Raw genomic sequence first — 44,651 nt, forward strand, 5'->3', positions numbered from 1 at the left:
GCAGCCACCCAATTAGTGAGGGTCTGCGGAACCAGTCCGAGCTCTCGAGCGACGTCCGCGACGGATCGCGACCTATCAATCACCTCGCGCACTGCCTCCGCGCGGAACTCCGGAGAATACTTCCCACGGGAACTGGACATCCCGGGCCTTCCTTTCGGTCATCGCGGTAATCCTACCAATTCCGCGGTGGTCCAGAAAGAATGGGGCACCTCAGCAGGCTTGCAGCATCAACACCGGCAATGTCTACAAGCGTGCTTCAGGGGGAGAGTTCCCATACGGTGCCGTTGGTGGGCATCCTGCCACGCAGTGCACGGTGATCATGGCGCAGATCTCTCAGACCACTGATCTGTACAAGACGGTGTGGTGGGGGCTGCAAAAAGTGGCGGGCCCTTTCACCTCGGTGAATGTGGGCCAGGGGCGTCTCGAACAGACATCCCCGATTCGCAAGTGCGATGACCTTCGTCAGACGACTTTCCGGATGATCGTTAGGAGCACCGGCACGTTCCCTACGGGCACGACGGGGACTGCATCGGCGTACGAGGAAGCGAACCTCGCGTGCGGTACTCATTAGCACCCAAGCGGCGCGGGGCCGCTCCAGCCCCCGCGTCGCTCATTTTCCCGTGTCGTCGGGTCCGAATGTGACGTAACCAGGCCCACTGTCGTATCGGTATCCGAGCGTGAACTTCGCGTAGATGACCCCTTTAGGGAAGCGGTGCTGAACCTCCTCAGCAAAGGTGGCCGCTTCAGCTTCCGATGCGAAGACGCCAAGGATCGTGTTGTTCGGCGATTCATCGTGCTGCACGACCCAAACGTCCGGCGGGAGCACTGCGTGTGTCTCTTCGTGCTGACGTCGTTTCCACACCATCGGTGCCTCCTGATCCTTGAACAACCATCATGCTCGTACGGGCGACCTCGTCGAAGCGACGGTAGGCATCTTGGAAACCATTAGCTTTCTGAGACGGCCCGTCGAGAGCCGTTCCGAGGTTGGCCTCGGCCGGAACGGCGGAGATCCCACTGTCTCAACAACTTGTCTCGCGGTACTTCGTCTCAGGAGGGTGCTCGCAGGGACTTTCCGAGTCAGACTGGGCTCGTGAGACTTCTCGGATATACACGTGTGAGTACGTCGAGTCAGGACGCGCAGTTGCAGGTCGACGCGCTCATCGCGGCCGGCGTGCAGAAGCGCGACGTGTTCGCCGACGTGACGTCCGGCAGCAAGACCGCCATCGAGCGGCGCGGGATGACGAAGCTGCTCGAGTACGCCGAGGACGGGGACACCGTCGTCGTCTGGCGAGTGGACCGTCTCGGCAGGTCGCTGATCGATGTCCTCAACACGGTGAACCTGCTGCGTGAGCGGGGGGTGCAGGTCCGGTCGATCTCCGACGGCATCGACCCGTCGACGTCGACGGGCCGATTGATGCTGAACATGCTCGCCACGCTCGCGGAGTACGAGCGGGAACTCATCGTCGAACGCGTCAACGCCGGCATCGCCGCCGCTCGTGCGAGCGGAACCCGCTTCGGCCGGCCCCTGTCGGACCCGGTGGTCGTGGCGGACAAGCTCGCGATCGCCGCGGACGCGCGAGCGCGCGGCCGCACGGCGGAGGACGCGGCCCGTCTCGTCGGGTGGAGCCGTGCGAGCCTCTACCGTCACCAGCAGGCTCACGCGGCCCGCGAGAGCGCAGGGATGTAGCGAGACATCGACGGTTTCGAGCGGTGGCGGACGCATCACTGCGGCGCTCGTGACGTTCGTCAAGGCGCCCGCGCCGAGCAGCGATCGTTCACCGGTACACACACGCGAAGCGGGACGAGCCGCGAGTGTGGAGTTGCTCGCTTGATGGCGGCGTTCTCTGATCGCTCGATGGCGCCGTTCAGCTCCCGATGACGAGGACGCTGGCGGCGGCTTCGATGACGTCGTCGGTGATCGTCTCGAGTTCGTTGATCTTGAGCACGCGGCTGATCTGGGGGAAGAGTCGTTCGAGGAGGCGGAAGTTCCCGCGGGTGATGCGTTCGATGGCGGCGACTGCTTGAGCGTCGGTGAAGTCGTCGGGGTTGAGGGTGCGTCCGAGGCGTTTCCAGTGTCGGTCGAGGACGAAGAGGAGTTCGTCTCGGCCGAGGGCGCGGTAGCGGTGAGAGAAGCCGAGGCGGCTGTAGAGCTGGGGGTAGTGGCGGAAGCGCTGGTCGATGCCGGGCATGCCGATCAGGATTATCGCGAGGTGGGTGCGGTCGTGTTCGTCGCGGAGCAGCTCGAGCGCGGTGGGCGTGAGCCGCTCGGCTTCGTCGACGATGAGCATCTCGACCCACCGAGTGGTGTTGCCGTTGTGCATGCCGCTGACTTTCCCGATCGTGCGGAGGTGCTCGTCGATGCAGATGCCGAGGTGGGCCTGCCACTTGCCGATCTCCCGCATGAGGTCTTTGGGTCGCGGTAGCACCTCGGGTGTGTAGAAGACGGTGCGGGAGCGATGCGCGAGCGCGTTGTGTTTCGCGTCGTCCTCGCTCCGTGGGCCCCACGCGGTGATGTAGGGCTCGAGGGTGTCCCAATTGGCGTAGCGGCGGGCGGAGTTGGTCTTGCCGACTCCGGCGTCGCCGTGGCAGATGCCGATGGTGCGTTCCTTCTTCACCGCGTTCGCGAACTCGGTGAAGCGGCGGTGTTCCTTGGTGGCGATGAAGGTCTGGGTCATCACTCCTCCTCGTAGGTGCGGAGTCGTTTCTTGCGCGGGGTGGGGTCCGCGAGGTGGGGTTCTTCGCGGTGGGCGACGGTGGGGATGCGGTCGTTGATGGTGCGGCGGAGTTCGTGGCGGCGGGCGCGGCGGGCGGCTTCGATCTCGCGGAGGCTGAGGCGGATGTTGGGGTGGGCTTCGTCGACGGCGACGCAGATGAAGGTGTCGTGGTCGTAGACGCGGATCTCGGAGACGTCGCGGGGGTCGTAGCGGATGGTGACGGTGTGTCCGACGAACGGGGCGAGGGTGGGCGCGAGGTAGCGCTGACCCTGGAAGTGGATTCCGTCTCGTTGCACGGTCCGATGCGTGGGCACGGTGAGCAACAGGCCGTCGAGCTCGTCGAGGGTGTCGGGCATGCGGGGCATCCACCCGTCCGCGACCCACGCGTCGCGCGGGGAGATACCGAGCTCTTGGTGGGTGCGCTGGTTGTAGGTGGCGATGAAGGCGCCGATCGCCCGGTCCACGCCCGGGAGATCGAGCACGGGCTGCGGGCTGCGGTTCCCCGGGCCGAGGTGGCCGGGAAGAGTCGGGAGGACTTCGGTATTGATGGTGCCGAAAAAGCGCTCGATCTTGCCGCGCCCCTGGGGCCGACCGACGGTCGAGAAGATGAGCCGGAGGTGCAGCTCGACGGCGGTGCGTTCGAGGTGGTGGCTGGTGAAGTCGGAGCCATGGTCGACGTGCAGCACGTCGGGGATCCCGCACATCGCCCACGCGGTGTCGGTCTTCCGCCAGATCGCCTGCCGCAAGGCGAGAGCGGTGTTCAGCGACGAGGGTGCCCCGGTGAAGACCATGTAGCCGCAGATCGCGCGGGAGTGATCATCCATCACGGTCGTCAGCCAGGGGCGGTCGGGCTTGCCATTCGCGCCGACGATAAGGATGTCGAGTTCGGTGTGGTCGGCCTGCCATATCTGGTTAGGCCGTTCCGCGCGACGGCGGAACACCAGCTCGTGGCGGTCGCGATAGGAAGCAGGACCCTCCAGAGCGAGAGTGACGAGCGCGGGGTCGAGGGCCTGCACGATCTCGCGGACGGTCGCATAGCTCGGCGCCGGCCTGCCGTCGTGCAGGCACCCCTCGACGGTGAGGCGATGCAACGTCGCGATCGACGGACGAGGCCGAGTCAGGGCGAGCCCCTCGATGGCGGCGACGGTCGCCGGATCCGTGCGCCGACCGCCCTTGTCCGTCCCCGCAGCGTCATCGAGCCCGGCGAGCCCGTCCCTCTTATAATGCTGATGCCAGCGCTGCAGCGTCCGCGCGCCGATGCCGCTCTCGCGGGCGAGGGCCGCGAGAGAGACCTGATCTTCGACGTGAAGTCGAAGGATCCGCCACCGCTCGAGGCCGTCCATCAGTCGCTACATCGCTGCGCTCTCGCGGGCCGCGTGAGCCTGCTGGTGGCGATAGAGCGTCGCGCGACTCCACCCCACGAGACGAGCCGCGTCCTCCGCGGTGCGACCGCGCGCTCGCGCATCTGCGGCGATCGCGAGCTTGTCCGCGATCACGACCGGATCCGACAGAGGCCTACCGAACCGGGTGCCGTTCGCGCGGGCGGCCGCGATGCCAGCGTTGACCCGCTCCACGATGAGCTCGCGCTCGTACTCCGCGAGCGTGGCAAGCATGTTCAGCATCAGCCGGCCCGTCGACGTCGACGGATCGATGCCGTCCGAGATCGACCGGACCTGCACCCCGCGCTCGCGCAGCAGGTTCACCGTGTTCAGCACGTCGATCAGGGAGCGGCCGAGGCGGTCGACTCGCCAGACGACGACGGTGTCGCCATCCTCGGCGTGCTCGAGGAGCTTCTTCATCCCGGTCCGCTCGATCGCGGTCTTGCTCCCCGAGGTGACGTCCGCGAAGACGTCGCGCTTCTGCACCCCGGCGGCGACGAGCGCGTCGAGCTGCAGCTGCGCGTCCTGACTCGACGTACTCACACGCGTATAACCCAGAAGCCTCACGAGCCCATTCTGACTCGGAAACACCCTCTGCGACCCCTCCTGAGACGAAACACGGCAAGACGGCTTTCCGAGACAGACTCGCGCCCGAGATCCCGGCTCCAGCGGACCTCGAGTCGCATCTTGATCAGGTGTCTCGAAAAGCTACTGTTTTATGAGCGTCGATGGGGTGCCCCTCGTGCACTCCGAGCATCACTGCTTCCGCCGCATGTTTGTGTCTGCACGACGTTTGGATGGCTCGTGCGTGCTGTTCTGCCGCCGGTGGTGGCGGAGGTCGCTGACATGATGGCCGGGTGCTGATCGCGTACCTGGACGAGTCCTACACACAGGACTTCTACTTCATCGGCGCTGCCGTGACGACGCAGGAGAAGTGGGAGCAGCTCGAGCAGGGCTACGCCGCTCTCCGGGAGCAGATCGCCGCGGACCACGGGGTGCCATCCGACGTCGAGTTCCACGGGCACGAGTTGATGGGTGGCGCTGGCGAGTGGGCTCCTCTGCGCGGGAAGCATCGTGAGGCGGCCGGCATCTATGCGGCCGCGCTGCGCATCGCGCAGGAGGCTGAGGTCCGTTACCTGTTCCGAGGCGTGGACGTGAATCGGTTGAACGCCCGGTACCGGTACCCGGAGCAGCCGCACAAGGTTGTCTTGCAGCACCTACTCGAGCGGGTGAACGAGTACCGCCGCTACGTCTTCTCTTCCGACACGGAGGAGGTGATAGTCGTCGCTGACGAGATCGCGACGCAGGAAGAGCACCGGCGGCAGTTCGAGAGCTACCAGCTGTTGGGAACGCCGGGCTACCGGCCGAGCAAGCTCGACCTGATTTCCTCCCCGATCCAGTTCGCGTCCTCAAGGAACGCCGCCGGGTTACAGGCGGTGGACCTCGCGGTCTATCTGCATCGGCGCCGCCAGACGGTGACAGAGACGCACCCGAAGTCCGCGGCGACGATGGCCCGGTTGAGCGGACTGGTCGCCGCGTCGACGTCGCACGACTGGATCTGGACGCCTTAAAAACTAAGACCCCACCGAGGCGGGGTCTTAGGCTGGCAACGTTCCGGGAACCGGCCCGTTGTGACGATCACGATACACGCGGATCCTGGACGAGTCACGGCCTCACGGGCGCCGCCGCTCGATGAGGATCGTGTCGCGCCACCGACCGGCCTCCGGCCCATACGTCATCCGCGCGATGCGCTCCCGGATGCCCACGCGCCGGAATCCCGCGCGATCGTGGAGGGCGAGGCTAACGATGTTCTCGGGGAAGATGCTCGCCTGCATCATCCACAGGTCCGCGTCGTCTGCGGCGGTGATGAGCGCGGCGAGCAGCGTCGATCCGACGCCGCGGCCGCGTGCGGCGGCGGCGATGTAGACGGAGTGCTCGACCACGCCCCGGTAGACGGGGCGGGCCGAGACCTTCGACAACGCGGCCCAGCCGAGGATCTGTTCTCTGTCGACGGCGACCAGGCGCCCGACGTCGAGCTTCCCCGCATCGAACGCCTCCCACGTGGGCGGTTCGGCCTCGAAGGTGGCGTGCCCGGTCGCGATCCCGTCGCGGTAGATCGTCTCGACCGCCGCCCAGTCCTCGGGGGTCATCGGCCGGATCGCTGTCACGAGCAGCAGCTTCCTCCGGCGGATCCGATGTCGGTAGAGCAGACGCCGGTCTCGGGGAGCACGAGCTGCACGCGCCGGGCAGCGGCGTGATCGCCCGCGAGTTCGTCCGCGATCGAACGGACCTGCTCGTAACCGGTGACGAGCAGGAAGGTCGGCGCCCTGCCGTACGACTTCATCCCCGCGATGAAGAAGTTCGGCTCCGGGTGGGCGAGTTCCGCGACGCCGTGGGGGGCGACGGTGCCGCAGGAGTGCAGGTTCGGGTCGATGAGCGAGGCGAGTGCGCGGGGCGCTTCCACGATCTCGTCGAGGGAGACGCGGATCTCGCGCAGCATGTCGAGGTCGGGCCGGAACCCGGTGGCCTGAACCACGACATCGACTTCCACACTCTCGCGCTCCTTCCGCCGCCGCCCCATCACCGTGACACCGCCGGAGGGGGCCTTCTCGAGGCGGTCGATCTCGAAGCGGTCCAGGAGAGTGATCGCGCCGTCGCGGACGAGCTGGTGCACGGTGCCGCCGAGCTTGCCGCGCTCCTCGAGCTCATCGTCCCCAGAGCCGAAGACGCGCAGCGGGCTGGTGCCGCGAATCGCCCACGTGATCCTCGTATCCGCTTCCTCGCGGGCGAGACGGGCGAGCTTGATCAGCGTGTTCGCGGCGGAGTGGCCGGCGCCGACGACGAGGACGCTCTTCCCGGCGAACCGGGCGCGGTCGGCGCCGAGCACGTCCGGCAGGGCGTGACTGAGATGCTCCGCGACATCGAGGACACCGATTGGGTCCAACCCCGCGGAGGCGAGCGCGTTGGGCGTGGAGTAGGTGCCGGAGGTGTCGATAACCGCGCGGGCGGTGACGTCGACGGGGCCCTCCGTAGTGTCCAGGAGCAGCAGGAACGGGGTCGCGGCGCGGCCGGTGGAGCGGGTGCGGTCCATGCCCTCGCGGGTCACTGCGGTGACGCGGGAGCGGTACCGGATGAGGGGGGCGAGCTGCGGGGTCGCGGCGAGAGGTGTGAGGTAGTCGCGGACGAACTCGTGCCCGGTCGGCAGCTTCTTCGCCGCGGGCGCCTCCCACCCGGCGGCGTCGAGCAGGCGTCCGGCAGCGGCGTCGACCAGGTACTCCCACGGCGAGAACAGGCGAGTGTGACCCCACTGCTGCACTGCAGCGCCGGCACTCTCACCGGCCTCGTACACCACGACGTCGAGGCCGCGCTCGAGCAGCTGCGCGGCAGCGGCGAGACCGACAGGGCCGGCGCCGATGACGGCGACGGGGAGGCCGGTGAGGCGGCGCTCGTCGGGACGGGGCGGGACGGTCAGCAGCATGGTCATCAGGTGCACTCCTCAACATCGACGGTCATCGATGGACCGAGTCTGCCCCGGCATATCGATGACTGTCAATGTATGGCAGGGTGGAGGCATGGCGACGACCGAGCTCACTCTCACCGCGGCGGCGGCCGCGTGCTGCGCGCCGCTCGCGCGCGAGCCGCTGAGCGCGGAGGGCGCGGAGCTGCTGGCCCGGGCGTTGAAGGCGATAGCGGATCCGGCGAGACTCCGCCTGGTGTCGATCGTCGCGTCGAGCAGCTCGGGCGAGGTGTGCGTGTGCGACTTCACGGAGCCGGTCGGGCTGAGTCAGCCCACGGTGTCGCACCACTTGAAGATCCTTGTGGACGCCGGGATCCTGGCCCGCGAGAAGCGCGGCACGTGGGCGTACTTCTCCCTCGTTCCCGGCGCGCTCGACTCCCTGGCCGGGATGCTCACCCGCGTCTGATCAGGCGGCTGTGACCCTCGCGGCGAGAGCGTCGACGCGGGCGGCGAGCTCGTCGTAGGCGGCATCGAAGGCGGCGTCCGTGCCCGCGGGCACCGGGTCGGGGATCGACCAGTGCAGCGCCGCCGAGCCGAGCTCCTCGTGAGCGGCGTCGCAGACGGTGATCACGAGATCGGTGTCGGCGGCTACGTCCGCGAACTGCCGCGGGACACCTTCGGGCAGAGGGAGGCCGTGACGTTCGGCGGTCGCGATCGCCCCGGCGGCGACCGCAATGGCCGGGTGCGTGCCGGCGGAGGCGACGGGGATAAGGCTGCGTTGCGCCCAAAGCTGCGCGGCGAGCTGGGAGCGGGCGGAGTTCGCCGTGCACACGAACAGCACCCGCCGCGCGGCGGCGGTGGTCGAGGGCCCGAGCTGATCGAACGCGCCCGGGATCAGGTGGACGTAGCTGCGGCGCCGGTCCGCCTCCGAGCGGCGCCGGAGGATCATGCCTTCCCGCTCGAGGACGGCGAGGTGGTGCGCGACGAGGTTCGAGGGCATCCCGAGGCGGTCCTGCAACTCCCGCGGCGCCAGGTCCCCAAGGGTGAGCAGGTCCACGATCCGCAGGCGCGCGGGGTCGCTGAGGGCGGCGTGCCGGGCGGCTCGCGCTTCCAGTTCAGTTCGCTCGGTGTTCATTGACTCAATCTTGACTGAGTGATCACGAGCGGTCAAGATGGCCGACGACATGGACACCACCTCCCCTCCTCCGCTCGCTCGTCGGGCCGTGGCCGAGTTCCTCGGCACGGGCCTGCTCGTGGCGATCGTCGTCGGCTCCGGCATCGCCGCCCAGTCGCTCTCCCCGGACGACGTCGGGCTGCAACTGCTGGAGAACTCCCTCGCGACGGCGCTGGGGCTGGCGGTGCTGATCCTCGCTCTCGGTCCGGTGTCGGGGGCGCACTTCAACCCGCTCGTGTCCGCTGTCGACGCGCTCCTCGGTCGTCGCGACCGCACCGGCCTGTCCGGGCGTGAGCTGGCGGTGTTCGTCGGCGCTCAGCTGCTCGGCGGGATCGGCGGCGCGGTCCTCGCGAACGCGATGTTCGAGGTTCCGACCGCGATTGCGACGACCGAGCGGGTCACCGCCGGGCACCTGCTCGGGGAGGTCGTCGCCACCGCGGGCCTGGTCCTCGTGATCCTCTCCCTCGCCCGGACGAATCGCGGCCCGCTCGCGGCGGCCGCGGTCGGCGCGTACATCGGCGCGGCGTACTGGTTCACGTCCTCGACCTCGTTCGCGAACCCCGCCGTGACCCTCGGCCGCGTCTTCACCGACACCTTCGCCGGCATCGCCCCCACCTCCGTCCTGCCCTTCATCGCCGCGCAGCTCGTCGGCGCCGCGATCGGCGTCGGCATCGCCGTGTTCCTCTTCCCGGGCGCCGCCCGGGCCGCCGGGGACCTCGTGGTCCCTGCCACCACTTCGACCTCTTCGCACGTCTGATCCGGAAGGCCCATCTGATGCATCTCGTCGCCATCGGCGGCAGCGACGCGGGGATCTCCGCCGCGCTGCGCGCCCGCGAGCTCGACCCGTCCATCGACGTGACCGTCGTCGTCGCCGACTCGTACCCGAACTTCTCCATCTGCGGGATCCCGTACTACTTCTCTCGCGAGGTGCAGCCGTGGCAGTCGCTCGCGCACCGCACCCACGCCGACCTTGAAGCCACCGGCATGACCCTGCGCCTGGACACCTTCGCGACCGACATCGACGTCGCCGGACAGCAGCTCACCGTCCGCACCCCCGACGGCTCCCTCGACCGGATCGGGTACGACGAACTGATCGTCGGCACCGGCGCCCTCGCCTCCTCCGCCGGCATCGTCGGCGTGGACACGCTGGGGCCGGAGGACGGCGTGCACGTGCTGCACTCGATGGGCGACACCTTCGCGCTCGAGCGCTTCCTCGACAGCCGCGACCCGCAGACGGCGATCATCGTCGGCGCCGGCTACGTGGGCCTTGAGATGGCCGAAGCCCTCACCGTCCGCGGCCTCCAGGTCACTCAGCTCCAGCGCGGCCCGGAAGTGCTGTCCACCCTCGACCCCGAACTCGGCGCTCTCGTCCACACCGAACTCGACCAGCACGGCGTCGAAGTCCTCACCCGCACCACGGTCGCCTCGATCGAGAAGACCGCGACCGGCCTCGCCGTGCACGCCGACCACGACGGCACACCCCTCACCCGCACCGCCGACGTCGTCCTCCTCGTCGTCGGAGTGAAGCCGAACACGGACCTGCTCGCCCGCGCCGGGGCATCCCTCGGCGTCGGCCGCGCCGTCGTCGTGGACGAGGCCATGCGGACGGGCCTCCCGCACGTGTTCGCCGCGGGCGACGGAGTGACAACCCACCACCGCCTCCTCGGCACCACCTACCTGCCGCTCGGCACAACGGCGCACAAGCAGGGTCGGGTCGCGGGAGAGAACGCCCTCGGCGGCGATGCCCGGTTCGCCGGCTCCGTCGGCACGCAGGTCGTAAAGGTCTTCGACCTCGTCGCCTCCCGCACCGGCCTCCGCGAGCACGAGGCCCTCGCCGCCGGCTTCGCCCCGGCGACGACGACCGCGGTCGCGGACGACCACAAGCGCTACTACCCGGGCGCGCAGCCGATCACGATCCGCATCACCGGCGACACCCGCGACGGGCGCCTGCTCGGCGCTCAGCTCGTTGGCCGCCTCGGCACCGAGACGGCGAAGCGCGTCGACACCTACGCGACCGCCCTGTTCGCCGGGCTCACCGTCGAGCAAGTCTCCGACCTCGACCTCTCCTACACACCCCCGCTCGGCTCCCCGTGGGATGCCGTGCAGATCGCGACCCAGAGCTGGACCCGCACGACCACCGGAAGCAGCATCCCCGCATGATTCAGAAGCCCACCGTTCTCTTCCTTTGCCAGCACAACGCCGGCCGCTCCCAACTCGGCGCAGGCCTGCTCGAAGTCCTCGCCGGTGACCGCTACACCGCCACCTCCGCCGGGCTCTCGCCCGCCGACGCCGTGAATCCCGCGATCGCCACGACCGTCGCCGAGCTCGGCCTCGACGTCAGCGACCGCACCCCCCGCGCCGTCACGGTCGAGGACCTCGAGAACGCGGATATCGTCGTCGCGATGAAGCCCGGCCTCGCGCTCCCCGCGACGCCGACCGGCCGGTTCCTGGAATGGAAGTTCCCCGACCCGACAGACTGGAGCGCCGAGAACGTCCGCCCCCTCCGCGAGGCCGTCGCCGCTCGGATCCAGGCCGAACTCCTCGACTAGACGCGACACGGAGCGGCACCAGAACGCTGCCACAGAGCGCCGAGACCCACAGCTGATCGGATACGCGCGCGTCTCGACCGACAAGCAGGACGCACACGCGCAGCGTGACTCGCTGCTCGCTGCGGGGGTGCCGGCGGACCGGATCTATGTCGACGCCGGCCTCACCGGGTCGAACCGCGAGCGGCCCGCGCTGCGCGAGGCCCTGGCGGCGTGCGACACCGGCTCGACCCTGTTCGTGACGAAGCTTGACCGGCTTGCGCGCTCGATCACGGATGCGCGCGACATCGTGGACGAGCTGACGCGCAGGGGAGTGCGGTTGAACATCGGCGGGTCGCTGCACGACCCGACCGACCCGATGGGCCGGCTGCTGTTCAACGTGTTGGCGATGATCGCGGAGTTCGAGGGCGACCTCATTCGGGCGCGCACGAAGGAGGGGATGCGGGTCGCCAAGGCGAAGGGGCGCCTGCGCGGCCGGCAGCCGAAGCTCTCTCCGAAGATCGAGGCGCATCTGGTTGCGGAGTACCGGTCGGGCAACTACACCGTGGCGGAGCTGGCGGAGCAGTTCAGCGTGACCCGCTCGACGGTCTACCGGGCAGTTGAGCGCTCGAACATGACGGAGCTGCGCGCCGTCGACGTCACCCTCCCGCTCCCCGAGGGGGAGCGGTGAAGCCCGAGTGCCTAAATGGTCACTTGATGTGGCGTGTCGGATCGCGTTAATCACAGCCACAGCCCTACGTTAAACGCATGGCTTCGACGCGGCGTCCCCGAGGAACGATGGTGGATCCCACCAACGTCGCCTGGACCGTCGAGCGCCAGGCTCGTGACGATTTCAATGTCATGGCGCTGCGCGCGAACGTGTCGGCCGCGGTGTTCTTCGAGCGCCTGGTCGAGCACGTTCGGAGCGAGCTGACCGACGAGGGAATCCCTTCCTGGTGGCCTGCACAGCCGACTCTCCCCGACGAGGAGCTGCCCATCGACACCCGTTAACGCATTAGGCCCGCCGCTGTCGCGACGGGCCTAGAAGCCTTGGCTTCGCATCTCACTCAGTTTGGCGACTACCGAGATGTGAAGCAGTCCCACCCAAGAGCCGGTTACCAGCCGGGCCTTCGGTGTACCCCCCCGGAACGTACCCGGAAGGAATGTCCTTATCGTAACAGCGGAGCTCGTCTCCGTGCACGTCCGACCCACCCTTTTTTCAGGGGAGGAGTCTGCCGATCGTGCACCTGAGACGTCACAGGTGGCCGCGTCGTGGCCGAACAGTTCTCGAGCGGGCTCGTGGAGCCCCGCGCCGGCGCCGGGCGCATACGCGCCGCTGCCGTGCTGGACGTCGGGTGCCGCGTGGTTCGACGCGGTGATGGACGCTCTCGCGACGCCCGAGGGTGAGGCTGTGCGCGCGTCGGTCAAGGTCGCGCCGGACACGCTGCTGCGCGTGGCTCATGACGAGATGCGCTCGGCCGACGTCGGCACGGGACGCGGCGTGACGACGGCGCACCAGACGGTCGCTGACCGCCTGGGCATGTCCAAGAGGACGGTGCAGCGCGCGCGGGAGATCCTGCTGCTGCTGGGCTTCGCCGCGATCGTGATCAAGGGCCGCTACCTGTTCGGCGCTGAGCGGGTCGCAGCGCAGCTCGCACACGGTGGCCGCCAGTTGCGCATGGCCTCCACGAGGGCGCTCGTGATGCCCCGCGCGGCGCTCCCGAAGGCCCCGTGCGCGCCGCCGGCGCCGGCCTTTGCGCACACCGCGGACGCCGCGGAAATCACGAGGTCTGTGGAGAATGTCCACCTACCCCGTAGGCGCCCGCTTACATCTACAGCCCCAGTTAAAAGACACTCACCAACGCGCGGTGAACCGCGCTCGGGAGCCGCTTCGCGGCAGCCGAGACGACGGAGTGACGCGAAACGCAGCTTGACAGGTCGGCCGGCGGTTCCGAGGTCGATCGAGTTGCAGCGCTTCGCTGCTGCGCTGGCCCAGCGCATCCCGTGGCTTGCCCGTGGAGTGCACATCGGGCACGTCGTCGGGATGCTGGATCGCACCGGGATCGACGTCTCGGAGTGGAGCGTCGAGGGGCTGATGTTCGCCATGAACACCTGGCTGTCCCGCGATGGCCGCCAGGTCCCGGAGACGTTCACCAGTCGCAACGCGCTCGGGTTCTACGGGTGGGTCATCCGCCGCGTCATCACCGAGCACTCGCAGCTGGACACCGCGCGCCGGGTCGCTGCTACGCAGCGCGACGCCGACCGCGCTCGGGCCGCTGCTGAGCGCGCGGCCGAGGCCGCTCGCCTGGCGAGCATCGACAAGGACGAGGTGGACCGCATCATCGCTCAGATGAAGACCGATCAGCGCGAGTTCGAGCGTGCCGCTCGTGAGCGCGAGATGGCCCGTAAGTGCGCCGCCGCCGAGGCCCGCGAGGAGCTGGCCGCGCGCGCTGCGGAGTTGCGCTCTCAGGGCTGAGCACGCACCGAGGCTATCCATCCGATAAGCGGCGCGATGCCGGAGACGGGCGACCGTGTCGATGCAGGGGCTGACGGGGACGAATCGTGATCGGTCGGCGCTGCGCGAGGCGCTGGCGGCGTGCGACTTCGGCTCGACCCTGCTCGTCACGAAACTCGACCGGCTCGCGCGGTCGATCACGGATGCGAGAGACATCAGCGACAAGCTGACCCGGCGCGGGGTGAAGCTCAGCGTCGGGGGAGCGGTGCACGACCCGAAGGATCCCGTGGGTCGGCTCCTGTTCAACGTCCTCGCGATCGTCGACGAGTTCGAGGAAGACCTCATCCGCGCTCGCACGCGGGAAGGGATGAAGATCGCGAAGGCGAAGGGGAAGCTCCGCGGGCGCAAGCCCACGCTCTCACCGAAGATCGAGGCGCACCTGGTCGCCGAGCACCGCGCGGGCAACTACACGGTCGGTGAGCTAGCGGCCGAGTTCAACGTCGCCCGGTCGACCGTCTACCGAGCGGTCCAGCGGGCGGACGCGCGCGCCGCTGCGTCGGTCGACGTCGCTCTCGCGCTGCCGACCGAGGAGGCGCCGTGACTGACGCGACACGTGTGCTGATGGCTGATGAGCCCCTGTAGCGTCAGCCGGTCGTTGGGGGCTTCCCAGCGCCTCTATGCGTAAAGCGAGTGGGGAGTCGCTCTCGGCTACTGCCGCGCTGCGCGCCCCTTGCCATCGAGCAGTGTTCGAGCGTTCTCGACGGCAGGTGGTTGCAGGCGCGAGGCCACGCGAAATCCGCCACAGCGCCAGTTCGCCACAGACCGGTGTACCAAAACTCTGACCCGAAACCATTTCGTGCCGTAACTTCTTGCGTACCGTTTTCGGGATACTGTTGTCAGGGCGGAGGAGTCTGATGAACAGCATCGTTGGGTATGCGCGCGTTTCGCGGCGCGACCAGAATCTAGCGGCGCAGGAGGCTGACCTCCACGCTGCCGGGGCAGTGCGGGTCTTCGTCGACCAGGGAGAAGCGAGCCGGATGGCGGATCGACCGCAGTGGTTGGCCTGCCTGGACTTCCTCCGTGACGGCGACACGTTGCTCGTGAGCCGCCTCGACCGGCTGGGTGGGACGGAGCGGATCGTGATCGGGGCGATCAACGACCTCGAGCGCCGGGGAGTGAACATCAAGAGCCTCACGGAACCGATGATCGACACGACGTCCCCGATGGGGCGGTCGCTGTTCAGCATTGTCGCCGTGTTCGCGCAGCTGCGCGTGGATACCATCCGGGAGAACACCCGGCTCGGCCTGGATCAGGCTCGCGCCCAAGGCCGTGTCGGCGGCCGGCCCACGGTAATGACATCGGCACGTCTGCGCGAGGCGCGACGCATGCGCGACGCCGACCACAGCATCGCCCAGATCGCCGACGTCCTCGGAGTCGGTAAGTCCTCCGTGGCCCGCGCCCTCGCCAAGGTGCCGGCGGCACCGGCGGACACTGAACGACGCGTCTTCTACCGCGATGTGAAGCCGTACGACGCCCCCGGATCGTTGGATGACCTCGCAGGGCCGTCGACAGGGACCATCGAGCTCCCCCACCGTGTGTACTGGGGGCCGGAGCCCACCGTAGATCTCGGTTCCCCGAGCGGCGTCGTGAAGGCGTACCAGGCTGTTCTCAACGAAGGGAGCGCCATAGATCAGACAGCACTCCTGAACCGAGACCTCCTGCTCACGATCTGGTCGGAGCTGGCTCTCCCCGACCGGGTGCGCCTACTCTGGGAAGACCGCTTCCCGGAGCTTCTCGCCCACACAAGGCTGCCCGCTGCTGCCCTCACGGCGCCCGCATCAGAAGGGGTAGGTCGGTGATCGACGCGGCCGGCTTCTGTGGTTCAGGACACATCATCGAGATGAGCGCAAGCGGTCCGCTCTTCGCGGGCGCAACACTGCCTGCTAGGCGGCAGGCAGAGGAACGAGGCTGACATGGGCAGCCGGAACGAGGAACTGCAGCGAGAGATCACCCGTGTTGCGCTCGAAGCGCTCGAGGGCACCGGATTCGCTCTCGCCGGCTCCGGTGCGATCCGCGAGCACGGCGTCATTAACCGTCTGACGGAGGACGTCGACCTCTTCACCTCGAACACTGACGTCGCTAACTTCCGCCGCGCGGTCGACCAGGTGAGCGCGGGCCTCCGCGATCACGGCTACACGCTCGACGAGGACCGCTCCACCGAGCAGTTCGCGCGCCTCCACGTACGAACCGCGTCCGGTGAGCAGGTCGACGTCGATATGGGGATGGACTGGCGCGACACCGAACCGGTTCGCCTGCAGGTCGGACCTGTCCTCAGCCTCGACGACGCGATCGGGAACAAGGTCAGCGCCCTCTACAGCCGTGCCGAAGCACGCGACTTCCTCGATGTCGATTCGATCCGCTCCTCCGGTCACTTCACCGACCAGCAGCTCCTCACCGCCGCTCGCGAACGCGACCCCGGATTCGAGCCCACGATGTTCGCGCAGCAACTCGACCGCGCCGCCCGACTCACCTCCGACCGGGTCTCGGAGTACGGCATCAACGACACGCAACTCGAAGGCATCCAGCGCCGCTTCGAGAGCTGGGCGACGCAGATCCGACGTGACCTCCGTCTCGAGCAGATTGATCATCTCGGACACCAGCGCGGGCTCTCCTGCTGAGCGACTACGAGTGCGAAGCGAGAGAGCCGGCGAGCCTTCCGCTCACGCGGGATCCACATCGCCGGCCGGTCCCTGGCCAGAGCATGACCTCCGACCGATTCTGGTCCCGCGTCATCAAGGGCCCCGATCCCTCGGACTGCTGGATCTGGACCGGCGCTATCGGGGACGACGGCTACGGCCGCTTCTGGACACGCACCGTCGACGGCGGGCAGCAGGTCCTCCGGCCTCAGAGGTACGCGTTCGAGCAGATCACTGGCCGCGTCCTCGAGCGCTCAGTGATGGTGCTGCACTGGTGCGACGTGCCGCTGTGCGTCCACGCTGAGGTCGTCGAGGCGACGTCGCATCTGCGCGAGGGTGACGCTCGCGGAAACATGATCGACCGTTCCCAGCGCGGCCGCTACGCCGGCCCCACCACGGCCCTTGGCTCCGTCGGGGCCGCCCGGCGTGAGCGAGCAGCGCGATCGCGCGCCGTGCGCGCGCTCGTGCTCGAGCGCGGTTACGACGCAGCAGAAATACGAAAGGTCCTCGCCGGTACCGACGAGGACCTTCCCGCGCTCTTCTGAGCGACTTCTCCGAGGCTCAGCGATCCGCTGTGACGAGGTCGGCGTGGCGGACCCGATGGTCGTCGCGATCGGGATCGGTGAGCCAAGGCATGGTGAGCCAGGGTATGTCTCCGCGTACTGCGATCCAGTACCGGTCCGGGCGATCGATCTCGACCTTCGACGCATCCAAAGGCCACGACAGAGGTGTCTGCTGGCTGATCATGTGGCGTCTTCCTCACGCCACTCGTGCCCTGACATGTCGGGCTGCATTCCCGGTTCGGCCAGCTCGGGTGCGTCCGAGACGGTGTCGACGGTGTTGCCCGCCGCGCTTCGGAGTGCGGCGCGGACTGCGCTGGCGGGCAGGTCGAGGCGCTGGGCTATCTCGGCCGCTGACACGCTCAGCGAGGCCATGGCCCGCGATCGCAGCGTTCACCTCATCGCGCGCGGCTGTTGCGCGCTCCGCCGCCCGCTCGCGCAGCTGCGTGATCGCTTCTTCGAGGTCGGCGTCGATCGCGTCGATCTTGTCGGTGGCGGTGAAGTAGTCCACCGCGAAGCCCTCAAGCTTTTCCTCGCGTTCGCGGAACGCCGCGGCACGCTCTCGCGCCTTCTTTCGCGCGTCAATCTGGCCAGCAGTTTTCGTTCGTCGCTCAGCCATCAGGCCGGTCCTTCCCACACAACACCTAACGCCCACACCGAGACGTGCGCGCGGAAACCCTGACCTGCCCAGCACCGTAGCAGGCGGCCTCCAGCCGCAGCCGTACGGTGCACCACCGGGTGGTGCCGCGCGCTGCGCTCCCCTGCGACGTATCTGGCCGTCACGACGATGTGGGCGACGTCGATGATGCGCGCCTCACTCGCCCCCCGGCCTAACGCTCGCGCTTCCAACGGGCAGGCGGCTGGTGTCTCCGACGGTAGCAGCGCGGTGCGCTGGGATGGAGTTGCCTGCGGCAGCTGGTCTGGCTGGCCGCACCCTGCGGGTGCTGGTGTCGCGGTGCGGCCCCACTCGCTCCCCGTCCGTGGACGGCATCCGCTGCGCTTCTCCCGCCCACCGCCGGGGGCTCGTTCCTGGCCGCACCGGCGACGCCGCGCTCACGGTGTTCGCTTTCTGGCGTCGCCTCCGCGCGGATCCCTGCGGGTTCCGGCCAGACCCGTCTTCCTCGTTCCTCGTCAGACCGTTCCCTCATTCTTCGGTCATCAGGTCGTCATGCACTATTAGTGAATTGGGTAGCCTGTGGGGGTGATGACCTTGCACAAGCTCAGCGCAGGGGATGGTTACGCCTACTACACGTCCGAGGTCGCGACCGCGGACGTGCGCCGCGAGAAGGGTCGCGAGCTGGGTGACTACTACACCGCTGACGGCAACCCGGCCGGTGTCTGGCTCGGTGGAGGGCTGGCCACGCTCGGCGAGACCGTGACCACCCGCGACGTGGAGGGCCGTGCAGCGTTCGCCGTTCACGAGTCTCGGCGGGTGTCTGGCGAGGTCACCGAGGCGCAGATGAAGGCCCTGTTCGGTGAGGGGTTGCACCCGAACGCGGACGCTCTGACGGCCGCCAGCATCGACGTCGGCGCTTCGGCCGAGTCGGCGCTGCAAGCGGTGAAGCTGGGGCGCAGGTTCCCTCGCTACGAGGCGAAGGACACCGAGCTGGGCGCTCGTATCCGTGACGCGTATGCGGCGTTCGAACGTGTCGAGCATCGCGCCCCTGACCTGGAAGAGCGTCGCCGGATCCGGGTGCGCGAGGGCGCGCAGGTATTCCGGGAGCAGAAGGGCCGAGAGCCGTTCGACAAGGAGGAGCTGGGCCGGTTCATCACCGCGGCACAGCGTCCGCAGCAGGCCGCTGTCGCCGGGTACGACTTGGTCTTCTCGCCCGCGAAGTCGGTGTCGACGCTGTGGGCGCTGGGTGATGACGCGACCCGTCACGCGATCGAAGCCGCGCATGAGACGGCCATCGCGGAGAGCGTCGTCTACCTCGAACAGCATGCCGTCGCGACCCGGACCGGCAGTCAAGGGGCCGCTCAGGACGACGTTCGCGGCGGGCTCATCGCGACCCGGTTCCGGCATTACGACTCCCGCAACGGCGACCCTCAGCTGCACGATCACGTGGTGGTGTCAAACAAGGTCCGCGGCGTCGACGGCAGCTGGCGCACCCTCGACGGGGCGCTGCTGCACAAGATGAACGTTCCGACGTCCGAGTTCTACAACCAGCGCGTCGCTCACCACATCCGGGAGGCGCTCGGGGTCGCGTTCGAGCCGCACACGGTGCGTGCAGGGAAGCGTCCGGTGATGGAGATCGCGGGCATCGACCCGGACCTGATGAAGGACTTCTCCTCGCGTTCCACCGACATCCGCCGGGCGGTGAAGGCGTTGGAGAGGGACTACCGGGCCGCGCACGGCCGAGGCCCGGATGCCGCCGCCCGCATCGCGATCGCGCAGCAGGCGACCCTGGAAACCCGGCCCGTGAAGGAGCACGCACGGTCCCTGCGCGAGCTGCGCACCCTGTGGCGATCGCGCGCGGTCGGTGTGGCCGGTGAGGTGACGGTGAACAATCTCCTCGCCCACGCACGGCAGGTCGCCGCCGACGCTCGGGACGGTTCCACGCCCCTGCTGCCGGTGGATGTGAACGCGGCCGCGGCGAGCGTGGTGGGGGTCGTGTCCGAGCATCATGCGGTCTGGGGCGCGAACGTGATCGAGGCGGAAGCGCGCCGGTGGGCGCAGGAGCAGGCCCGCGCGGACGTGACGGAGGAGACGGTGCAGGCGGTCGTGACCGCGGCGCTGCGCGAGCATTCCGTGTCGATCACTCCCCCGCCGGCGCATGCCGCGTTCGCGCCGTTGACCCGCGCGGACGGTTCGAGCATCTACGAACACCGAGGCCGCGAACTGTTCACCTCCCGCGCGGTGATCGACGCGGAAGATCAGCTGCTGACCGCGGCCCGCAGTACTGGCGTCCCACCGGTCGCGGTGGAGCATTTCGCCGCCGCGGTCCTCGCGCACGAGGGTCCCCTCGATGATGGGCAGCGCGATCTCGCCCGCGAGTTCGCCTGCTCCGACCGGCAGCTCGTCGTCGGTGTCGGCCCTGCCGGTGCCGGTAAGACCACGTCGCTGAACCTCGCGGCCCGCGCGATCGAGTCCGCCGGCGGCCGCATGATCGGCGTCGCCCCCTCAGCGGCGGCGGCGGCGGTGTTGAAGGCCGACGTCGGGATCGACACGCACACCCTGCATGGTTTCCTGCTGCAGCTGGAGCGCGGCGAGGAGTCCGCGCAACTGCGCCCGGGCGACGTCGTCGTGGTCGATGAGGCCGGCATGGCCGGCACCGTGCGCTTGGCGATGATCACCGAACAGGCCACCAGGGCCGGCGCGACAGTGCGGCTGATCGGTGATGACCGGCAGCTGTCCGCGGTGGAGGCCGGCGGCGCGCTGCGGCTAATCGAGAACGAGGCCGGCGCGATCCGGTTGGAGACGGTGCACCGCTTCCGCAACGCTGACGGCACCGCGAACGAGGACGAAGCCGCCGCCTCGCTGCTGCTGCGCGACGCCGAGCAGGCGGCCGGCGGTGACGCTTTCACCTGGTACCGGCAGCAGGATCGCGTCACGGCCGTGACCGCCGAGTCCGCAACCGACGCGGTCTTCGCGGCGTGGCAAGCCGATACCAGCGCCGGGAAGACCAGCCTCATGATGGCGTCCACGAACGCGACCGTCGCGGACCTCAACGCCCGCGCGCAAGCGTTCCGCATCAGCACCGGCGACGTCCGCGGCCGCCGCACCGCGGCACTGCGCGACGGTCTCGCCGCGCACGTCGGCGACGTCGTTGTCACCCGCAGCAACACCAGCACGCTGCGCTACAACGCACGTCGCGATCGCGTCCTCAACAACGACGTCTGGGACGTGAAACGGGTCCACCCGGATGGCGCCCTCACCGTCCGCAATCGCCGCAACGGCGGCCAGACAAGACTCCCGGCCGAGTACGTGAAGGCGCATACCGAACTCGGTTACGCCGCGACCGTGCACCGCGCGCAGGGCATGACTGTCGACACCGCGCATGCTCTGGCCGACCGCAGGACCGGCCGCGAAGCGGCCTATGTCGCCCTCACCCGTGGCCGCTCCCACAATCACCTCTACCTCGCGCTCGAGCCCGGCGAGTCCGTGGACGAGGGCCTGGCCGCGATCGCCGGGAACGTCGACCGCGCCTTGACGGCCACCGAAACCATCCGCGCCGAACAGACTCGGACCGCCGACCTGGGCACTCTCGCCGCGCAGTTCCGCGACGTCCACGACCGCGCCGACGACATCCGGATCGCCACGGCGATCGACGTCACTCTCGGCGGCCGCACTCTGGACGAGTTGCGGCAGAGCGGCACCTGGGCGGACGTGAAATCCGCGCTCGTCGACGCCGAGCGGGCCGGTTTCACCCTCGAGAAAGCCGTCGCCACAGCCTGGCAGGACGGCAACGGCCTGGACGGCGCCGATGACCGCGGCGCGCTCATCGCCTGGCGGATCCGTGACACCAGCCGCTGGGGGCGCGTGCACGCCGACGTCGACACGATCACTGGCCGGCCCCTCGCCGGGATGAGTGATGAGGCGCTGCAGCGTGCCCTCGAGCACGCGACCCGGACCCGTTGCTTGGCGGAGACCCAGCTGGAGATCGGGGCCAACGCGGACACTCACTGGCGTGAACGCCGCTTCGGGCACCTCTCCGACCTGACCCTCGCCGGCCGCGTCGCCCAGCAGCGCGTCACCGTCGCGCAGCCCGTCACCGACCGGCAACAAGCGCGCCAAGATTTGTGGCTGCTCGGCGAGCTCAACGCCGAGAACCGCGCCCGCAAAGCGCTACCCGTCTCCGTCCGGGTGCAGGAGAACCGCGAACGCGGCGCCGCCACAGTGCGTCCCGACCGTGGCGTCGACCCCGCTTCCGCGACCCCCGGAGCGATCGCGGCGGTCTGGAACGCGCGGACCCTGGAGAACCAGCTCGCGGCCGAGACACGTCTGCGCGCCAGGCTTCCCGACACCCCGAGTCGTCCCGTCGCGGATCGTCCGCGGATCCCGGAGTGGATCGCCGACGCCCGCCTGCTCACCGACTCCCGGGTGCGCGAGGACTGGCGCGAGCACCTCACCGAGCGATACGAGCACCTCGCGAGCCAGTACACGCTCCGCGGCGAACAGCTCGCTGCCGCACCGCCGGCGTGGGCGGTGGAGCATCTCGGGCCGGTCCCCGCCGGCGACTCCGCGATGCGCCCGGAATGGATCGCGCTCGCGGCCGAGATCGACCACTACCGAGCGGTGAGCCACACCCTCGACACCGACTCGACCCTTCTGGGTGGTGCCGGGCAGGACACCGTGCTCGCGCAGGCACTCACCGGCCGAGCCGACGAGCTGCGCCTCGCGAACCCCACCCCGGGCCCGGTCCCCGTCACGGCGCCGGTGGGAGCGGCGGGCCCGCGGACTGTGACCGCGGAGGAGTTCGCGGCGGCCGTCGCCGCCGAAGCCTTCGCCGCGGGCATGAGCGTCGCTGAGTACGAGCAGCTGGTCGAGTCGTTCCGTCAGACCGGCGAGCCGCTCCCGGCCCAGAACGTGTACTCACGCCTCTGCGTCGACGAGCTTGAGCCGCTCGCGGCCCAGGAGCCGGCCGGCGTCCTCACCGACACCCTGCCTGAGCCGGAGGGCGCACGCCTGGTGTCGGCGGAGGAGTTCGCTGCTGCCGTCGCCGCGGAAGCTGCGGACGCGGGGATGACGGTCGCCGAGTACGAGCAGCTGGTCGAGTCGTTCCGTCAGACCGGGCAGCCGCTGCCCGCGGAGAACGTGTACGCACGCCTGCGCCTCGCCGCCGACGACGACTCCGCCCCGACCGCCGACGCGACCCAGACACGACCTCAGGCGACACGGCATCCGGCGTTCCGCGCGGACCCCGCGTCCGCAGCACCAACGCCGCAGGAGGAGGCGCGGCGTCGCGGGCTCGGACATTGAGCGCACGGGCCGGGACGGCCACGGTCCGTTCTCGGCGGGATGCATGTGAGGTGTGACAGGGGAGGGGAGGTCGGCGGATAGCCGACCTCCCCTCCCCTGTCACGGCGTCAGTGGTGGCGTGTGTGGGTGGCGTGCTGGGTGATCTCCTGGGCGGGGGCGTACCCTGTCGCGGCCGGTGCGGTCGTGGTGGTGCGCCGGCCGACGCGGGTGACCGGGTGGTGGTAGGACTGCGCGACCACTGCCGCTGACTCGATCGCTTCGTCCGGGACCTTGCCCTGCATCGTCGCCGCCCACGCGGTGTGCTGTTCGGCGGCATCGTAGGCGCCGTCGGCCGCTGCTCGGTGACTCTCGGCACCGTCCTGCACGCGATCGGCGGCCGCGGCCGTCTCCTGCCCGTCCGTGGTGTCGCCAGCACGCAGGTCGGCGGCGTCGTTGTCGAGCGCATCGGCGACGCGGTCGTGACGGTCGCTGTCGGCGAGGTGGTCACGGCCGCGGTCGCGTTCGACGTCGGCGGCGCGCTCAGCCTGGATGCGGGCGACTTCGCCGGCGACGTAGGCGGCGTCGGCCGCCGGCGCGGTCGTGTCGATGCCGTACCGGTTCAGGACCTGTTCGCGGATCGTTGAGGCCGCGATCGCCGCGGCGGGCTCTGTCCCCGCCCACGCGATCGCGGCTTCCTGCACCCGGCCGATGTCGGCCGGACCGGCGTGGTCCCACCACTGCTTGTCCTTGACGGGGATGAGAGCGGCGAGAGCTTCCGCGCGGTCTGTTCGAGCGGCATTGACCTGGTCGTATCCGCCTCGTTCGAGCGCGCGTGACAGCGTGTGCCCGAGTTGGGTGGCGATCGCGATCGTGGAGCGGAGGGTGCTGTCGAGTGCGTCGTCGACGCCGTCGTGGTTGAGGTCCATCGGGGTCTTTCTTCCTGGAGGGGTGGTTAGTAGTCGCGGACGATGACGGGTGCCGGGTACTCGCTGACCGGGATCGGCCCTTGCCGATCGGTGGGGAAGAAGCCGGCCGGGGGCCGCTTGTAGGGCAGCAGTCCACCTCGATCGTTGGTGTCGATGCTGGTGGCGAAGGGGCCGTCAGTGGACAGGAGCATGCGCATCTGCGGGTCGACGTGAACGAGCCACCAGGCGCTCAGATCCAGCGGTGCTTCGCGGGCGGCTTCCCACAGATGCCAGATCGCGGTCAGCCGGGCTCGGGCTTCCGAGTTCGACCACCAGGTCGCGGACCAGCGGTGCGGGGCATGGTCTTTCTCGGATCCCACTTTGCGGCGGTAGGAGGGCCACAGGAACTTGCGGAAGAACTCATCGACCGATCCGTAGTACAGCAGCGACTGCTGCTCGTCCTCGCCCGCCGCCGCTGTTGCCGGGAGGGTGGTGGTGTCGCTCATGCGGGCACCTTCACCTCCTGCGCGGCGGCCGCGTTGGCGGTGGCGATGAGGCGGGTGAGGGTGGTGTTCTTGTGCCACGGGGTGGTCTGCAGCAGCGCTGCCCGGTTGCCGGTGGAGAGCATCACGGCGCGGCCGCGGGGCAGCGCGGACAGCTCGTCGGGTTCGAGGATCCGGTCCCGTTTCAGCGACAGGGACGTGCTGCGCACGCCCTTGTTGAAGCTGACCGAGGTGGTTTCGCGGTCGTACGAGCCGATCAGGGTGGACAGGTCGCCGAGGAAGTCGGGTTCGGCATCATTGCCCAGGTAAAGCTTCACGTTCGCGGCGGACCACAGCTTCTTGATGCCGTCGCGACCGAAGACGTCCTGACCCTGCGCCCAGGACTGGAACACGGCCATGATCGGGATCCCGCGAGATCCGTAGTGCGAGTAGAGCGAGGGCAGCTCCCGCCACCGGCACACGTTCGCGACCTCATCGAGGACCACGACCAGAGGGGTCGCTAGCCGGCCACCCGGACTCTGCTTCGCGAACCGTTCGGCAGCGTCGACGGTCGCGGCCGTGAGCGCGGCCACGAGTGGGCCGGCGGTGCCGGCGCCCTCCATCGACAGTGAGTACAGGGTGCCGTGGCCGCGCACGAACACGTCCGGGTCGAACTCGGCCCGGCCCGGGGTGCCGGGGGTGACCCAGGAGAGCACGGACGGGTTCTCCAGGCAGGAGACGTAGCCCTGGGTGGAGGCGTAGACGCCGTCGCGGGTCTCGGGGACGAGGTTCATCGTCGAGCGGATCGACGCGGCGACCCTCGGATAGCTCTTGCGCAGCAGCTCGGCCGGTTCCTGATCGGTGGCGTTCATCGCCCAGGCGTGCACGGCGTTCAGGGACAGGTTCGCGGTGGTGGCGGCGAGCAGCAGACCAGCCAGCAGGTGGCGGCCCTTCGAGGGGAAGAAGCCGTCCTCGCCGGACACAGTGCCGTGTCCGGCCCCGTCGGCGAACAGTTGAGCGAGTGTCGCGGCGGTCGCCTCGCCGGTCACGAACGACAGCGGGTTCCACCACCAGGCGGCCGGCTCGTCCGCGACCTGCTGCGGGTCGAACACCCACACCGCGGACGCGGAGCAGGTCTCGCACCGGCCCTCGTCCGGGCAGTACGTGCAGCGGCCGGTGGCGGCCATCGCGGCTCGCACGCGGCGGGTGTCATCGACGACGTCGCGCTTGTTCGAGGTGGTCAGCACGGCGCCGGGCGCGGCGAGCAGCGCCGGTACCACGGTGCATGTCGTCTTCCCCATCCGCGGCCCGGCGAGCACGAACATCATCTGCTCGAACGACGCGTACACGAGCGCCTTCTCCGCTTTCGGGTTCGCGCCGACCGGCACGCCGACGGGGATGCCGGGCGCAGCGGTGTCGACGACTCCCAGCCGTCGCGCTTCCTTCCGGGCACGCACGCCGGTCATCCCGCGCAGATCCCGCGCCCGCGCCATGTAGCGGGCGGCGTGATCCAGCCGGGTGGCCGCGACGCCGGGTCCGGTGCGCAGCCACACGATGAACGCGCCGACCGCGCAGCCGGCGAGGACCTCGCCGACCATGATCAGAGTGCCGGCAGGCGGCCAAGACACGGAGCCCTCGAGTAACCCCAGCACGATGTTCACGGGGCTCGCAGGTAGCTCCGGGTTCACGCCGCTGAGGACGGATCCCCACGCGACGGCGACCCACAGCCCCGCCAGCACTGCGACGGCGACGAGGACGAGGCCGAGGATCGCTGTATCACCGCCTCGCCCGGGCTCTGTGCGGCGGTTGTTCGGTGTGGCCATGGTCCTGTCCTTCGATCGATGCGGATGGGGTGGTGCTGATGGCAGTGGCCGCGCGTGGATCGGGCACGGCCACCCCGGTGCTTGCGTCGTGTGAGCTCGAGCGGCATCTAGTACGGGTTCTCGCTGGAAGCGGCCGAGGTGGTGCCGGCGTCGGCGAGTAGCTCGGGGAGGTCTGCGGCCGCCATGTCCCGGTTGTCGATCCACCAGCGGGCCGCGTCGATCGTCTGCGCCGGCGCGATGATCTGCGCGTCGTAGTCCTGCTCGCTCATGCCGCCTTCCGCGACGAGGGTTTCGTAGGAGCTGATGAGCAGCTCGTGCCGGACTCGCATCGCCCAGTCGAGCTGCTTCTCGCTGCCGCGCAGCGGCGCGAGACCCAACCGTTCCGCTGCCTCGACGGCGGCGGCCTCGGCCGCGGCGCGCTCGGCCAGGAACTCCTTGCTGAGTTCGCGTTCGCCGGCGGCGTCTTTGCAGTCGAAGCAGGGCTTCTTCCCCAGCCACGCGGCGAAGCCGGCGCGTTCGCCGGCGGCTTTCTTCGAGAGGTCCTTCACCGCGGTGTGTCCGCAGGAGTGCTGGATAGTCCATTCGGTGGCGATAGCCATGATGTTGTCCTTTCAGAGGGGTGGGTTAGCGGAGGGTGGCTGGTGCGGGTGAAGTCGGCCATGCGCCGGTACAGTCAGCGCAGATTTGTGTGCGTTTGCTCCCGGTCGGGACGCCGGGCGCCGGGCCGGCCGGCGATGATGCGGATGAACGCGCCGATCAGCGCGTCCGGTGCCGCGGTTGGCGTGGACGCGTCCTGCTCGAGCGCGGCGACCAGGTCGCGCGCGTCGATGCCGTGCCGGGGATCCTCGACGGGCAACGGGTCGGCACGGTAGGAGGTCGTAGCGAAGTGCTCGATCAGTCGGGCGATCTCCGCGTACTCGCAGTGGTAGCTCGCGTCGCCGGTCGGCGTGCGCGTCAGGGCGTGTATCGGCGCGATCATGCGGCTTCTCCGGTGGGGGTCCGGATGCCGACGCGGGAGCGTTCTTTCCACTTCTTGTTGGTGTCGTACACGGTCTCCTCCGAGGGAACGAGGTCGACGTGCAGCGGGATCCCGGGACGGCCGCCGACCTTGATCAGGAAGTTGCCCAGCCCGGGCGGTGTGGCTTCCTCGCCGGTGGTGGAGTCCCACGCGGGTGGGTCCTGCCAGCTGGAGACGTTGGCTTGCTCGGTCGCGGTGAGCGGGATGACGGTGGACAGCATCGGCATCTCCCGCTTCGGCAGGCCGCCCATGATGACCATCCCGGCGCGTTCGACGAACCCGAGCGCCTTCTTCCGGTCTTGCTCGTCGAGCGCGTCCAGGTCGGACATGGTGTGGGAGATCATCGCGACGCCGATACCTTCCTGCCGGTTCAGGCGAGTGGTCTCGTCGAGCCGGTCGACCAGGCCGTGGCCGGCGCGCAGTGCGGACCACATCTCGTCGACGACCACGAAGTAGTGCCGGCGGGGTTCCAGGCCCGCTTCCGCGAGAGCGGAGGCGATGTTGACCGACCCGAAGCCGTTCGCCCAGCACGCGAGCAGTGCGGCCGCACGGTCCGCGGTCGCGGCCGGCGGGATGCCGGAGATGTCGTACACGACGGGTCGGTCGCGCTGCATCGGCTCGTCCGTCGCGGCGGAGAAGATGCCGCCGAACGCGTCGCCTTCGGCGAGGGAACGCAGCACCACTTCCAGGCTGTAGGTGATCTCCTGGTACCGCTCGAAGCTGCCCCGGTCGATCGCCGCGCGGCGCACCCGGTCGGGGCCGTCCTGCACGATGTGCAGCAGATCCGCGACGGTTGAGATCCGGTCCAGGGTCGCGTCGAGTTCCCGGATCGCGGCGGAGAGGATCGCTGTCTCCACCGCGGTGGGCGGGTGGCCGTTGGCGATGTTCATCAGCGCGGACAGCATCGTGACCCGCCGTTGGAACGCGTCGTGCGCGATCTCGTCCGCGAACTCGCGCATCCGCCGTCCGCGTTCGGTGCACTGGCGGGCCTCGTTGCGGAGCGTGATCGCTTCCTCCGACTCGCCGGCTGCGGCTGGATCGGCCAGGATCCGGGCGCCGTCAGCGTCAGCGTCGGCCGCTGCAGCGTGCAGCTTCGTGATCGCGGACGTCGCCTCGCCGGGATCCAGCGGGTTGAGGTGGCCGTGGCCGCGGCCGATCGCGATGACCTGCCCGCCGAGCTTGCGGATCAGGTCGACGTAGTCGGGTTTCACGTCGCCCAGGATCAGCGGGATCGTGCCGTATGCGGCCAGCCCGGTGACCATGCGACGGATGATGGTCGATTTCCCCAGGCCGGGCTTGCCGAGTACGAACACGGACGGGTTGAGGATCAGTTTCGCCCGCTGGAACCAGGAGATCGGGTCCGCCATCACGGTCGCGCCGGAGATCAGGTGCCGCCCCAACGGCACCCCGACCATCGGGGTGCCGGTGCCGACCGTGAACGGGTAGATCCCGCACACCTGGAACGTGGATCCACGGAAGGTGGGCGGCGGCTGAACGAGAGTGTGAGCGCCTGCGCCCGGCCCGTACCAGCCCCGCGGCCCCGGCCGAGGAACCGGCCGGGGCTTGCGCGCGTCGCCCGCTTTCGCGCCCGCGCCCGCGCCCGCACCGGCGCTGGCGTTCACGGGGCGCGGTGTCGTCGCCGTCACCGGCATGGCGGGTGCTGCAGCGGCCGTCGGTGTCGGCTCGGCGCGGGTGCTGGTGAGGGGGCTGAGCTCCTCGTGCGCTTCGTGCTGCTTCTTCGAGCGGATCCCGCTGCGTGCGAGGGTGGCGCGCAGCTGTGCCCGGTTCGGGCCATCGGTGGCTGGGCTTCGCCGCTTCTGCTCCTTGCGGGCGAGTGTCACCGCCCTGCGCGCTTCGCGAGGGGTGGCCGGGGCGGGATCGGTGCGCAGATCGCGGCGCCGCTGGGGCGTCGGGCTGTCCGTGGCCGCGGGGCGGTTGTCGGTGGTGGTCATCGGGCTGCTCCTACAGGTTCACGGTCAGTTCGGTGGGCACCTTGACGTGCTTGGACGGGATGATTCCCAGCGGCAGACCGGCGGCGAACGCGGAGTCTTGCGCGCCGTAGGCGGGGCGCAGAGCGATCCGGGAGCGTGCGCCGAGGGTGGCGATCGCGGCGTCAGCGTCATTGAGGTCGGCGGCGTTCATGACGGAGGAGGTGACGATCATGCCGAAGTTGACCAGGCCCGCTCCGGAGGCTTCCTCGTCGGCGGTGCGCTGCGCGGCTTCGTAGGCGTGGTCGGAGCGGGCGTTGCGCATCCGTTCCGAGTTCGAGTTGAACCGGGCCGAGCGGAGGTCGTTCTGCACCATGCTCGCCGCCCGCGCCGGGTCGATCGGCTGATACAGCAGGGTGACTCGTTTGCGGGCGATGTCGGGGTGCGGGGTCAGCAGTGCGGAGAGGATCGAGTCGGGGACGACACCTCGGGGCGGTTCGGACATCACGTACGACGTCGAGATCGCCGAGTCGTGTCGGTAGTGGCCCCAGCCCGCTTCGGTCGCGGTCGGGCCGACGTGGTCCCAGCTGAGCGCGCCGATCGGGTCGGTGTCGGTGGCGTCGAAGCCTCTCGCGGTACGCGCGTCGATCTCGTCGATGGTGGTCGCTACCGCCGGGTCGTAGGCGGTGCGCACGTAGGAGCACAGTTCGGTCGCGGTCACGGGCCGCACCGAGCCAGCGCCGGTCCCGGCGAGCCGGTCGGTGAGGGACGGCAGACGGGAGGCGAGGGTGCGCCCCATCTCCTCGAGGGAACGGCGCCGTTTCGTGCGGCCGAGGGTGAACGTCAACGCCAGCATCACCCGCACCCGGGAGGAGCCGGCCGGGTAGGTCGCGGCGACGTCGCGGAGCACCTGCAGCGCGAACGCGGGCGCGTGGGGGTCGATGGCCCACTCCACCTCGTTCTGCAGCCGGGTGCCGGTGTCGGGCGCCGTCTCGACGGTGATGGAGAACGCCTCCAGCCCGGGCTCGTCCGCCATCGACGCCATCCACTGCCCAAACAGGGCGACCTGGTTGTCGACGACGTCGCGGTCGGTGAGACCGGAGCCGTCCGGTTCCGCGTTCAGGATCACGCTGACGTGGCCGGTCTGCGGCAGGTGCACCAGAGAGAACGGGCGTCCCCAGGAGTCGGTGAACTCGTGCAGCTGGGAGCGGGCGAGGATCCCGGGCAGCTGGTTCGTGCCGCGCGGGGTGCGGCCGATGGCACCGGAACGGTACAGGTGAGCTTTCGAGTTGCGTGCCAGCGCCCACCCGCCACGAACCAGCGCCCGGTCCAGTACCGAGGACCCGTGCCTGTCCTTCACGACGATCAGCACTAGCAGCGCGGCGACGAAGACGCCGACGATGACCGCCGGCAGCAGGCCGGCGGTCATCATGGTGATGATCACGATGATGCAGCCGATAAACAGCACCGCCACACCGATCGTCCCCAAGCCCTTGAAACCGGCGGACTTGGGTTTCTGCCAATGCCCGTAGGTGCGGTTCGTGATGATCTCGTCGCTCATTAGTTGCCTCCGTTAGCTGATTCATCGACCGCGTGACGGGCCGCGCCCGCGGCCGCCGTCCCCGCCCTCACGGCTCCGCCGGCCACCACGACCGCGGCACCCACCGGCCCCGCTGCTGCGGCGCCTGCGCTGCCTGACGTGGCCGCGGGCATGGCGGCTTTCACCGCGGCGCCGGGCGCGGCCCCGTCCGGTCCGGTCGGGGCCTTGCTGCTCGAGCTGGTGGTGCTGCTGTGAGACAGGGAGCGGATCGCGCCGTCCGCGATGGCGCCGGCGCCGGCGGCGAGGGCCATCGCGCCGGCCGCTCCCCCGCTGCCGGATCCGATCGCGGTCGGAGTCACGAACCGCAGCAGAGCCGGCATCGCGACCAGCGCCATCAGCATCAGAGCGAGGCCGGTCATGATCTGCACGAACCCGCCGCCGTCCTTCTGCCAGACGTTCGAGCTCATCAGCTTGAACGCGGCGGCGTACACGAACGCGGCGGCGGGCTTGTAGAGGATGAACGCGATCGTCCAGCCCAGCAGCCGGTTCCACCACTGCTTCCCCATCGGGGTGTTCGACATCGCCGCGGCCGTGGGCAGCAGGCCCGCGCAGAGCACGAGCATCCCGCCGCGGATCACCATCAGCACGATCTGAGTCAGGGACAGGATGATCGCGAGCAGGCAGGCGATGACCACCCCGATCGCGCCGATCGGGGCCGCGGCCGAGGTCAGCCCGATCAGGGCGACGATGTTCTGCCCGAAGCATCCGCCACTCGCGGCATCCACGGGCGCGGCCACGTCGCAGCCGTCCATAGACGCGTTGATGATCCACACGCTGAACTGGTCCGCGGCTTGGGTGCCGAGGCTGATGACGGTGACGCCGGCACCGGCGACGACGATCAGGCGCAGCAGCGACGCCAGCAGCTCCTTCGCCGGTTCGCCCCTCTGCTCCCACACCATCCGGGCGCCGGCGAGGATCACAGCGAGGATCGCCAGGCCGCCGGTGTAGTACCAGAGCCCGCCCTGCAGGAACGCGACGATCTCGCTCGCGCCCCCCGGGGATGCGGTGGGCAGCAGGCCCGCGATCAGCGCGCCCGCGCTACCGATCAAGATAGTGCCGCCGAGGATGAATCCCAGCCGTGCCGACGCGGGGTTGCCGCCGTGGCTGCGCTGCCAGCCCAGCCAGGCGCCGAAACCCATCAACCCCAGCACGGCCAGGCCCGCGCAGATCCACATCGCGTACTGCAGCAGCGTCGTCACCGCTTCCCCACCCGGTGGGGTCGTGGCGGTGCCGGCGCTGTCACCGGCCAGGTTCGGGGAGGGCAGGTACACCCAGAACGTGCCCAGCGACGCGATCGCGCGACCGTAGGACTCGTAGATGCTGTTCGCGGTCTGCTGCCACGCGTCGGACGCGATCTGTGACACGACGGTGCCGCCGATGCACCCGAAATCCAGGGGGAGGCAGGCGCTGCCCTGCGCCATGCGGATCATCAGTTGTCCCCCTGCGCCCACGGCACGTAGCCGCCCATCGACTGCAGCGCCACCGGCGGATACACCGACTGCGGTCCTTTGGCGATGACCTGCTTCCAGTCGCCGTCCGTCCACCGCAACGCCATCGGCAGCGACATCATCCGGGTACTGCCGTCCGCGAGAGTGAGGTTCGCGGCTACATCGATCGCGGCCTGCTCCGCGCTGTAGGACAGCACCTGGAAACCGAGAATCTGCAGGCGCCCGTTCGCGGCTGGCGGGGTCGCTTCGTAGTGCGCGACCATCTCCGCCTGCCCCTCACCGGTCATCAGCTGCTGCGCCATCGGCAGCAGCAGCTCCGAGCTGGTGGCCATCGCCCACATGTTGATCGCCGCGACCACAGCGCCCTGCGTGGTGTGCGCGTAGCAGGACCGCAGACCGATTGCGCTGATTACGCCGGGGCCTGCCGTGTCCAAGGCCGGTGCGCCGGTCAAGCCGACCGTCGACCAGGAGGCCGGGGTGGGCGCTTCGTGCAGCGTCCCGGACTCCTCGAAACCGGGCAGGCCACAGATGCTGCGATCCGCGTCCGCGATCGCCGTCGCGGACGCGGTCGGCGCCGCGCTGGCCGTGCCGGCCGGAGCGGCGGGGGTGGGGTTCAGGAGGGACGGGGCGACGATGACGGCGCAAGCCGCGATCACGACGACGCCGATCGTCGCGGCGATCGTCGTGATCCGGCCCTTGCCCTTCGTGTTCCCGCCGCCCATGTTCGAGCTGGTGTCCGTCATCGTCTGCCGCTCTCAGGAGGACAAGGCGCCGACGAGGAAGCCGGCCGATCCGATGACGATCGCGCCGCCGAGGATGAACCCCAGGCCCGCGCCGATCTCCATCGAGTCGCCGCGCTGGCGGGCAATGGCCATCTTCGCCCCCAGGAACATCAGCGCGAACACGACCATGCCCAGGCACAGCCACTTCGCCCAGTTCATGACCTGCACGATCAAGGACCCGATCGACCCGGGAGGGGCCTCGCCTCCTCCGGGCTGCGGGAAGTCGGCCGGGAGGACCCCAGCGACGGCCGTGGCTGTGGTGAGCGCCGTGTGCGCGATGTCCAGAGCGAGAATTCCAGTGCTCATCGGTGATTCGCTTTCTTCTCAGTGGCCCGGCCACGCGGACGCGTGCCGGAGATCATGTGCCGTGTCAGCTGGCCGGGTAGGGGACGGCGTCGACCGCGCGCCGGTAGGCGTCGACTATCGCGCGCGTCCACCACCGCAGAGACCGATTGCGCTGCCGTGTCGACGCTGACCGACGGGGTCGGACGGGGGATGCCTGTAATGGGGGGTCCTGTCTGTTCAGCCGAGGGTGAGCGGGCCGTCGGTGTAGGCGAAGTCGATGTGGAGGTGGTTGCAGGTGTCCTCGAACTGGGTCACGTGCGGCAGCGTCACGGCGGTACGGCATTCGACCTGGCCGGCGCGGGTGCCGTCCGGCGCGATCTGCGACAGCCGGGTGAGCAGCTGCATCGACGCCGGATCGCCGCCGGTGAGGGCAGCGCCGGCGAGGCTGTAGAAGTCGACCGCTTCCCCGCCTCCGTTGATCCAGTGCGACGAGCCGGTACCGGCGCCCGCGAGGGAGCCGGTGCATTGCCGGTTCAGGTCGGAGATGCCGACGGTGCCGAACTGGGTGATCGCGAGGGTGATCAGCTGGAGCGTGCGCACATCCAGGCCGCACTGCGCTGTCGCGGTGCCGGCCGCGACGCCACGGATCTGGTCCGCGTACCGGGCCTCGAGCAGTGTCAACGTCCCGGCGTCCATCGCGGACACCAGGCCCTGCGCGAGCGCGACCGCGTCACCGCTGACCGTGCAACCGCCCGCCGCCGGGAGGGCGGTTGATGTCGACGGGGTCGAGGTCGAGGGGGTGCCGGTGGCGAGGGTGGTGAAGGAGGCGATGATTTGGGAGGCGGCGTCGCGGTACTTCGTGTAGTGGTACGGGTCGGCGTTGATCTGCACCTTGTTGATCGCGATCGAGGGCTCCAGTGCCTCCCAGCCGGTGACCGTGACCAGGCGTTGGAAGAAGAGCGTGGCCGAGGTGGTCGGGTCCATCCGCTGCGCCACGGTTCCCCAGGAGGACTGCTGCTGGAACAGGCCGATGCTGTCCGCGATCGATCCGTCCGGGTTTATCGCGCCATCACCGGAGGCGATGTTCACCAGCGACGACTCCCCGATCGCGGCCTGCACCCCCAACGTCTGCCCGGCGCCGGTGAGCCCCATCGAGGCCGCGGCGTTCGCGATCAGGCCCGCGTTCACCAGCTGGTCGTGCCCGAAGCCGGCCACGTTCGCGTCCGCGGAGATCGCCGCCGTGTCCACCACACCGGCCGAGGGCGTGCACGCGCTCGCGGACGTCGCGCCCCCGCCGAACACCACGACGACGACGATCACCGCGAACAGCGCCACCGGCACCATCGCCAGCGCGAGCACGCCCAGGACTCCGTGCTGCTTCATCAGCCCGTCGGCGGCGTGAAACGATCGACCAGCCACGGCTTCGCCGCGGACTCGCGGTGCACGTACGCCTCGTACTCCCCTGCATCCGTGGGCACCAGGACCCGCATCGTGTACGCGCCGTCACCGTCACGCAGATGCGCCTCCCCGGTGACGCTCGAGCACGGCACCACGCTCGGATCCACGGTCTCGTACGCGATCGCCGCCTGCTGCGTCAGGTACGGGTACAGCCCCGCCAGCCACTGCGCTTTCGCGAGATCATGCCGGCAGTACGCGGCCACCGCGGCGGCCGCGACGCTCAACGCCGCCTCTTCCGCCGACGGCTCCGCCGTCACCTCCGCATCATGGGGACCGGAATCCGCGCCCGCCGTCGGCGTGGGGCTGGCGGGGACCGTCACCGTCGCTGCAGGCGTGCCACTCGGGATGCGGGGGGAGCTGGTCGGAGTGTCGGGCGAGCTGCTCTCCGTGGCACTGTCGGTGACACCGGTCGGCGTGCAGCCGCTCAGAACTGCGGCGATCATCGCGCCTGCGACAATCCCGCGCAGTAAGGGTGGTGTGGAGCTGCTCATCGGCACTGTTCCTTTCACGAGTGGAGGGTCGAGTGGAGCGGGATAGGTCAAGATCCCGCCCCACCCGGAAGACCACTGGGGGTCTTCTCGCGGGTGATCGGCTGATACCGAGCCGGTCCCCGCGCCCAGTCGGTGAGCCGCTACCGCCACGAGGCGGTGCGGCTGGGCTGAAGGACGGCGTGCTCGAGCACACGACGGGCGAGCACGATCCACCACGCGTGCCGAACCCGTCATCGGTCACTCCGCCGGATCCCGTACCGCGCGGCGAGCAGCTGTACGACGCTCACGGCCGTGGCGCCCGTGAGCAGCACCGGGAAAACCCACGGGAACGCGCTGCCCCCGACCCTGGCGAGGAATCCGAACGGGTCCCCTCCGGCCACCGGTGCACCCGCGACGTCCTGCAGGAGCAGCCACAGGGCTCCCGCACCAAGCACGGCCGGCACCGCGAAAGGGGCTCGGAGTGACTGTTGTCATTGGCTTCTTCTTCCTAAGGAGGAGAGGTGGTGGGCGGATGAGGGGACGAGGTCAGGCGTCCCCCCATCCGGAAGACCGATCGAAGGTCTTCTCGCGGCGTTCACCCGTCTCGGCGGGTCAGCGCCACGCCCGGTCTAGGGAGCCGCCGCGCGGAGTCGCGCCGGCTCGAGAGCGGGGGCCTTGTCGGCGACGGCTTGTACGAGCCGTCTCGCTGCTGCTGTGAGCGCCGCCGAGCACCCGTCGGTGCCGACGGTCGTCGCTATGAGCACGGCTTCGTTGAGGATCTCGAGCTGAGCTTGATGGACCGGGTCACGAGCCAGGACGGCCTCGATCAGGACGGCTCGGTCGGGGAAGTAGCGGTAGAACGTTCCGGCTGCCACTCTCGCGCGCTTCACGACCTCGCAGATCGTGAGTCGGTCCCGGCCGACCTCCGCCATGACCACCGTCGCCGCCCGGAGGAGCCGCTCGCGCGTCTCGATCGCGCGCTGTTGCCGCGGCCGCACGCCGCTGGTGCCGGGTGCCACGGTGTTCCTCCGCAGAACGTTCAGCTCCGGTGAGCCCGTAGGGGTGGTGGATGTGGTGCCGCTCATGGTCTCTCCTTGATCGGGGTCGATCGGGCGTGCTGCGCGATGGACGACACGGACCCGCCGCGGGATGCCGCGAGTGCTCGGGACGGTGCGGCGCGAGGGGTGCGGGGGTGTGCGTCATGACCTCTTTCAGAGGTGCTGGGTCCGGGGGCCCTGCGGGTGGATGCCGTCTCGGGTACGGCATCCACCCGCACGCCCTCCGGGCGCGACAGAGCGGGAGGGTTACTGCTGGGTGTCGCTGGTCGTGTCTGCGGCCGCGGTGGCGCGGCGCTTACGGGCGTCGCGGCGACGAGCCAGTTCTGCGGATCATCGCCCTGGCGCAGGAGCAGCGCTTCGCCGGCCAACGCGAGAACGTAGGGCCACGCACCCGCGACCGCACCGAGCACCCGCCCTACCCGATCGCTGGACGGCTGCACCAAGTGGGCGCGACCGACGCCGTCCGACGATCTGGGGACGTTCAGCTCACCCGGCTCGGTGATCACTGGTCGTCCCCACGCTCGACGCGAGCGGCTCGACCGGCGGCGCTCACGAGCGCGACGCGAAGCAGGGCGACTGCCGTGGCGGTGATGAGGATCGCGGGGAACAGGGCAGGCAGGGATCCCGCGAGCATCGCCGCGCTGCGCCCCACCGACCGGCCCGCGGCTACGCCCGAGAGCGTCATCGCCTGCGCGAGCATCCACACGCCGACCGTGACGAGCACCGCGGCATAGCCGAGGATCGCGTCTCGAACGAGCAGCCTCCTGCCATGACCGCGGCGGACGGCGCAGCACCCGGAGACCCCAACCCGCCCACACGAGCAAACAGAACCGCACCACCACGATGACTCAGACAGCTCTCATCTCTCGTAGGCGGGAGAGGAGCCTCCCATCACCAAGACACATTATGAGCCCATACAGCGTGGTCATGCAACTGCTGTGCGGTATCGAAACAACAGCCAGAGCTATCATTACCGAGTCTCCTGGCGCGGAGTCAGCGCGCCAAGCAGTCTCCACGGGGGTCGACCGGTGCGCATGCGCGATGATGGCTCTCATGCCAAAGCACCCAGCAGACCTCCATCTCCCTGAAGGAGTACGAGTGCCACATAGCATCCTGGCGAACCCCACAAACGTGGCGATCCTGAAGTATCTCGCTGGCGTACCGTCTGGGAACTACGGCGACATCCAGGACAACCTCGCCGACCTTGCAGCCGCGCAAGGCGTCACCCCTCCGAGCGCGACGACAGTTTCGCGACGGTTGCAGGCGCTCGAAGAGGATGGGGCGATATCAGCGGACCTCGCGAAGGGTCGCCGGCGCGGTCGGTCGGTTAACTACTCAGTGGATCGGGCGAAACTCAAGCAGATTTTCGATGAGTTCTCAAGTTGGCTCCTGGAGCAGTCGTAAGAACGGAGCGATCCGAATTATGACAGCGTTGGACGGAGGTGCACGTAGACGTAGCGCGCCGAACAATTCTCACCGGTGACGCTACTAGCGGCGACGGCGACATCGATGTACTCGCCGGACCCGCTGCGAACCCGAGCATCGATGCTGCTGGGACCGTCTTCATCGTTGCGCTGCCGTGCGGCAACGAGGTTTCTCACCGCACGCTCGTCCTCCGGGTGGATCACCGCGTAGAAGTCTCCGTGCGGGGGACGTGCCGCTTCCAGCTGGTCGTACCCCGGCGACAGGTAGAAGCAGAGGTCTGTGTCGGCATCGATACCACAGATTGCAACTGAATTGGCCGCTCTCATTGCGGCGGAGAAGTGTGGACCAGTGTCGTAGGAGGGGATACCCGCGCCAATATCGCGGGAGGTGGAATTCGAAAGGTGCGTTATCCCGCGGAGCCGCGTCGTCGCTTCGTCAATGTGAGCGCGTCCGTAGAGCCTCAGTAGAGCTTCTTCCCGGGATGGCTGCCCGTAACCGAGTAGTACACGGTAGTGCAGGTTGTTGGCCAGCTCCGGAGAGTCAATTCCGGCTGAGATGAGATGCTGCATCCGGAGACGATCGGCATCTGCTACCACGTCCATCAACCATTGGGGCGCTGACCACCTCCCATCTACTGCCTCCCTGCTCGTTGGAGATACCCTGTAGATGTCAAACATCTCGGGAGTCCAATACGCTATCCATGTCCGCGAGGAATCTCCTACTGGGCACCATTCCCACGCGCCGACGAGCGGCCGGAGCGGTTCGGGCTCATCGGGATGACGCAGGATTCCGATGGCCGCAACAGCCTTGTTCGTGTACGGCGCGCGGATAACGACGATTTTCGCCACCAGTTGTTCGCCATCGATATCAACGTACTTCGCCCGCTCCTGGTTGTGGCCCACAGAAGAGCTCATCGCCTGCTTCATCGACCCCACAAGCGCACGGGAAACCGAGTGTTGCAGGTGCCGGGAGGGGCTCACTCCCGTGAACTCTGCATTCCCGGCGAGAATCAGCTTTCCGTCAGCATCGACAAGGATCCACTTGTTGGTGGCTTGCGCGACCATCATGCTCCCCCGGCGGCATTCACTGTCGCCCCGGACATATATGTTGACTGCGACACCCAGAATACTACATCGGCAATCTCGTCCGGTGTGCCGAGACGTGCAGCGGGAATCTGCGCCACCATCGCTTCGCGTTCTGGCGTCGGTACCGCATTCATCATGTCGGTGTCCGTGGCTCCGGGCGCGACGACGTTCATGCGGATACCACGACTCGCGTATTCCCGCGCAAAGGATCGCGCGAAGCCTTCGAGACCCGCCTTTGCCGCGGTGTAGTTGGTTTGGCCCACGACTCCGACGCGCGCTGATGTCGAAGAGATAAGGACAATCGATCCGCGCTTCGCGCGCAACATTCCCTTAAGCGCTAGCTGGGTTGCGAAGATGGGGCCGAGCAGGTTGGTTTCCACAACCGCGCGGATATCATCCTCCGAGAGGCGCAGCAGGAGACCGTCCCTCGTAATGCCCGAGGATACGACAAGAGTGTCGATTCCCCCGTGCGCCTCAAGCGTGGCGGCCACCGCGCGTTGTATAGACTCCCGATCGGTGATGTCTGCCTCGATGCCGAGCGCCCCCTGGGGCACCCCGCTCCCCCGATGGGTAGCTGCGACAAGCCACCCATCGGCTAGGAATCTGCGCACGACCGCGGAGCCGATCCCTTTGCTTCCGCCCACGATGAGCGCCGATTTGTGCTTGGTATCCATGTCGTCTGGACACTACACTAGCGGGACTCCTGTGGCCAATACCCAGCCGCCTGTGGCGGTCGTGGTGCCACCGGTCGACTATTGTCGACCCGTTCGAAGGTAGCCGAGATGCCAGAACATCTTGTACTCGAAAATGTTGCTCCGACGACAGGCGGTCCGTTCGTCGGACGCATCCGGGCTTTGGATCTTATCGTGCTCAAGTGCGTGCTCGCGTCGCCGTCAACTGTGCGGGACCTGAGAATGCGCTTTACTCTCTCTCACGCCCAGTGCGCCGAGAGTATCCGCAACCTCAGTGATCTGGGGCTAATTCGTGAGGTCAGCGGCCAAATTGTCGGGGATCGTTGTGCGGCTGAGGTGGCCTTATATGAGGCACGAGCCTCCATCGGGCTGTGAGTATGTACCCGTCTAGCGGTATCATGGCCCACATGTTTGCAGACGACACGCCCGTCCAAACTCGCACCTGGTGTGCGAATCCTCTGGCGGCGGTGGCCGCGGTCGGGTCCGCGAACTTGTCGACGAGAACTGGGATTTGCTGAACGTCAGAAGGCCTCATGGCCACGTTGCGTGCCCCGTCTTCCGTTGCGGGTTCTTCGACACGCCGTCAACCTGCATTCCTTGACATGAAAAGCGTGGTGTTAATGAGTCTCATGGATCGGACTCAGGGACGCGACCCCCGTGGTAGGAAGAGCAAGGGCGACCGCGACCGGCATGCGGTCCTTCCGCCGGTCGTGTTCGGTGCGATTCTGCGCCTTGACGCTGCTCAGCAGGGCTTGACGGTCGCTGATCACCTCTTGCGCATCGTGAAGGAATCCTACGGTCTGGACTCCTTTTCTCCCGACGCGTTGGCTCAGCTGATGGCGGATCTGGGTCTGCAGCAGGCCGACGTCGACGCTGAGGTCGCTCGCGTCATGAAGACTTCCACGCCGCAGCCGCGGCATGGCTCGACTGCTCACCAGGAGGAGTTGCCGATCAGCACCGCCGCTTAAACGAAGGAGGCCCGCCGAAGCGGGCCCCACCAAGTTTCGTAGCTCAAACCCCACCAGGCGACCAAACCACGGGGTTCGAGCTAATCCAAGTCACCAGCCCTCACGGGAGGCTTCTCTATGCCCGAAAGAATACACGACGCGCCGGTAGATTCAACGGCGGATGTGTCGGCGCGCCTCGGTGTCTCATCGAGGTCCGGTGAGGGTGCGTGGGCGTTGACGCGTGCGTTGAGTCCTCGGCCGACGGTGCGGGTGATGGCACGCGATGCGTACGGGACGTTCACGGAGAACGCGTATCCGCTGATCCGGGCGGTCGGGCCGCGCGCCCCGGATGCGCCGTGGGCGATGCATCTCGCATCCGCTGACGGCCGGTACCGGGTGCTGTGCTTCGACTTCGACGGCAAGGACTCAGCCGGTCACGCCCTCCCGGACCTGATGGAGCAGGCGCAGGACGACTGCGACGTCCTGTCGAACCTTCTGTCTGACGTCGCCGTCTCGCACCTGGTGTGCGAGTCCTCTGGCGGCGGTGGCCGTCACATCTGGGTGAACGTGCGCGCGGGAGTCGACGCGGATCTCGTGAAGCGGTTGGCGCGAGCGGCGCGGGCGAACTTTGGCACGTTGGATCACGGGATGCTCTGCAACCCTGCGACCGGATGCGCTCGGCCGCCGTTGTCGCCCCACCGCGACGGCAGCGCCTCGAGGATCCTCCGTGGCGAGATCGACGAGTTGCTGGCCGCGACCACTCCCCCGTCGGTCTTGGCCGAGCTTGCCGACGTCCTGGACGCCCGACGGCCCTCGCTGCGACCCCATGAGAGCGTCTCCCCGGATCTCACCGTCGCCGATCACCGCGCTCACCGTGCGCTTTCCGCGGCGGGCGCCGCGCACATGGCCACCGTAAACGGTGGGTCGAATCCGTCGTGGACGGCGTTCTTGTGCCTGATGTCCGCGGCCGCCGCCGGTTGGTCGTTCGCCGACGTCGAGTACGCCGCGCGCACCGCCCCGGGCATGGAGCACTACCGGACCAAGAACACCGGTCGCGGCACCCGCGTCCGCCGGCCCGAAGACGAGGCGCGCGCTCGCCTGGAGCGACAGTGGGCGAAAGCCCTGGCCTACACCGCCGTCCAGAGCCCTCTCCCGCGCGAGCGCGACCCGGAGGACCTCAGCGACCTCGAGCGCCTGGTTGAGGACGCCGCCACGTTGCAGCTGCTCCTGCAGCGCCACCCCGGCCGATGGGGTGCGTCCGAGTCGGCCGTCAGTGACCGCACCGTCCTCATTGCGCTCGCCTACCTGACCCTGCACACCGGCAAGCGCGTCGTCGCGGCCGCGGTACGAGATCTCGCCCTCATCACCGGCCTCGGCCGCCAGACCGCTGCCGCCGCACTGCGCCGTCTCGCGGCCGCCGGCCACATCGCCCGCGTGGCCCCCGACGAGGGTGCTCACGCCGCCCGGTGGGCCCTGACTGTTCGAACAAAAACAGATCCCCTCCATTTTTCCACAGTCCCCGGCACACTCCGGACACAACCTATTAACAACCCCCGCCCCCCCGATCTCTTCAACCAGCGCGCGATCCTCGTGGCGCAGTTCACCACCGCGCTGACCGATGCTCGGCACGATCTCTTCACCCGCGCTGGCCTCGGACACCTCGCGGGCCGAACCTGGGCAGAGTTACGCCACCACGACTCCGTCACGCCGTCCACACTCGCGAAGATCCTCGGTGTCACCGTCCGTCACGCCGTCACCGTGCTCTCTCGACTCCGCACCGCCCGCCTGATCGTCAAGCACGCCGACGGATGGGCGCGATCCCGCCGCGACGGCCGCGATCGCGCAGCGCGATCCCGCGGCATCGACGGGTACCTCGCCGACCGCGCAGACCGTTACGACGTCGAACGTCAGGTCTGGCAATGGTGGCAAGCCGAACTCGCCGTCATGCACTCCATCCCCCGGATGCGCCCCCGACGTCCCCATGCAACCGCCCGGCCCCTGTTCACCGATGCCACTCCCCCACAGCGCACCTGGCCCCGCTACCCCCGCCGAGACGGCCTCGCCCACTGGCGCACCGCCCGCCAACTCGTTGCCGACGGCGCCCTCGACCCCGACGCCCGATGGAAATACCTCGCCTAGCCGCCCTCGCTTCATGTCGAGCGCACGGCGCTCGACATGGGTGCTCAACGCGTCTCCCCGCCGCCAGGGCGCCAGGATTCAAAGTGAATGCACTTTGACATCTGAACGCAGTATGAATGCATCTTGCTATCGAAATGCAATGATGGCATAGTGATATTACATTGCAACCAGGTTGCATCCGTGGCAGCGGCCGGATGCATCCTGCATGCATCTTGCATCCAAATTGAAAGTGGTACGACTCATGATCATCCTGATTGGCAGCCAGAAGGGCGGTCCTGGCAAGACGACCATCGCGGTCAACCTCGCCACGGAGTACGCCCGTCAAGGCAAAGATGTTTGCCTCGTTGACGCGGACCCGCAGCGCTCAGCTGCCAGATGGCACGCTGACCGCGAGGAGTATGGGCATCAACCAGCGATCGCGTGCGTGGAGAAACTCGGAGGCATCCATCAGACGCTGCAGGACCTCGCGACTCGGTACGACGTGGTGATGGTCGATGTTGCAGGTAAGGACAGCAAGGAGATGCGCACCGGAATGACTGCCGCAGACAAACTCGTCGTGGTCGTTCGGCCCAGCCAGCTCGACCTCGACACCCTCGGTCACATGACCGAAGTCATCGAACAGGCTCTCGACTTCAATCCAGACCTCGATGTGCGCGGACTCATCGCCCAAGCCCCGTCGAACCCGGCGGTGACAGAACGCACGGACGCCGGGGAGTACCTGGCCGAGTATCCGCGCATCCGTCCCCTCGAGACTGTGATTCACGAGCGGAAGGCATACCGCGACGTGGTGGGGGAGGGGCTCGGAGTCGTCGAGTGGAGCAACGTCAAGGCGAAGGCCGAAATTCAGGAACTCGCCGCGGAGCTGGTGGCGTAATGGGAATCCGGAAGCGCCCCGCGACTGATCTCGCCGCCATCGACAGGTTCGGTGATGCGGCCGATGCCCCGTCAACCCCCGCACTGCTGCCGGCATCGCCGGCCAGCACGACACAGGAGGTCGCAGAGCCGGCCGCGAAAACATCCGGCGTTGCGAAATCGTCCACTGGTACTGCGGGGGAGTGGCCGAGCGGCGTTGGTCGAACGCTCCTCGTTCGCTGGCCCGATCCCGCCCTGGCGAAGGAGCTGGCCGAGGTGGCAGCCCTCGAGGATCGCAGCCAGCACAAGACCGCACTCCGGGCGCTACAACGTGGACTTGAAGCCATCCGGGCCGAGCATGAGAGCGATCGCTGAGCGCGGGGCCGGCCAGGAGCATTCATAGTGATACCGAGATGCATTCATATAGATAGCAGGTTCTTGCTGGACACGGAGGACAACTGATGCTCACCGACTGGCGCAAGCCCTCGTGCGTGCAGTGCACCATGACCTACCGGGTGCTCGAGAAGAAGGCCATCGAGTACACCGTGGTGGACATCACCACGAACCCGGCAGCGCTCGCGTATGTCACGGAGGAGCTGGGCTACTCCGCCGCCCCCGTGGTCGTCGCAAGCGACCAGGACCACTGGTCCGGGTTCCGCCCCGACCTCATCGAAAAGCACGCCGCATGAGCGGCCCCCACGACTCGGCGTCAGCGGTTTGGGAGAGGATCAGGACATGGTGAATGTGCGCGGGAGACGGTTGCGGGATCGCGTGCTGACATCGAGGGGCCCCGACTACGAGCTGCGGCTCCCGTGGCCCATGACGGCGGGCGAGAGTGTCGGGTATCTCTGCATCATGCTCGGATGTTTGCTGACGGGCATCGCAGCCGTAGTGTGGGTATCGGTGCGGCTCATCGAGCCATCCCCGTGGAGATTCGCTCCCACCATCATCTGGCTTGTGCTCTTCTGCCGCTGGATCGGTCCGGCCATCGTGCGATCCCTGATGCCCGACGATGTGAATGAGCGGCGGACACTGTTTTCACAATCAGACGACCGGAATCCGCTGTAGTAATCACATCCCGTTTGGGGATCCGTGGCCGGTTGCCCTCAGGTTCCTCCGATGCGGCGGCACGTTTCCGCCTCCGGCTCGCGGGAGGCCCGGTGACTCGCCGACCGCGAGCAGCGCTCCGCCGCCGGTGGGGCCGTCGGATCGTGCTCGGTGTGACCGTGCTCGGGATCCTCGCGCTCGTGTTCGCGTTTCCTTGCCCTCAGATTCCTTCTGCCGAAGTGATGGAGATGCGCGCGGTGACCTGGTGACGACGAGCGGGCCGCTGGTGGTGTCCGAGATGGTCGCGCGGACGTGGTTCGGCACTCGGCACGACTATGATCATTTGAT

At 68.5% G+C, this 44,651-nt stretch carries 49 protein-coding genes; 22 read left to right on the forward strand and 27 right to left on the reverse strand.

Annotated elements, in window-relative coordinates; translation table 11 throughout:
- Together C5D07_RS16485 and C5D07_RS14780 are read right to left on the reverse strand one after the other, a co-directional pair.
- On the reverse strand, positions 1 to 140 hold a 140-nt coding region (locus tag C5D07_RS16485; protein WP_146079777.1), incomplete at its 3' end, for a transposase.
- 470 nt (positions 141 to 610) lie between these two features.
- Complete coding sequence (locus C5D07_RS14780) at positions 611 to 889, reverse strand: hypothetical protein (protein WP_249028251.1); 279 nt, start codon at positions 887 to 889, stop codon at positions 611 to 613.
- A 201-nt stretch (positions 890 to 1,090) separates the two neighbouring features.
- Here C5D07_RS14780 and C5D07_RS14785 point away from each other — a divergent pair, with 201 nt between their 5' ends.
- A complete protein-coding gene (locus tag C5D07_RS14785; protein ID WP_104259662.1) occupies positions 1,091 to 1,687 on the forward strand; it encodes a recombinase family protein in 597 nt (198 codons plus the stop codon).
- A 178-nt stretch (positions 1,688 to 1,865) separates the two neighbouring features.
- Here the strand turns inward: C5D07_RS14785 and C5D07_RS14790 are convergent, their stop codons facing one another.
- From C5D07_RS14790 to C5D07_RS14800, 3 genes are read right to left on the reverse strand one after another with little or no spacing between them, the layout of a single operon-like run.
- A complete protein-coding gene (locus C5D07_RS14790; RefSeq protein ID WP_104259663.1) occupies positions 1,866 to 2,675 on the reverse strand; it encodes an AAA family ATPase in 810 nt (269 codons plus the stop codon).
- Entirely contained in the window at positions 2,675 to 4,057 is a 1,383-nt protein-coding gene (locus tag C5D07_RS14795; protein WP_104259664.1) for a Mu transposase C-terminal domain-containing protein, read from the reverse strand. Before C5D07_RS14795 ends, C5D07_RS14790 begins: the two co-directional genes overlap by 1 nt.
- Before the next feature lie 6 nt (positions 4,058 to 4,063).
- Positions 4,064 to 4,660, reverse strand: coding sequence for a recombinase family protein (locus tag C5D07_RS14800; RefSeq protein WP_104259665.1), 597 nt, complete (start codon positions 4,658 to 4,660; stop codon positions 4,064 to 4,066).
- A gap of 290 nt (positions 4,661 to 4,950) precedes the next feature.
- On the opposite strand from C5D07_RS14800, the gene C5D07_RS14805 reads away from it, so the two are divergent.
- Positions 4,951 to 5,664, forward strand: a complete 714-nt coding sequence (locus C5D07_RS14805) for a DUF3800 domain-containing protein (protein ID WP_170063563.1) — start codon at positions 4,951 to 4,953, stop codon at positions 5,662 to 5,664.
- Between the two features lie 102 nt (positions 5,665 to 5,766).
- Here C5D07_RS14805 and C5D07_RS14810 read toward each other — a convergent pair whose 3' ends face one another.
- Together C5D07_RS14810 and C5D07_RS14815 are read right to left on the reverse strand one after the other, a co-directional pair.
- Entirely contained in the window at positions 5,767 to 6,243 is a 477-nt protein-coding gene (locus tag C5D07_RS14810; protein WP_104259703.1) for a GNAT family N-acetyltransferase, read from the reverse strand.
- 14 nt (positions 6,244 to 6,257) lie between these two features.
- Positions 6,258 to 7,577 (reverse strand): NAD(P)-binding domain-containing protein, encoded by a 1,320-nt coding sequence (locus C5D07_RS14815; RefSeq protein ID WP_104259666.1) that lies wholly within the window; start codon positions 7,575 to 7,577, stop codon positions 6,258 to 6,260.
- 88 nt (positions 7,578 to 7,665) lie between these two features.
- Here C5D07_RS14815 and C5D07_RS14820 point away from each other — a divergent pair, with 88 nt between their 5' ends.
- Positions 7,666 to 8,016, forward strand: a complete 351-nt coding sequence (locus C5D07_RS14820; RefSeq protein ID WP_104259667.1) for an ArsR/SmtB family transcription factor — start codon at positions 7,666 to 7,668, stop codon at positions 8,014 to 8,016.
- On the opposite strand, the gene C5D07_RS14825 is transcribed toward C5D07_RS14820, so the two are convergent.
- Entirely contained in the window at positions 8,017 to 8,685 is a 669-nt protein-coding gene (locus C5D07_RS14825; RefSeq protein ID WP_104259668.1) for an arsenate reductase/protein-tyrosine-phosphatase family protein, read from the reverse strand.
- 49 nt (positions 8,686 to 8,734) lie between these two features.
- On the opposite strand from C5D07_RS14825, the gene C5D07_RS14830 reads away from it, so the two are divergent.
- From C5D07_RS14830 to C5D07_RS14875, 10 genes are all read left to right on the forward strand, one after another.
- Positions 8,735 to 9,481, forward strand: a complete 747-nt coding sequence (locus C5D07_RS14830; RefSeq protein ID WP_181026458.1) for an aquaporin — start codon at positions 8,735 to 8,737, stop codon at positions 9,479 to 9,481.
- A 17-nt stretch (positions 9,482 to 9,498) separates the two neighbouring features.
- A complete protein-coding gene (locus tag C5D07_RS14835) occupies positions 9,499 to 10,884 on the forward strand; it encodes an FAD-dependent oxidoreductase (protein WP_104259670.1) in 1,386 nt (461 codons plus the stop codon).
- Positions 10,881 to 11,273, forward strand: a complete 393-nt coding sequence (locus C5D07_RS14840; RefSeq protein ID WP_104259671.1) for an arsenate-mycothiol transferase ArsC — start codon at positions 10,881 to 10,883, stop codon at positions 11,271 to 11,273. The genes C5D07_RS14835 and C5D07_RS14840 overlap by 4 nt, the downstream gene beginning before the upstream one ends.
- Positions 11,274 to 11,325: 52 nt before the next feature.
- Complete coding sequence (locus C5D07_RS14845; protein WP_104259672.1) at positions 11,326 to 11,940, forward strand: recombinase family protein; 615 nt, start codon at positions 11,326 to 11,328, stop codon at positions 11,938 to 11,940.
- Between the two features lie 107 nt (positions 11,941 to 12,047).
- Entirely contained in the window at positions 12,048 to 12,260 is a 213-nt protein-coding gene (locus tag C5D07_RS14850; RefSeq protein WP_249028252.1) for a hypothetical protein, read from the forward strand.
- A 364-nt stretch (positions 12,261 to 12,624) separates the two neighbouring features.
- Positions 12,625 to 13,725 carry a hypothetical protein gene (locus C5D07_RS14855; protein WP_146076728.1) on the forward strand — a complete coding sequence of 367 codons (1,101 nt, stop codon included), beginning with the start codon at positions 12,625 to 12,627 and terminating at the stop codon, positions 13,723 to 13,725.
- Positions 13,726 to 13,786: 61 nt separating this feature from the next.
- Positions 13,787 to 14,305: a recombinase family protein gene (locus C5D07_RS14860; protein ID WP_104259704.1), complete on the forward strand. Its 519-nt coding sequence runs from the start codon at positions 13,787 to 13,789 to the stop codon at positions 14,303 to 14,305.
- A 313-nt stretch (positions 14,306 to 14,618) separates the two neighbouring features.
- Entirely contained in the window at positions 14,619 to 15,563 is a 945-nt protein-coding gene (locus C5D07_RS15980) for a recombinase family protein (protein ID WP_104259675.1), read from the forward strand.
- Between the two features lie 114 nt (positions 15,564 to 15,677).
- Positions 15,678 to 16,382, forward strand: coding sequence for a nucleotidyl transferase AbiEii/AbiGii toxin family protein (locus C5D07_RS14870; RefSeq protein ID WP_104259676.1), 705 nt, complete (start codon positions 15,678 to 15,680; stop codon positions 16,380 to 16,382).
- Positions 16,383 to 16,465: 83 nt separating this feature from the next.
- On the forward strand, positions 16,466 to 16,945 hold the full coding sequence (locus tag C5D07_RS14875; protein ID WP_104259677.1) for a hypothetical protein: 480 nt from the start codon (positions 16,466 to 16,468) through the stop codon (positions 16,943 to 16,945).
- A 16-nt stretch (positions 16,946 to 16,961) separates the two neighbouring features.
- Here the strand turns inward: C5D07_RS14875 and C5D07_RS14880 are convergent, their stop codons facing one another.
- Both C5D07_RS14880 and C5D07_RS14885 read right to left on the reverse strand, forming a co-directional pair.
- Positions 16,962 to 17,147, reverse strand: coding sequence for a hypothetical protein (locus C5D07_RS14880; RefSeq protein WP_104259678.1), 186 nt, complete (start codon positions 17,145 to 17,147; stop codon positions 16,962 to 16,964).
- Positions 17,144 to 17,335: a hypothetical protein gene (locus C5D07_RS14885; protein ID WP_104259679.1), complete on the reverse strand. Its 192-nt coding sequence runs from the start codon at positions 17,333 to 17,335 to the stop codon at positions 17,144 to 17,146. The genes C5D07_RS14880 and C5D07_RS14885 overlap by 4 nt, the downstream gene beginning before the upstream one ends.
- On the opposite strand from C5D07_RS14885, the gene C5D07_RS15515 reads away from it, so the two are divergent.
- A complete protein-coding gene (locus tag C5D07_RS15515) occupies positions 17,334 to 17,642 on the forward strand; it encodes a hypothetical protein (RefSeq protein ID WP_146076729.1) in 309 nt (102 codons plus the stop codon). The two genes, C5D07_RS14885 and C5D07_RS15515, sit on opposite strands and share 2 nt — an antisense overlap.
- 522 nt (positions 17,643 to 18,164) lie before the next feature.
- Positions 18,165 to 22,880: a MobF family relaxase gene (mobF, locus tag C5D07_RS14890; RefSeq protein WP_104259680.1), complete on the forward strand. Its 4,716-nt coding sequence runs from the start codon at positions 18,165 to 18,167 to the stop codon at positions 22,878 to 22,880.
- A 107-nt stretch (positions 22,881 to 22,987) separates the two neighbouring features.
- On the opposite strand, the gene C5D07_RS14895 is transcribed toward mobF, so the two are convergent.
- From C5D07_RS14895 to C5D07_RS14960, 15 genes are all read right to left on the reverse strand, one after another.
- On the reverse strand, positions 22,988 to 23,785 hold the full coding sequence (locus C5D07_RS14895; protein WP_104259681.1) for a hypothetical protein: 798 nt from the start codon (positions 23,783 to 23,785) through the stop codon (positions 22,988 to 22,990).
- A 26-nt stretch (positions 23,786 to 23,811) separates the two neighbouring features.
- Positions 23,812 to 24,270 carry a DUF4913 domain-containing protein gene (locus tag C5D07_RS14900; RefSeq protein WP_104259682.1) on the reverse strand — a complete coding sequence of 153 codons (459 nt, stop codon included), beginning with the start codon at positions 24,268 to 24,270 and terminating at the stop codon, positions 23,812 to 23,814.
- Entirely contained in the window at positions 24,267 to 26,069 is a 1,803-nt protein-coding gene (locus tag C5D07_RS14905; RefSeq protein ID WP_170063564.1) for a type IV secretory system conjugative DNA transfer family protein, read from the reverse strand. Before C5D07_RS14905 ends, C5D07_RS14900 begins: the two co-directional genes overlap by 4 nt.
- A gap of 107 nt (positions 26,070 to 26,176) precedes the next feature.
- Positions 26,177 to 26,668, reverse strand: coding sequence for a hypothetical protein (locus C5D07_RS15875; protein ID WP_170063565.1), 492 nt, complete (start codon positions 26,666 to 26,668; stop codon positions 26,177 to 26,179).
- 74 nt (positions 26,669 to 26,742) lie between these two features.
- Entirely contained in the window at positions 26,743 to 27,048 is a 306-nt protein-coding gene (locus C5D07_RS14910) for a hypothetical protein (protein ID WP_104259684.1), read from the reverse strand.
- On the reverse strand, positions 27,045 to 29,039 hold the full coding sequence (locus C5D07_RS15985) for an ATP/GTP-binding protein (protein ID WP_181134360.1): 1,995 nt from the start codon (positions 29,037 to 29,039) through the stop codon (positions 27,045 to 27,047). Before C5D07_RS15985 ends, C5D07_RS14910 begins: the two co-directional genes overlap by 4 nt.
- A gap of 10 nt (positions 29,040 to 29,049) precedes the next feature.
- Positions 29,050 to 30,576, reverse strand: coding sequence for an SCO6880 family protein (locus tag C5D07_RS14920; protein ID WP_104259685.1), 1,527 nt, complete (start codon positions 30,574 to 30,576; stop codon positions 29,050 to 29,052).
- Positions 30,576 to 32,045, reverse strand: a complete 1,470-nt coding sequence (locus tag C5D07_RS14925; protein WP_104259686.1) for a TrbL/VirB6 family protein — start codon at positions 32,043 to 32,045, stop codon at positions 30,576 to 30,578. Before C5D07_RS14925 ends, C5D07_RS14920 begins: the two co-directional genes overlap by 1 nt.
- Positions 32,045 to 32,806 carry a DUF8175 domain-containg protein gene (locus C5D07_RS14930; RefSeq protein ID WP_104259687.1) on the reverse strand — a complete coding sequence of 254 codons (762 nt, stop codon included), beginning with the start codon at positions 32,804 to 32,806 and terminating at the stop codon, positions 32,045 to 32,047. Before C5D07_RS14930 ends, C5D07_RS14925 begins: the two co-directional genes overlap by 1 nt.
- A gap of 12 nt (positions 32,807 to 32,818) precedes the next feature.
- Positions 32,819 to 33,151 (reverse strand): hypothetical protein, encoded by a 333-nt coding sequence (locus C5D07_RS14935; RefSeq protein WP_104259688.1) that lies wholly within the window; start codon positions 33,149 to 33,151, stop codon positions 32,819 to 32,821.
- Positions 33,152 to 33,367: 216 nt separating this feature from the next.
- Positions 33,368 to 34,513 (reverse strand): hypothetical protein, encoded by a 1,146-nt coding sequence (locus C5D07_RS14940; protein ID WP_104259689.1) that lies wholly within the window; start codon positions 34,511 to 34,513, stop codon positions 33,368 to 33,370.
- Complete coding sequence (locus C5D07_RS14945; RefSeq protein WP_104259690.1) at positions 34,513 to 35,079, reverse strand: hypothetical protein; 567 nt, start codon at positions 35,077 to 35,079, stop codon at positions 34,513 to 34,515. Before C5D07_RS14945 ends, C5D07_RS14940 begins: the two co-directional genes overlap by 1 nt.
- Positions 35,080 to 35,309: 230 nt before the next feature.
- Positions 35,310 to 35,522: a hypothetical protein gene (locus C5D07_RS14950; protein WP_104259691.1), complete on the reverse strand. Its 213-nt coding sequence runs from the start codon at positions 35,520 to 35,522 to the stop codon at positions 35,310 to 35,312.
- Between the two features lie 165 nt (positions 35,523 to 35,687).
- Positions 35,688 to 36,143: a TetR/AcrR family transcriptional regulator gene (locus tag C5D07_RS14955; RefSeq protein ID WP_104259692.1), complete on the reverse strand. Its 456-nt coding sequence runs from the start codon at positions 36,141 to 36,143 to the stop codon at positions 35,688 to 35,690.
- A 475-nt stretch (positions 36,144 to 36,618) separates the two neighbouring features.
- Positions 36,619 to 36,840, reverse strand: a complete 222-nt coding sequence (locus C5D07_RS14960) for a hypothetical protein (protein WP_104259693.1) — start codon at positions 36,838 to 36,840, stop codon at positions 36,619 to 36,621.
- A 374-nt stretch (positions 36,841 to 37,214) separates the two neighbouring features.
- Here C5D07_RS14960 and C5D07_RS14965 point away from each other — a divergent pair, with 374 nt between their 5' ends.
- Positions 37,215 to 37,520, forward strand: a complete 306-nt coding sequence (locus C5D07_RS14965; protein ID WP_104259694.1) for an ArsR/SmtB family transcription factor — start codon at positions 37,215 to 37,217, stop codon at positions 37,518 to 37,520.
- A gap of 17 nt (positions 37,521 to 37,537) precedes the next feature.
- On the opposite strand, the gene C5D07_RS15520 is transcribed toward C5D07_RS14965, so the two are convergent.
- Complete coding sequence (locus C5D07_RS15520) at positions 37,538 to 38,608, reverse strand: hypothetical protein (RefSeq protein ID WP_146076731.1); 1,071 nt, start codon at positions 38,606 to 38,608, stop codon at positions 37,538 to 37,540.
- A complete protein-coding gene (locus C5D07_RS14970; RefSeq protein ID WP_104259695.1) occupies positions 38,605 to 39,300 on the reverse strand; it encodes an SDR family NAD(P)-dependent oxidoreductase in 696 nt (231 codons plus the stop codon). The genes C5D07_RS15520 and C5D07_RS14970 overlap by 4 nt, the downstream gene beginning before the upstream one ends.
- A gap of 551 nt (positions 39,301 to 39,851) precedes the next feature.
- Between C5D07_RS14970 and C5D07_RS14975 the strand changes: the two genes are divergently transcribed.
- From C5D07_RS14975 to C5D07_RS14995, 6 genes are all read left to right on the forward strand, one after another.
- Positions 39,852 to 40,286, forward strand: coding sequence for a hypothetical protein (locus C5D07_RS14975; protein ID WP_146076732.1), 435 nt, complete (start codon positions 39,852 to 39,854; stop codon positions 40,284 to 40,286).
- 252 nt (positions 40,287 to 40,538) lie between these two features.
- The gene (locus C5D07_RS14980; RefSeq protein ID WP_249028253.1) at positions 40,539 to 42,404 is read left to right on the forward strand and encodes a hypothetical protein; all 1,866 of its coding nucleotides are present in this window, start codon (positions 40,539 to 40,541) and stop codon (positions 42,402 to 42,404) included.
- A gap of 241 nt (positions 42,405 to 42,645) precedes the next feature.
- On the forward strand, positions 42,646 to 43,278 hold the full coding sequence (locus C5D07_RS14985) for an AAA family ATPase (protein ID WP_104259698.1): 633 nt from the start codon (positions 42,646 to 42,648) through the stop codon (positions 43,276 to 43,278).
- Positions 43,278 to 43,631: a hypothetical protein gene (locus C5D07_RS15525; protein WP_146076733.1), complete on the forward strand. Its 354-nt coding sequence runs from the start codon at positions 43,278 to 43,280 to the stop codon at positions 43,629 to 43,631. The genes C5D07_RS14985 and C5D07_RS15525 overlap by 1 nt, the downstream gene beginning before the upstream one ends.
- Positions 43,632 to 43,714: 83 nt before the next feature.
- On the forward strand, positions 43,715 to 43,945 hold the full coding sequence (gene nrdH / locus C5D07_RS14990) for a glutaredoxin-like protein NrdH (RefSeq protein WP_104259699.1): 231 nt from the start codon (positions 43,715 to 43,717) through the stop codon (positions 43,943 to 43,945).
- A 46-nt stretch (positions 43,946 to 43,991) separates the two neighbouring features.
- Complete coding sequence (locus tag C5D07_RS14995; RefSeq protein ID WP_104259700.1) at positions 43,992 to 44,324, forward strand: hypothetical protein; 333 nt, start codon at positions 43,992 to 43,994, stop codon at positions 44,322 to 44,324.
- Positions 44,325 to 44,651 lie beyond the last annotated feature (327 nt).

The sequence above is a fragment of the Rathayibacter tritici genome (assembly GCF_002932875.1).
Classification (GTDB): domain Bacteria; phylum Actinomycetota; class Actinomycetes; order Actinomycetales; family Microbacteriaceae; genus Rathayibacter; species Rathayibacter tritici.

Bases quoted from the DNA above. Each gene is read 5' to 3' on its own strand.
- C5D07_RS14790 (WP_104259663.1), bottom strand. From the start codon at position 2,675: ATGACCCAGACCTTCATCGCCACCAAGGAACACCGCCGCTTCACCGAG.
- C5D07_RS14795 (WP_104259664.1), bottom strand. From the start codon at position 4,057: ATGGACGGCCTCGAGCGGTGGCGGATCCTTCGACTTCACGTCGAAGAT.
- C5D07_RS14810 (WP_104259703.1), bottom strand. From the start codon at position 6,243: ATGACCCCCGAGGACTGGGCGGCGGTCGAGACGATCTACCGCGACGGG.
- C5D07_RS14815 (WP_104259666.1), bottom strand. From the start codon at position 7,577: ATGACCATGCTGCTGACCGTCCCGCCCCGTCCCGACGAGCGCCGCCTC.
- C5D07_RS14820 (WP_104259667.1), top strand. From the start codon at position 7,666: ATGGCGACGACCGAGCTCACTCTCACCGCGGCGGCGGCCGCGTGCTGC.
- C5D07_RS14825 (WP_104259668.1), bottom strand. From the start codon at position 8,685: ATGAACACCGAGCGAACTGAACTGGAAGCGCGAGCCGCCCGGCACGCC.
- C5D07_RS14830 (WP_181026458.1), top strand. From the start codon at position 8,735: ATGGACACCACCTCCCCTCCTCCGCTCGCTCGTCGGGCCGTGGCCGAG.
- C5D07_RS14835 (WP_104259670.1), top strand. From the start codon at position 9,499: ATGCATCTCGTCGCCATCGGCGGCAGCGACGCGGGGATCTCCGCCGCG.
- C5D07_RS14840 (WP_104259671.1), top strand. From the start codon at position 10,881: ATGATTCAGAAGCCCACCGTTCTCTTCCTTTGCCAGCACAACGCCGGC.
- C5D07_RS14850 (WP_249028252.1), top strand. From the start codon at position 12,048: ATGGTGGATCCCACCAACGTCGCCTGGACCGTCGAGCGCCAGGCTCGT.
- C5D07_RS14860 (WP_104259704.1), top strand. From the start codon at position 13,787: ATGCAGGGGCTGACGGGGACGAATCGTGATCGGTCGGCGCTGCGCGAG.
- C5D07_RS15980 (WP_104259675.1), top strand. From the start codon at position 14,619: ATGAACAGCATCGTTGGGTATGCGCGCGTTTCGCGGCGCGACCAGAAT.
- C5D07_RS14870 (WP_104259676.1), top strand. From the start codon at position 15,678: ATGGGCAGCCGGAACGAGGAACTGCAGCGAGAGATCACCCGTGTTGCG.
- C5D07_RS14875 (WP_104259677.1), top strand. From the start codon at position 16,466: ATGACCTCCGACCGATTCTGGTCCCGCGTCATCAAGGGCCCCGATCCC.
- C5D07_RS14880 (WP_104259678.1), bottom strand. From the start codon at position 17,147: ATGATCAGCCAGCAGACACCTCTGTCGTGGCCTTTGGATGCGTCGAAG.
- C5D07_RS15515 (WP_146076729.1), top strand. From the start codon at position 17,334: ATGGCCCGCGATCGCAGCGTTCACCTCATCGCGCGCGGCTGTTGCGCG.
- C5D07_RS14885 (WP_104259679.1), bottom strand. From the start codon at position 17,335: ATGGCCTCGCTGAGCGTGTCAGCGGCCGAGATAGCCCAGCGCCTCGAC.
- mobF (WP_104259680.1), top strand. From the start codon at position 18,165: ATGACCTTGCACAAGCTCAGCGCAGGGGATGGTTACGCCTACTACACG.
- C5D07_RS14895 (WP_104259681.1), bottom strand. From the start codon at position 23,785: ATGGACCTCAACCACGACGGCGTCGACGACGCACTCGACAGCACCCTC.
- C5D07_RS14900 (WP_104259682.1), bottom strand. From the start codon at position 24,270: ATGAGCGACACCACCACCCTCCCGGCAACAGCGGCGGCGGGCGAGGAC.
- C5D07_RS14905 (WP_170063564.1), bottom strand. From the start codon at position 26,069: ATGGCCACACCGAACAACCGCCGCACAGAGCCCGGGCGAGGCGGTGAT.
- C5D07_RS15875 (WP_170063565.1), bottom strand. From the start codon at position 26,668: ATGGCTATCGCCACCGAATGGACTATCCAGCACTCCTGCGGACACACC.
- C5D07_RS14910 (WP_104259684.1), bottom strand. From the start codon at position 27,048: ATGATCGCGCCGATACACGCCCTGACGCGCACGCCGACCGGCGACGCG.
- C5D07_RS15985 (WP_181134360.1), bottom strand. From the start codon at position 29,039: ATGACCACCACCGACAACCGCCCCGCGGCCACGGACAGCCCGACGCCC.
- C5D07_RS14920 (WP_104259685.1), bottom strand. From the start codon at position 30,576: ATGAGCGACGAGATCATCACGAACCGCACCTACGGGCATTGGCAGAAA.
- C5D07_RS14925 (WP_104259686.1), bottom strand. From the start codon at position 32,045: ATGATCCGCATGGCGCAGGGCAGCGCCTGCCTCCCCCTGGATTTCGGG.
- C5D07_RS14930 (WP_104259687.1), bottom strand. From the start codon at position 32,806: ATGACGGACACCAGCTCGAACATGGGCGGCGGGAACACGAAGGGCAAG.
- C5D07_RS14935 (WP_104259688.1), bottom strand. From the start codon at position 33,151: ATGAGCACTGGAATTCTCGCTCTGGACATCGCGCACACGGCGCTCACC.
- C5D07_RS14940 (WP_104259689.1), bottom strand. From the start codon at position 34,513: ATGAAGCAGCACGGAGTCCTGGGCGTGCTCGCGCTGGCGATGGTGCCG.
- C5D07_RS14945 (WP_104259690.1), bottom strand. From the start codon at position 35,079: ATGAGCAGCTCCACACCACCCTTACTGCGCGGGATTGTCGCAGGCGCG.
- C5D07_RS14955 (WP_104259692.1), bottom strand. From the start codon at position 36,143: ATGAGCGGCACCACATCCACCACCCCTACGGGCTCACCGGAGCTGAAC.
- C5D07_RS15520 (WP_146076731.1), bottom strand. From the start codon at position 38,608: ATGATGGTCGCGCAAGCCACCAACAAGTGGATCCTTGTCGATGCTGAC.
- C5D07_RS14970 (WP_104259695.1), bottom strand. From the start codon at position 39,300: ATGGATACCAAGCACAAATCGGCGCTCATCGTGGGCGGAAGCAAAGGG.
- C5D07_RS14975 (WP_146076732.1), top strand. From the start codon at position 39,852: ATGGCCACGTTGCGTGCCCCGTCTTCCGTTGCGGGTTCTTCGACACGC.
- C5D07_RS14980 (WP_249028253.1), top strand. From the start codon at position 40,539: ATGGCACGCGATGCGTACGGGACGTTCACGGAGAACGCGTATCCGCTG.
- C5D07_RS14985 (WP_104259698.1), top strand. From the start codon at position 42,646: ATGATCATCCTGATTGGCAGCCAGAAGGGCGGTCCTGGCAAGACGACC.
- C5D07_RS15525 (WP_146076733.1), top strand. From the start codon at position 43,278: ATGGGAATCCGGAAGCGCCCCGCGACTGATCTCGCCGCCATCGACAGG.
- C5D07_RS14995 (WP_104259700.1), top strand. From the start codon at position 43,992: ATGGTGAATGTGCGCGGGAGACGGTTGCGGGATCGCGTGCTGACATCG.